Annotated in this window: 39 protein-coding genes, 1 tRNA gene and 2 riboswitches; of the genes, 15 read left to right on the top strand and 25 right to left on the bottom strand. The window is 58.1% G+C overall.

Annotation, left to right across the window (positions count from 1 at the left end):
- Positions 1–15: 15 nt before the first annotated feature.
- The 3 genes from hypE to hypF are packed head-to-tail and all read right to left on the bottom strand — an operon-like array spanning position 16 to position 4,351.
- The gene (gene hypE / locus EPN93_05185; protein ID TAL38058.1) at positions 16–1,020 is read right to left on the bottom strand and encodes a hydrogenase expression/formation protein HypE; all 1,005 of its coding nucleotides are present in this window, start codon (positions 1,018–1,020) and stop codon (positions 16–18) included.
- Entirely contained in the window at positions 1,017–2,078 is a 1,062-nt protein-coding gene (gene hypD, locus EPN93_05180) for a hydrogenase formation protein HypD (GenBank protein TAL38057.1), read from the bottom strand. Before hypD ends, hypE begins: the two co-directional genes overlap by 4 nt.
- 5 nt (positions 2,079–2,083) lie before the next feature.
- Positions 2,084–4,351 (bottom strand): carbamoyltransferase HypF, encoded by a 2,268-nt coding sequence (gene hypF, locus EPN93_05175; protein ID TAL38056.1) that lies wholly within the window; start codon positions 4,349–4,351, stop codon positions 2,084–2,086.
- A gap of 214 nt (positions 4,352–4,565) precedes the next feature.
- Positions 4,566–4,688: riboswitch (molybdenum cofactor riboswitch) on the top strand.
- 166 nt (positions 4,689–4,854) lie between these two features.
- Here hypF and EPN93_05170 point away from each other — a divergent pair.
- The 4 genes from EPN93_05170 to EPN93_05155 are packed head-to-tail and all read left to right on the top strand — an operon-like array spanning position 4,855 to position 8,340.
- Positions 4,855–5,301, top strand: coding sequence for a hypothetical protein (locus EPN93_05170; GenBank protein TAL38055.1), 447 nt, complete (start codon positions 4,855–4,857; stop codon positions 5,299–5,301).
- Entirely contained in the window at positions 5,301–5,756 is a 456-nt protein-coding gene (locus EPN93_05165; protein TAL38054.1) for a hydrogenase maturation protease, read from the top strand. Before EPN93_05170 ends, EPN93_05165 begins: the two co-directional genes overlap by 1 nt.
- Before the next feature lie 18 nt (positions 5,757–5,774).
- Positions 5,775–6,782 carry an iron hydrogenase gene (locus tag EPN93_05160; protein ID TAL38053.1) on the top strand — a complete coding sequence of 336 codons (1,008 nt, stop codon included), beginning with the start codon at positions 5,775–5,777 and terminating at the stop codon, positions 6,780–6,782.
- Positions 6,775–8,340, top strand: coding sequence for a nickel-dependent hydrogenase large subunit (locus tag EPN93_05155; protein ID TAL38052.1), 1,566 nt, complete (start codon positions 6,775–6,777; stop codon positions 8,338–8,340). Before EPN93_05160 ends, EPN93_05155 begins: the two co-directional genes overlap by 8 nt.
- 48 nt (positions 8,341–8,388) lie before the next feature.
- On the opposite strand, the gene EPN93_05150 is transcribed toward EPN93_05155, so the two are convergent.
- Positions 8,389–9,129, bottom strand: coding sequence for a class I SAM-dependent methyltransferase (locus EPN93_05150; GenBank protein ID TAL38051.1), 741 nt, complete (start codon positions 9,127–9,129; stop codon positions 8,389–8,391).
- Complete coding sequence (locus tag EPN93_05145; protein TAL38050.1) at positions 9,122–10,648, bottom strand: hypothetical protein; 1,527 nt, start codon at positions 10,646–10,648, stop codon at positions 9,122–9,124. Before EPN93_05145 ends, EPN93_05150 begins: the two co-directional genes overlap by 8 nt.
- A gap of 135 nt (positions 10,649–10,783) precedes the next feature.
- Between EPN93_05145 and EPN93_05140 the strand changes: the two genes are divergently transcribed.
- From EPN93_05140 to EPN93_05130, 3 genes are all read left to right on the top strand, one after another.
- Positions 10,784–11,620: an amidohydrolase gene (locus EPN93_05140; protein TAL38049.1), complete on the top strand. Its 837-nt coding sequence runs from the start codon at positions 10,784–10,786 to the stop codon at positions 11,618–11,620.
- Between the two features lie 198 nt (positions 11,621–11,818).
- The gene (locus tag EPN93_05135; protein TAL38048.1) at positions 11,819–12,778 is read left to right on the top strand and encodes a hypothetical protein; all 960 of its coding nucleotides are present in this window, start codon (positions 11,819–11,821) and stop codon (positions 12,776–12,778) included.
- Between the two features lie 58 nt (positions 12,779–12,836).
- Positions 12,837–13,679, top strand: coding sequence for a 3-hydroxybutyryl-CoA dehydrogenase (locus tag EPN93_05130; protein ID TAL38047.1), 843 nt, complete (start codon positions 12,837–12,839; stop codon positions 13,677–13,679).
- On the opposite strand, the gene nadC is transcribed toward EPN93_05130, so the two are convergent.
- The 5 genes from nadC to EPN93_05105 form a co-directional block, all read right to left on the bottom strand.
- Positions 13,680–14,522: a carboxylating nicotinate-nucleotide diphosphorylase gene (gene nadC / locus EPN93_05125; protein TAL38046.1), complete on the bottom strand. Its 843-nt coding sequence runs from the start codon at positions 14,520–14,522 to the stop codon at positions 13,680–13,682. It lies immediately after the preceding gene.
- On the bottom strand, positions 14,519–16,525 hold the full coding sequence (gene uvrB, locus EPN93_05120; GenBank protein TAL38045.1) for an excinuclease ABC subunit UvrB: 2,007 nt from the start codon (positions 16,523–16,525) through the stop codon (positions 14,519–14,521). The genes nadC and uvrB overlap by 4 nt, the downstream gene beginning before the upstream one ends.
- A complete protein-coding gene (gene metW / locus EPN93_05115; protein TAL38044.1) occupies positions 16,518–17,171 on the bottom strand; it encodes a methionine biosynthesis protein MetW in 654 nt (217 codons plus the stop codon). The genes uvrB and metW overlap by 8 nt, the downstream gene beginning before the upstream one ends.
- Complete coding sequence (locus tag EPN93_05110) at positions 17,152–18,312, bottom strand: homoserine O-acetyltransferase (protein TAL38043.1); 1,161 nt, start codon at positions 18,310–18,312, stop codon at positions 17,152–17,154. Before EPN93_05110 ends, metW begins: the two co-directional genes overlap by 20 nt.
- A 65-nt stretch (positions 18,313–18,377) precedes the next feature.
- A riboswitch (SAM riboswitch) is annotated at positions 18,378–18,478 on the bottom strand.
- Positions 18,479–18,653: 175 nt separating this feature from the next.
- Entirely contained in the window at positions 18,654–20,441 is a 1,788-nt protein-coding gene (locus tag EPN93_05105) for a hypothetical protein (GenBank protein ID TAL38042.1), read from the bottom strand.
- A 195-nt stretch (positions 20,442–20,636) separates the two neighbouring features.
- On the opposite strand from EPN93_05105, the gene EPN93_05100 reads away from it, so the two are divergent.
- Complete coding sequence (locus tag EPN93_05100; GenBank protein ID TAL38041.1) at positions 20,637–21,284, top strand: TetR family transcriptional regulator; 648 nt, start codon at positions 20,637–20,639, stop codon at positions 21,282–21,284.
- Between the two features lie 24 nt (positions 21,285–21,308).
- Here the strand turns inward: EPN93_05100 and EPN93_05095 are convergent, their stop codons facing one another.
- Positions 21,309–21,941: a DedA family protein gene (locus tag EPN93_05095; GenBank protein ID TAL38040.1), complete on the bottom strand. Its 633-nt coding sequence runs from the start codon at positions 21,939–21,941 to the stop codon at positions 21,309–21,311.
- Positions 21,942–23,426: a lysine--tRNA ligase gene (lysS, locus tag EPN93_05090; protein ID TAL38039.1), complete on the bottom strand. Its 1,485-nt coding sequence runs from the start codon at positions 23,424–23,426 to the stop codon at positions 21,942–21,944.
- Between the two features lie 181 nt (positions 23,427–23,607).
- Between lysS and EPN93_05085 the strand changes: the two genes are divergently transcribed.
- Both EPN93_05085 and EPN93_05080 read left to right on the top strand, forming a co-directional pair.
- Positions 23,608–24,747: a radical SAM protein gene (locus EPN93_05085; protein TAL38038.1), complete on the top strand. Its 1,140-nt coding sequence runs from the start codon at positions 23,608–23,610 to the stop codon at positions 24,745–24,747.
- A 405-nt stretch (positions 24,748–25,152) separates the two neighbouring features.
- Positions 25,153–25,869 (top strand): cytidylate kinase-like family protein, encoded by a 717-nt coding sequence (locus tag EPN93_05080; protein ID TAL38037.1) that lies wholly within the window; start codon positions 25,153–25,155, stop codon positions 25,867–25,869.
- Positions 25,870–25,948: 79 nt separating this feature from the next.
- Here EPN93_05080 and EPN93_05075 read toward each other — a convergent pair whose 3' ends face one another.
- Together EPN93_05075 and EPN93_05070 are read right to left on the bottom strand one after the other, a co-directional pair.
- Positions 25,949–26,338 (bottom strand): FMN-binding protein, encoded by a 390-nt coding sequence (locus tag EPN93_05075; GenBank protein ID TAL38036.1) that lies wholly within the window; start codon positions 26,336–26,338, stop codon positions 25,949–25,951.
- A 3-nt stretch (positions 26,339–26,341) separates the two neighbouring features.
- Positions 26,342–28,357 carry a beta-galactosidase gene (locus tag EPN93_05070; protein TAL38035.1) on the bottom strand — a complete coding sequence of 672 codons (2,016 nt, stop codon included), beginning with the start codon at positions 28,355–28,357 and terminating at the stop codon, positions 26,342–26,344.
- Positions 28,358–28,578: 221 nt separating this feature from the next.
- On the opposite strand from EPN93_05070, the gene EPN93_05065 reads away from it, so the two are divergent.
- Positions 28,579–29,058 carry a hypothetical protein gene (locus EPN93_05065; GenBank protein ID TAL38034.1) on the top strand — a complete coding sequence of 160 codons (480 nt, stop codon included), beginning with the start codon at positions 28,579–28,581 and terminating at the stop codon, positions 29,056–29,058.
- A gap of 2 nt (positions 29,059–29,060) precedes the next feature.
- Here EPN93_05065 and EPN93_05060 read toward each other — a convergent pair whose 3' ends face one another.
- On the bottom strand, positions 29,061–29,972 hold the full coding sequence (locus EPN93_05060) for a LysM peptidoglycan-binding domain-containing protein (GenBank protein TAL38033.1): 912 nt from the start codon (positions 29,970–29,972) through the stop codon (positions 29,061–29,063).
- Between the two features lie 274 nt (positions 29,973–30,246).
- On the opposite strand from EPN93_05060, the gene EPN93_05055 reads away from it, so the two are divergent.
- Complete coding sequence (locus EPN93_05055) at positions 30,247–30,492, top strand: hypothetical protein (GenBank protein ID TAL38032.1); 246 nt, start codon at positions 30,247–30,249, stop codon at positions 30,490–30,492.
- A gap of 6 nt (positions 30,493–30,498) precedes the next feature.
- Here EPN93_05055 and EPN93_05050 read toward each other — a convergent pair whose 3' ends face one another.
- From EPN93_05050 to EPN93_05040, 3 genes are read right to left on the bottom strand one after another with little or no spacing between them, the layout of a single operon-like run.
- Positions 30,499–34,092 (bottom strand): hypothetical protein, encoded by a 3,594-nt coding sequence (locus tag EPN93_05050; GenBank protein ID TAL38031.1) that lies wholly within the window; start codon positions 34,090–34,092, stop codon positions 30,499–30,501.
- Positions 34,089–37,775, bottom strand: a complete 3,687-nt coding sequence (locus EPN93_05045; protein TAL38030.1) for a DUF3857 domain-containing protein — start codon at positions 37,773–37,775, stop codon at positions 34,089–34,091. Before EPN93_05045 ends, EPN93_05050 begins: the two co-directional genes overlap by 4 nt.
- A gap of 17 nt (positions 37,776–37,792) precedes the next feature.
- Positions 37,793–38,659, bottom strand: coding sequence for a tetratricopeptide repeat protein (locus EPN93_05040; protein ID TAL38029.1), 867 nt, complete (start codon positions 38,657–38,659; stop codon positions 37,793–37,795).
- Positions 38,660–38,766: 107 nt separating this feature from the next.
- On the opposite strand from EPN93_05040, the gene EPN93_05035 reads away from it, so the two are divergent.
- Positions 38,767–40,593, top strand: a complete 1,827-nt coding sequence (locus EPN93_05035) for a VWA domain-containing protein (GenBank protein ID TAL38028.1) — start codon at positions 38,767–38,769, stop codon at positions 40,591–40,593.
- Between the two features lie 6 nt (positions 40,594–40,599).
- On the opposite strand, the gene EPN93_05030 is transcribed toward EPN93_05035, so the two are convergent.
- The 4 genes from EPN93_05030 to EPN93_05015 all read right to left on the bottom strand — a co-directional run bounded on the left by EPN93_05030 (position 40,600) and on the right by EPN93_05015 (position 44,381).
- A complete protein-coding gene (locus EPN93_05030) occupies positions 40,600–41,847 on the bottom strand; it encodes an EAL domain-containing protein (GenBank protein ID TAL38027.1) in 1,248 nt (415 codons plus the stop codon).
- A gap of 158 nt (positions 41,848–42,005) precedes the next feature.
- Positions 42,006–42,079 (bottom strand) — tRNA-Val (locus tag EPN93_05025).
- 66 nt (positions 42,080–42,145) lie between these two features.
- Entirely contained in the window at positions 42,146–43,195 is a 1,050-nt protein-coding gene (locus tag EPN93_05020) for a tetratricopeptide repeat protein (GenBank protein ID TAL38026.1), read from the bottom strand.
- A complete protein-coding gene (locus tag EPN93_05015; protein TAL38025.1) occupies positions 43,110–44,381 on the bottom strand; it encodes an XRE family transcriptional regulator in 1,272 nt (423 codons plus the stop codon). The genes EPN93_05020 and EPN93_05015 overlap by 86 nt, the downstream gene beginning before the upstream one ends.
- 349 nt (positions 44,382–44,730) lie before the next feature.
- Here EPN93_05015 and hisD point away from each other — a divergent pair, with 349 nt between their 5' ends.
- Positions 44,731–46,029, top strand: a complete 1,299-nt coding sequence (gene hisD / locus EPN93_05010; protein ID TAL38024.1) for a histidinol dehydrogenase — start codon at positions 44,731–44,733, stop codon at positions 46,027–46,029.
- Positions 46,030–46,044: 15 nt separating this feature from the next.
- Here hisD and EPN93_05005 read toward each other — a convergent pair whose 3' ends face one another.
- Positions 46,045–47,280 carry an FAD-dependent oxidoreductase gene (locus tag EPN93_05005; GenBank protein ID TAL38023.1) on the bottom strand — a complete coding sequence of 412 codons (1,236 nt, stop codon included), beginning with the start codon at positions 47,278–47,280 and terminating at the stop codon, positions 46,045–46,047.
- Positions 47,097–47,783 carry a hypothetical protein gene (locus EPN93_05000; protein TAL38022.1) on the bottom strand — a complete coding sequence of 229 codons (687 nt, stop codon included), beginning with the start codon at positions 47,781–47,783 and terminating at the stop codon, positions 47,097–47,099. The genes EPN93_05005 and EPN93_05000 overlap by 184 nt, the downstream gene beginning before the upstream one ends.
- Before the next feature lie 81 nt (positions 47,784–47,864).
- Between EPN93_05000 and EPN93_04995 the strand changes: the two genes are divergently transcribed.
- The gene (locus tag EPN93_04995; protein TAL38021.1) at positions 47,865–48,566 is read left to right on the top strand and encodes a hypothetical protein; all 702 of its coding nucleotides are present in this window, start codon (positions 47,865–47,867) and stop codon (positions 48,564–48,566) included.
- On the opposite strand, the gene EPN93_04990 is transcribed toward EPN93_04995, so the two are convergent.
- On the bottom strand, positions 48,555–49,506 hold a 952-nt coding region (locus EPN93_04990), incomplete at its 5' end, for a mannose-1-phosphate guanylyltransferase (GenBank protein ID TAL38020.1). The genes EPN93_04995 and EPN93_04990 overlap by 12 nt on opposite strands.

Raw genomic sequence — 49,506 nt, 5'->3', positions numbered from 1 at the left:
TATGACTCTCCTTGGTTAACAGATGCGGGGAAGCTGCTCCTCGGTGAGGAGCGGCAAAATCCGCCGGCCCCCGATGGCGGTTTCCAGGTATGCCTTGCCCGGGTGATCCGGCCCGACCTCGCCGATGATCCTTGAATACGCACCCTCGGGAACTTCCTTCATGACCTTCACGATCTTCTCCGCTTCTGCGCGGCCGACTATCATAAGTACCTTCCCTTCATTCGCCGCGTAAAGGGGATCGATGCCGAGCATCTCGCTCACCCCGCGCACCTCGCCGTGAATCGGCAGCGCCCCTTCCACCAGCTTGATGCCGAACTCCCGTCCCTTCACGACCTCATTGAGAACCGACGCAACCCCGCCCCGCGTGGGGTCGCGCATGAACTTGATGCTTCCGGGAAAATCCCGCGACACCCTCCCGATCAGGTGATTGAGCGGCGCGCAGTCCGATACCAGCCCCCTGCTGAAACTCAGCCGGTTCCGCTCTGCCATTACGGCGATGCCATGGTCGCCGATATACCCGTTTATGATCACCGCGTCTCCGCCCTCGATCGGGCGTCGCTCGACATCCCCGTCCAATATACCAATGCCCGCGGTATTTATAAAGATTTTATCCCCCTTTCCCTTCTGCACGACCTTGGTGTCGCCGGTCACGATCTTCACCCCGGCGTAATCCGCGGCCTTGCGCATGGAAACGAGAATATCTTTCAACAGCGCGATTTCGAGGCTCTCCTCGAGTATAAGGGCGCATGAAAGATACAGGGGCCGTGCGCCCATGACCGCGAGGTCGTTCACGGTGCCGTTCACCGCGAGCGAACCTATGGTGCCCCCGGGAAACACCACCGGTGACACGGTGAAGCTGTCCGTAGTGAAGGCGATCCTGCCGGTTCCCACGTTGAGTATCGCCGCGTCGTCCAGCTGCACGTTTTCCCGGCCCAGGGTCTCGCGGATGAGCGTTTCGATCATCTCGTTCATGAGCTTCCCGCCGCTCCCGTGGCCCGGAAGGATCTTGTCTTCCATCATTTTCTCCCGTACTTGTAATACGCGGAACAGGGCCCCTCGGTGGAAACCATGCAGGGACCCACGGCCCGCTCGGGCGTGCATGCCTTTCCAAAGAGCGGGCAGTCCGTGGGGATGATGAGCCCGCGCAGCAGGTCCCCGCAGCGGCAGCCCGGATGTTCCCTGGGCGGCGGGGGCGTGACCGGGAACTTTTTAAGGGCGTCGAATTCCGCGAACTCGTCTTTTAACACAAGCCCGCTGCCGGGTATGGTCCCGATCCCGCGCCATTCCGTATCCACGACGCGGAATACGTCACGCATGATTTCCTGCGCCTTGAGGTTTCCCTGGTCGCGCACCACCCTGGTATATTCGTTCAATATCGCCGGCTCTCCCGACTCGATGAGGTCGAGAAGCATCTGGGTTCCCTTCACGAGGTCGTGGTTCTCGAATCCCACGACCACGCAGGGCTTCCCATATTCATCGGCGATGAAACGCCAGGCGTTTACGCCGATGATCGCGCTCACGTGCCCGGGAAGGATGAATCCGTCGATATTCACTTCCTTCGCGTCCAGGAGCGCGCGCACCGCGGGGACCGTAACCTTGTTCCCGCACAATATCGAAAAATTGGCGACACCGCGCTCTTTCGCATTTTGTACGGCAATCGCCTCGGCGGGCGCCGTGGTCTCGAAGCCCACACTTAGAAACATGACCTGGATCCCGGGATTCTCCGCCGCGATATCGACCGCGTCGACGGGCGAGTACACCACTTCGACCCTCATCCCCTCGGCCTTTTCCCTGCCAAGGGAGCTGTATGAAGACGGGACCTTGATCATGTCGCCGAACGTGGCGATCACCACCCCGTGCACCTTGCCGATCTCGATGGCGCGGTCAAGGTATTCGTTCTGCGTCACGCACACGGGACAGCCCGGTCCGTCGACCAGATAAAGCCGTTCGGGAAAAATATCTTTCACTCCCGTGCGGAAAAATTCCGTCGTATGGGTTCCGCACACCTCCATGATGCGCACGTCGCGCGTCAGCACGCGGGCGGAAAAATTATCGGCCATTTCTTTCAAGCTTTTCACATGCGTCACCTGATTGACTCCCTGGCGATCGCTATCTGGCCCAGTGCCAGGCAACCGTCGTTGAAGGGTATTTTTCGCGGGACGAGAATGTCAAATTTATTTTTTCGAAGCCCCCGCATCGTCATCCCGAGGAGGAGCCTGTTCTGGAACGCGCCCCCCGAAAGCGCGGCCGTCGATATTCCCGTCCTCTCGCGAAGCCGCCCGGCGATGGCAAGGGAGGAGCGCACTATCGCGGCATGAAACCTGTACGCGATCTCGTCGACATGCATCCCCCGTCCCAGAAGTGTAGCGCAATATCGCACGAGTTCATCCGTGGAGAGCTCCATGACCTCCCCCTCGGCGATGGGAACCGTGTAACCGTCATCGCCTCCGGACCTCGATCCGCGAAGCGCCGCTTCTTCGATGAGCTGGGCCGCCTCCGCCTCCGTGCTTATCCGGTCCGCTATCCCGAGCATCGACGCCATGCCGTCAAAAAGCCTCCCGATGCTGCACGCCAGCGGTGAGTTTATATTTTTGTCGATGATCTCGATCACCATTTCCGCACGCGCGCCGCGTTTCCCGAGGGTCCATTCCCTTCCCCGCGCCCCGTATTCGAGGGCGACGCCGATCTTCCACACGTCCCGTATCGCGGATTCTCCGCCCGGCAGCGGAAAATACGAAAAATGCGCCATGCGCGTGAACGTGCCTTTGTCGGCGATCATGAATTCGCTTCCCCAGAGCCTGCCGTCGGTACCGTATCCCGTGCCGTCGAACGCGATTCCGATAACCGGTGTATCGGACCCCGAATCCTCGAGGACGGAAGCAATATGCGCGTGATGGTGCTGTGTTTTCAGCCGGGGAATCCCTTTTTCTTCCAGCGAATCCGCGAACTGCGACGTAAAATAACCGGGGTGGAGGTCCGATACCACCACGTCCGGGGAGAACGCGTATACGCGGCTCAGGTGGGCTATCGTCGAGCGGTACAGTTCGTTGCCCGCGAGCGTCGCCAGGTCCCCCACGAATTGCGAAAGTACGACAACGCCGCCCCGCGCGATCGCGAAGCTGTTCTTCAAATCCCCGCCGGTCGCGAGCATGCTCTTTTTCGATTCCGCCGCCCTGAACGGTACCGGCACGTAGCCGCGCGACCGCCTGATGAAATACGGGATTTCGTCCTGGACGAACAGCACGCTGTCGTCGCTGAATTCGACGATATCGCGATTATAGCTGACAAACAGGTCAGCTATGTGTCCAAGCCTTTCCCGCGCATCGTCTTCCCTGAACACGATCGGTTCGTCGCTGACATTGCCGCTCGTCATTACGAGAACCATGCCCGGATTGTACTCAAAAAGCAGGTGCTGGAAGGGCGCATACGGAAGCATGATCCCGATATCGCTCAACCCCGGCGCGACCAGGCCACTCACGCGGGGCTCCCTCGTCTTGAGCACGACTATGGGCCTTTCCTTCGAAAGGAGAAGCGCGCGCTCCGCGGGAGAGACGTATAAAAATGACTCAATAGAATCGATGCTGCCCGCCATGAGCGCGAACGGCTTGAAGGGCCTGCCTTTTCGCGCGCGCAGCAGGCCCACCGCGTCATCGTTCCCGGCATCGCACGCGAGAAGGTATCCGCCCACGCCCTTGATCGCGACGATCGCCCCATGTTCCAGCGCCGCGAGCGTCTCCCGGGCGACCGATTCCGTATCCGCGGCAAGAACTTCCCCTTTTCGGTTCATCAGTTTGAGCGAAGGACCGCAGCGGGGGCACGCGTCAGGCTGGGTGTGGAATCTCCGGTCGGCCGGGTCCGCGTATTCCTTCGCGCATTCCGCGCACATGGTAAACGGGGACATCGAGGTGTTTCCCCGATCGTAGGGTATATCGGCGATAATACTGAAACGGGGACCGCAGTTGGTACAGGTGATGAAGGGATAGTGATGCCTGCGGTCATGGGGGTCGGAAAATTCCCGCATACAGTCGGCGCAGACCATGGTGTCGGGCGCGATAAAGGCTGAACGCTCCGTGGCTGCCGTGCTTGCTTCAATTAAAAAACCGCCGGCCCCGCGCGGCGCGGCGTCTGAAATCGATATCGTTTCTATAAACGAGAGGGGAGGCGCCTGTTCGCGAATATCCTTAATAAAAGCTTCTATATCCCCCGGTTCACCCTCCGCAGCGATGACCACACCGCGTGTGTCATTGCGCACGCTCCCTTGTATTCCATGTTCGTGCGCAAGCCGGTAGATAAACGGCCTGAATCCGACCCCCTGCACAATGCCCGTTATGGTAAGCTCTTTTCGGATCATATACTCCAATCGAATTGTGAGACAAGACTAGCGGAGGGCAACATAAAAACCAAAAATTTGGCTGTTCATGAGCGCGGAATGCACCGATAAATTTGCCCCTCTCCCGTACGGTGCGCGTTCCCGGAACGGGAGCCGCTGCACCGGGATTTTTCAAGTAAACACTCATTTCTGATATGTTCAAATAATATTTGACAAAATTTAACACGGTTGCCAGCATCGGTAAGTACCTCGACCCCTTTATTCTTCGGTTCCCTTAATCATGAATTCAGGGGCGAAAGGCCGGATGGGAAACTATCCTGCCTCCCGTGGTTTGGAAAGGGGTCAAGACATCGCGCGTCACCAGTGCTACAACAGCACCCGCGTGCGGTGAAATCTGCATGCAAATCTCCTTCCGCCACCTTGATCAACGTTGAAATTTTGGTCCGGGAACATTATTATTAACTTATTCATCAATCCCCGGAACTGACGTATTTTTCTGACTCATTTCATTCCATCAAGGAGGTATGTGCGTGAACTATTTATCAGGCCGATCCAGATTTTTCGTGCCGGTGATTCTGGCCGCCTGCGCCCTCGCTTTTAGCGCATGCAGCGGCCCTATCGAAGCGATCAATCCCAGTCCCACCGACGTCGTCACCATTACCGATATCAACAAATTTATCACCGAGGCGGACCTCAAGGCGGGGGTGAAGCGGACCAACAATTATGTTTCGTCGGTCCTGTTTTCACATTCGAAGCATGAGGCGAAGAGAATAGAGTGCAAACTCTGCCACCACAAGGTGAACAATGATGACCGCATCAAACAGTGCGCGGTTTGCCACAAGGGGAAAAGCGGCGATACCACCATGCATGACTTCTGCATCGGCTGTCACATGAAGGACAAATCGAGCAAAGCCCCCACCATGTGCCAGGACTGCCACAAGGCAGAGCCGGGGCCGCACCAGGAAAAGTAATGAAGACGGTACTCATACTCGGGATCGGCAACACCCTCATGAGCGATGACGGTATCGGCGTGTATATCGTAAACCGGATCATCGAAACGGGCGTGGCGCTGCCCCGAAACGTCGACGTTCTCGACGGGGGAACGGCCGGCTTCGATCTCGTTCCCTATATGCAGGGATACGACAGGATCATTATCGTCGATGCGCTCAAGGCGGAAGATGATCCCGGCAGCATCTATCGCTTTCCCGCCGATCATGCACGTTTCGATCCCGCACGGATGTCCCTGCACGAGGTGGGAATCGCCGAGATACTGCGTCACCTGAGTCTCTCGGGCTGCGATCCGGAGGTCGAGATCGTGGGGGTAGTCCCCGAGGATGTCGCAACATTTGACATATCCATAAGCGCGTCCGTCCTTGAATCCGTCCCCCGGGCCATAGACGTGATCCTGGAAGCGGCGCGGCAATAACATGCGAGGAGGTTTTTAATGTCATTCAACAGAAGGGATTTCTTAAAGATTATGGGAGGAAGCGCCGTTGCGCTGGGCGTTTCGGGCGTGGTACTCGAAGGATGCAAGAAGGCGCTCATGGAGGCCGCGAAGAGAACCAACGTAATCTGGCTACAGGCGCAGGCCTGTTCCGGATGCTCGATTTCGCTGCTCAACGCGATCGATCCCGACATAGCGAGCGTCATTACCCAGGGCATCAGCCTCAACTATCACCAGACGCTCGTGGGGGGCACGGGAGATGCCGCGGTGAGTGTGCTTGAGAACGCGGTAAAGACTCAGCGCAAGGATTTCGTCCTGATCGTCGAAGGCTCCATTCCCACCAAGTCCGACGAATACTGCACCATAGGCGAGGTCGACGGCAAATACGTGGGTGCGCGCGAATGGGTGCGCGAGCTCGGAAAGAACGCGAAAGCGATCATCTCCGCCGGAACCTGCGCGGCATTCGGCGGCATTCCGGGCGCGAAAATACGTGAGACCGGCGACAATCCCACCGGCGCGAAGGGCGCACAGGACCTTTTCAAGGGGAAAACCGTGGTGAACATTCCAGGCTGTCCGCCTCATCCGGACTGGATGATTGGGACGCTGGTGGATTTTCTTACGACAGGAAAACTCGACCTGGACGAATACAACCGTCCTAAAAAATACTTCGGGAGAACCGTGCATGAGCAGTGCGAAAACCTTCCCGACTACAAACGCGGCCGTTTCGCGAAGTCGTGGGGCGAGAAGGGCTGCCTTTACCTGCTTGGATGCCTTGGCATGGATTCCAATTGCGACATCCCCAGGCGCAAATGGCTGGGCGGCGTCAATTCGTGCACCGGATGCGGCTCGGGCTGCATCGGCTGTACGGAACCCGTATTTCCCGACACCGGGAGCCGCGGTATATACAAGCACCTCAAGGCTGACGCGGGCGAGATCATGAAGATCGAGAACGCGGATATCCGCACCGCGGTGCTCAATCTGAAAAACGGAGGAACCATCAATGGCTAGAGTTCTGATAGACCCGATCACCCGGATAGAAGGGCACCTTTCCATAGAGCTCGACGTACAGGGCGGAAAGGTCGTCGAGGCGAAGAGCAAGGGGGACATGTTCCGCGGGTATGAAAAAATACTCAGGGGCAGAAACCCCGTCGACGCGAACCAGATCACCCAGCGCATCTGCGGGGTGTGCCCGGTGTCGCACGGCATCGCCTCGAGCAAGTGCCTTGACGCCGCGTTCAAGAACAAGCCCAACAAGAACGGCATGCTGCTCCGGAACCTTGTCCTGGGCGCAAATTACCTGCAGTCTCATATCCTGCATTTTTATCATCTCGCCGCGCTGGACTTCGTCGACATCAAGGCGATCGTGAACTACAAGGGCGGCGACGCGAAGCTCCTCGCGGTGAAGGAGTGGGTTCTCGACGAGATCAAGTCCAAGAAGGGACAGCCGGATGAAATCACCACGGCGGCGCCCTTTCTCCCGCGCTACGAGGGGGACTTTTACATCAAGGACCAGACCCTCAATGTCGACGCCATAGCCCATTACCTGCAGGCGCTGGATATACGGCTCAAGGCGCACAAGATGGTGACCGCGTTCGGCGGCAGGGTACCGCACCTGATGGGCCTCGTGCCCGGCGGCGTGACCCAGGTCCCGACGCGGAGCCTGATACGCGAATACAGGAAAAACCTCAAGGAGGTTGAGGAGTTCGTCAACAAGGTTTACATGAACGACGTGATCGCCGTCGCCAAGGCTTTTTCCGAATACTTCAAGCTCGGCAAATTCACGAACATGATGTCCTACGGTCTCTGGGACAAGGACGTGGATGCCATGAAGTTCACCATGGAGCGCGGCGTGTATGTGGATGGAAAGCTCAAGGCCCTGGACACCTCGCTCATCAAGGAACAGGTCCGGTACGCGCGCTACAACTCAGGCAGCGACCTGCACCCGCTCAAGGGCCAGACCGAGCCGGACCCCCACAAGGGCGGCGCCTACACCTGGCTCAAGGCGCCCCGGTACGCCGGGGCCGGCATGGAAGTAGGACCCCTTGCCCGCGTGGTGGTTTCTTATCTTTCGGGCAACGCATTCGTCAAGGGCGAGGTCGACGGCCTTCTCAAGCTCTTTAACGCGGACCTGGGCGCGGTCTTCTCGGTGCTCGGCCGTCACACGAGCCGCGCCATCGAGTGCAAGCTTATCTGCCAGGAGGCGAAGGTGTGGCTGGACGAGCTCGAGATCGGGAAAGCCCCGCGGTCAACCTATGAAATCCCCGAAAAAGGCGAGGGCGAGGGGCTTGTCGAAGCCGCCCGCGGAGCACTGGGTCACTGGATCGTGGTTGAAAACAAGAAGATCGCCAATTACCAGTGCGTGGTTCCCACGACATGGTTCTGCGGTCCGCGCGACGACAAGGGAACCCCCGGCCCCGTCGAGCAGGCGCTTATCGGTACGCCCATCGCGGACAACAAGAATCCCATCGAGGCGGCCCGCGTGGTGCGCAGCTTCGATCCCTGCATCGCCTGTGCGGTGCACGTGGTCGAGGGCGACAGGGAGATCGGTACGTTCAAAGTCTGCTGAACGGTCAATCGGCAACGCAAAAAACCCGGGGCGCATGTCCCGGGTTTTTTATTCCTTCCCGCCAATCAGTGTGACCATGCCTTTCTCGTTTTCGTATTCCAGTATCCTGAAGCCCATTGAGGTCATGCGGTCATGGACCAGTCCCGGCGGTGTACGAAGTTTCTCGTACGAGCTTACGGACATTTTCCACCCCTGGTCTGTTCTTTCGTGCACCAGGTCGTTGACGATGACATGCATCGTCCCGTATTCCAGGACGCAGGTGAAGATACGGTCCCTCTCGCTTTGAACCGGGATGAATCTATCGGACCCCTTCAACTCGACGCTAAGGTCCCGGAAGGTGAGCAGGAGCCTTCCGCCGGGAACGAGCTCGGAATGGGCCCGCGCTAAGAGGGCCTCCACGTCGTCAATCGAGGCCAGGTGCGTCAGGGTGTCCCCCATACAGACGATGATCTCAGGAGACCTTCCCTTGTAGGATTCGAAGTCGAGCAGGTCCGATTCAATGGTTTGAATCGCGAGACCGCCGGCCCTCTCCCGGAGCTCCCCGAGGAGCTTCGCGCTGAAATCGACCGCGAGCACGTGAAAGCCCGCCTCCGCGAGCGGTATCGACTGGAAGCCGGACCCGCACCCGAGATCGATCGCGACGCCCGTGGACCGCGGCACGATGGCGCGCGACGCGAAAAAATCCGTATTCCGGGCATACTGCGCATCGAAGCCGCCGTAAATCCAGCTGTAGTGCGCCGCGAGATGGGTTTCGTAATGACCGCGCGTATCCACGGGAACCCTATTTATCGATCACCTTGAATTCGGTGCGCCGGTTCTTGCGGTCGGATTCGTCCGATATCCCGGGGGCCAGGGGCTCCCGTTTACCGGCGCCGCGCGCCTCGAAGCGCCGCGCGTCCAGCCCGCGGGCGGCCAGATAATCCCTGACCGCCTGTGCCCGCTCGAGGCTCAGGCGATCGTTCAGCGCATCGTCGCCGTGCAGGTCCGTGTGCCCGATAATCTCGAAGCGCACGGACTGGTTCGCGCGGAGGAACTCGGCGAGCGCGTCAAGGTAGGGGAACGACTCCGGCGTTATGCGCGACGATTCGAAATCGAAGTGGATCGCGTGCACGTCGAAACTCGCATTCTTTTCGATGGGCGCCAGTTCAATCAACTGCGGCTCCCCCTTCACGGCCGGGACATCGATTTCCCTGAAGAAGGGCAGGTAGCCCTTTTCGGTGATGGCGATCTCGAGCTCGTCCTCCCCGGGACCGGGTTTCAGCATTGCTTCGCCGCGCGCGTCGGTGCGCTTTTTGAGATGCCGCGTGACCGTTTCCTCCTCGCTCTTCCTGGTTTTCGAGGAGATGCTGAGCTCCACGGAAAGCGGCGCCTTCGACTTTCGATCGCGCACGGTAACCGCGATCCCCTGCTCCGCGATACCCGCGGCGTAAATGTCGTACAGCCCGAGGCCGTCGGGGCGGTTCGAACAGAAATAGAACACGGCTCCCGCGAACGCAGGCTGTACCTCGTTCTGCTTCGAATTGATCCCCGGACCCAGGTTCACGGGGGTGCCGAATATCCCCTTGTCGACGGGCGCGTACCAGATATCCCATCCCCCCTGCCCGCCGGGACGAAGCGACGAAAAATATAGCCCCTTTCCGTTGGGCGAGGGCATGGGGCTCGTATCGGCGGCGCGCGCGTTCACGGAGGCGGGGAGGGGGGTCGGATTCACGAATTCGCCGTCAACGTACTCGGCTTTCATGATGAACGCCTTGGTGACATCTCCGAACGGCCAGGTCGTGTAGTAGATGGTGAGCAGATCCGGACTCAGGCTGGGCGAGCGCTCGTGGTGCGGGGAGTTCACCGCGCCGGGAAGCCGTATCGGCTTCGCCCACCGGTCCCCCAGGTTTTTCGAGACGTATATATCGTAGGACACGAGGACCTCGCCGGCCCGCGCCCCCTGCATTTCAAGGCTCCCGTCCCGGTCGCTCGCGAAGAAGATGAATCCGCCGTCGGGAGTCATGTACGGTGTCTCGTCGTTGAATTTGGAATTGATCTCGTCAACGGGGCGCGGCTCGGTCCAGGCGCCGTTTTCCAGGTGGCTTATGTAGATGTCCTGGTAGCGTTCCCCTCCCCGCTTCGAATTGAATATCATGACCGTGCCGTCCGCCGAGAACGAGGGCGAGAAGTCGTCCGCGGCCGAGTTTATCGGGGGACCGATATTCCTTACTCCCTCGACACGGACCATCTGCGGCAGAAGCGCAGTAACGCCGCATAGAAGCACCGTAGCAGCAATCACCACACCTGCACTAACCTTCGCCAGTTTCATTTTCCATCCCCGTTAACCGATGATAGGACATTTCCACGTCCCCGGCAAGCAGGAAATGCACGTGGCTGTCCGGCCAGGAATAAAATAATTGCACATTGCGGGAATTCCGGGCACCCTTTGACAGGGGATACTTACATGATCGATTTCCACACCCATATTTTCGCTCCGGAAATGCGCGCGGATCGGTCGTCGTTCGCAAGCGACCCGGGCTTTGCCGCGCTCTACTCCTCCGAATCGTCGCGCATGGCCGGGCATGAAGACCTCGTGCGCACCCTCACCGATAACGCGATCGACCACGCGGTCGCCATGAGTTTCCCCTGGGAAGAGGAACCGCACGCCGCGCTTCATAACCGCTACCTGCTGGAGGCCGCGGCGGAATCGGCTGGCAAGATTATCCCCTTCGCCTGCGTCCCCCGCCGCTGCACCGATATCGCGGGCTTCATGAAGGACCTTGCGGGACAGGAATTCCGGGGCGTGGGCGAGCTCGCGTTTTACGCGGACGGATTCACCGCATCCGCCGGGGAATTCCTCCGGCGCGTGTTTTCCGCCGCGACCGAACACCGAATGATGGTGTGCCTTCACCTGAACGAGCCGATAGGCCACCCCTACCCGGGAAAATATCCGACCCCCTTCGCGCGCGTCTACGCGCTGATTCAAGAGTTCCCGGATGTGACGATAATCCTCTCCCACTGGGGGGGCGGCATCCTCTTTTACGAGCTCATGCCTGAGGTGCGCGCCGCGTTCGGGAACGTCTATTACGATACCGCCGCCTCGCCCTATATTTACGCGAACGAGGTCTATGCGGCGGCCCTGGGAATCACGGGACCGGAACGGATCCTGTTCGGGACCGATTATCCGCTGCTGGGACCCGCGAAATATCTCGCCGCGATAGGCGCAATGACGATTTCGGAAAACATGAAGCAGGCGATGCTCGACGGCAACGCCCGGAGGCTTCTTTTTCCAGGGGCATAGCGGTTCAGCTATACCTTCCCCTTGCAGGCCCCGATATGCGGGTGCCGGTACCTTCCGTGATGCTCTGGTGCGTTCATATGAAGGCAGCGTCACGAGCGGGAGCTATGCGCATCGGCGCCATGACCCCCGCTAAAAATTCTATTGCAAAATAGCCCGGATTCCGGTCCTAGTATTCGTGCAGACGATCGCGCGTGAAGCATGAAAACCACAATCGCATTCCTTGACGCATCCACGGTCGATTACGGGGACATCGACTTTTCGTCCCTGCACGCCCTGGGCGCGTTCCAACGCTACGATCATACCGCTCCCGCGGAGCTTTCCGCGCGCATGCACGGGATCGAGATCGCGATCAGCAACAAGGTGGTCCTTGGCGCGGAGACGATCGCCGCGAACCCGTCGCTTCGCATGATAGCCATCGCGGCAACCGGTCTTAACAACGTAGACATACCCGCGGCGGAACGGGCGGGAATCGCCGTGGCCAACGTCCCCGGGTACTCCACGGACTCGGTCGCGCAATTCACGATGACACAGGTCCTGGTGCTCGCGACGAACATACAGCGCTATGACGAGGCGGCGCGCCGGGGCGAGTGGAGCCGCTCGCCCGTCTTTACGATGGGAAACTGGCCTTCGTTCGAGCTGCACGGGAAGGTAATGGGAATCCTGGGGATGGGCGCGATCGGGAGTCGGGTCGCGCACCTCGCGTCCTCGTTCGGGATGAAGGTCCTGGCGCTCAGGCGCGCGGGTGCCGCCACCGACGCCTTTGAACGTGGCGACCTCCAGGGGATCGCCGCGCGTGCGGATTTCGTGAGTGTGCACCTGCCGCTCACGAATGAAACGCGCCTCCTCATAGGGGAGGAATTTCTCTTCAAGATGAAACCCACGGCTTTCCTGCTGAATACCGCGCGCGGTGCGATCGTCGACACGGCGGCGCTGGTACGGGCCCTGCACGCGGGAAGCATTGCGGGCGCGGCCATAGACGTTCTCGATGAAGAGCCTCCCCCGCCGGATCACCCGCTCCTGGGCGCTCCGCGGTGCATCGTCACGCCCCACGTCGCGTGGGCCGGACGCGAGGCCCGGGAACGCCTTGTCGCGGAGATCGCGAAGAACATAGGCGCTTTCCTCGCGGGAAACCGTCGCCACAGGATTGATTCGGAATAGCCGGGGGGCCGTTCCGGGCGTCATGTACGTCCGGATATAATTTCAGCGGGAGCAGGATATGGAACTTTTCGGGATCATCGGCGCGGGGATTATGGGACTCGAGCTCGCGGAACATATAAGCGAGCGCGGCCTAAGGGTGATACTCTACGACAATAACCCCGTTCAGCGCGACGTCGCGCTCGCCCGGGTGCGCGCGCGCATGGAGCGCCACGAGCGCGAGGGAAAGACAGGCGCCGGCAAGGCCGATGCGGCGATGGGTCTCATCCAGATATCAGCGGAAATCGAGGGACTCGCTGCGGCGGATATCATCCTGGAATGCGTGACCGAGGACCTCGCCACGAAGAAAGCGCTGTTCGCGCGGCTCGACGAGATTTGCAAGCCGGAAGTGATCCTCGCCTCGATCACCTCGTCCATCTCGATTACCGCGATCGCCTCCGCGACCCGCAGGCCGGAATCCGTGATCGGCATTCACTTCCTGAATCCCGTACGCGTCATGCGCCTCGTGGAAATCGTGTGCGGCCTGGCGACGACGCGCGAGACCTTCGCCACGGCGAAACAGGTGGTGAAGAAGCTCGGGAAAGAGTACGTGGAAGCGCGCGACTATCCCGGCTTCCTCCTGAACCGGATCCTCATGCCCATGATCAACGAGGCGATCTACGCGCTCTACGAGAACGCCGGAAGCGTCGAGGCGATCGACAAGGTGATGAAGCTGGGCATGAACCATCCCATGGGGGCGCTCGAGCTCGCCGACCTCGTGGGCCTGGATATCGTGCTCGCGGTCATCGAGGAATTGTACCGCGGCTTTGGGGACCCGAAATACAGGCCGTGCCCGCTCCTGAAACAGTATGTCGCCGCCGGGTACCTGGGGAGAAAATCGGGAAGGGGCTTTTACACGTACTGATCAGTCGAATTTCATGGAAAAATCGAAGGCGGCCACGGAGTGGGTGAGGGCGCCGATAGACACGAAGTCGGCCCCGACGTCCTTCAGCCGTACGATGCTTGTTTCGTCGACGTTACCCGAAATTTCGATCTTCGCCCTTCCCGCAACGAGCGCGACGGCGCGCTTCATCGCGGGGATGTCCATGTTGTCCAGCATGATACTATCGGCCCCGGAATCCATCGCCTCTTGAACCTCGTCCAGGGTGGTCGCCTCGATTTCGGTCCGATACGCGGTGCCGTAGGCCGCGCGCACCTTTTCCATCGCCTGCCGTATGCCGCCCGCGGCGCGGATGTGGTTGTCCTTGATCATCACCATGTCGTAGAGGCCCATCCGGTGGTTCGTACCCCCGCCGGTTTTCACCGAATACTTGTCCAGGAGCCGGAAGCCGGGTAGGGTCTTGCGCGTATCGAGCACCCGGAGCGCGCCGTCCCCGATGAGCGCGCACAGTGACGCGGTTTTCGTGGCGATCCCGGACATGCGCTGGAAAAAGTTCAGGGCGATGCGCTCTCCGCCCAGGATCGATTTCACCGGGCCCTCGAGCGAGACGACCACGTTTCCGGGTACGAGGCGCGCTCCCTCCTCCATGAGTATCGATACCCCCACGGCCGGGTCTATCCGTCCGTATACCGCGCGCACGATCCAGGCGCCACAGAGCACCCCCGCCGCCTTGGCGACGATCCGGGCGCGCGCGGCGTCCCCTTCGCCAAAGATCGCGTTCGAGGTAACGTCTCCGGGGCCCAGGTCCTCGTTCACGGCGGCGTCTATCAGCGCAAGGACGCCGGGGTTTTGCTCGAGCTCGCTCATTTCTTCGCCTTTTCAAGCAGCGCCATCTTCTGTTCTATATCCATCATCTGGTCGCGCAGCACCGCGGCCTTTTCGAATTCCATTCCTTCGGCCGCCGCGAGCATATCCGTTTTTACCTTTTCGCGTATTTCGGCGAGCTTCGTGAGGCTTGTCGTGCGGTAGGCGGTCTTGTACTCGGCCACGTAATCGGCCAGGCTGTCGTCGGTGTGGTACTCCCGTTCGATGATGTCGAGGATGTCCTTGCTCACCGACATGGGCGTAATGTTGTTGTCCGTGTTGTAGCGATCCTGGATCACGCGCCGGCGGTTCGTCTCGTCTATCGCCTGCTTCATCGAGTCCGTGATCTTGTCCGCGTACATGATGACCATGCCGTTCAGGTTGCGCGCGGCGCGCCCCGACGTCTGGATGAGCGAACGTGCCGACCGTAAAAAGCCCTCCTTGTCGGCGTCAAGGATCGCGACGAGCGACACCTCGGGAAGGTCGAGCCCCTCGCGCAGAAGGTTTATCCCCACCAGGCAGTCGAACACCCCCTTGCGGAGGTCGCGAATGATCTCGACCCGCTCGATCGTCTCGATCTCGGAGTGGAGGTAGCGCGCGTTGATCCCTACCTCCTCGAAATACCGGGAAAGATCCTCGGCCATCTTCTTGGTGAGGGTGGTCACGAGCACGCGCTCCTTGCGTTTCACGCGCTCCCGCACCTCGCCTATCAGGTCGTCCACCTGGTTTTTCGCGGGACGCACCTCGATTCGGGGGTCGATAAGCCCGGTCGGCCGTATCACCTGCTCCACGATCTGGGCGCTTATCTTGAGCTCGTAGTCGGCGGGCGTGGCCGATACGTGGACCACCTGGTCGATCATCTGCTCGAATTCCTCGAAGTAAAGCGGCCGGTTGTCGAGCGCCGACGGAAGGCGGAATCCGAACTCGACAAGGTTGAGCTTGCGCGAGCGGTCGCCCTCGTACATGCCGCGCACCTGGGGAACGCTCACGTGGGATTCGTCGATGAACATGCAGTAATCGCCCTTGTAATAATCGAGCAGGCAGGCGGGCCGCTCGCCCGCTTTTCTCCGGCTCACGATCCGCGAATAGTTTTCTATGCCATTGCAGTAGCCCATCTCCTGGAGCATCTCCATGTCATAGCGCGTACGGCTCTCGAGCCTCTGCGCCTCGACGAGCTTGCCCGCCTTCTGGAACTCCGCAAGCCGCTGCGCCAGTTCCTCCTCGATGAGACGAACCGTTTCCTTCATCTCCTCCGGCGGCGACACGAAATGTTTGGCGGGATACAGATACAGGTTATCCATCGCCTGGAGCTTTGCGCCGGTGAGGGGATTGATCCGGTAGAGCGCCTCGATCTCGTCGCCGAAAAGCTCTATGCGGATCGCCTCCTCGGAATAGGCCGGGTACACCTCGACCGTGTCCCCCCTCACCCTGAAGGTCCCGCGCACGAATGAGATATTGTTGCGCTCGTAGTGTATCGTCACGAGCTTTCGGAGGAGCTCGTCGCGGTCCAGGCTCGCGCCTTTTTTAAGGGGGATGTGCATCCGCTCGAACTGCACCGGGCTCCCCAGGCCATAAATGCACGAGACCGACGATACCACGATCGTATCGCGCCGCTCCAGGAGCGAGGACGTCGCCCTCAATCGCAGCCGGTCGATCTCGTCGTTGATCGATGCGTCCTTCTCGATGTAGAGGTCCTGAGAAACGACGTACGCCTCGGGCTGATAATAATCGTAATAGGACACAAAGTATTCTACCGCGTTGTTCGGGAAGAACTCCCGGAACTCACTGAAAAGCTGCGCGGCGAGCGTCTTGTTGTGCGTGAGCACCAGTACCGGTTTCTGCACGAGCTCGATGACCTTCGCCATCGTGAAAGTTTTTCCGGAACCGGTAACCCCGAGCAGGGTCTGGTGCTTCATTCCCTCACGCAAGCCCCTCGCGAGCTGGTCGATCGCCTTCTGCTGGTCTCCCGAGGGCTTGTAGCGGGAGACTACCTTGAATTCAGGCAATGGCTTCCCTCCTCTGCTTATAGAGGCTCCCGTCCAGGACGAAGAATCCGTATTCGGCGCGGAAATTGGGAAATCGCTTTACGGAAGCGGTCTTCCCGCCGGCCATCGAGAAATGCGACTCCTTCCTGAAGGGGTACCCGTATTCCAGGCAGAAATCCTGGAAGTCGCGAATGGTAAGCAGGTGAATATTAGGGGTCTCGTACCACCTGAACGGGAAAAGCCTGTTCCTGGGCATGGTGCCCCCGGTCAGGAGCTTCAGGCGATTGCCGATATAGCCGAAGTTCGGGAAGCTCACGATCGCGTTTTTACCGATGCGCATGATTTCACGGATAACGTATTCCGGCTTCTTGGTGTCCTGCAGGGTCTGGTTGAGGATGACGTAATCGAAGGAATCGTCACGGTAGTCGGCGAGCCCGCTGTCGATGTCGCCCTGGTAGCAGTACAGGCCCTTCTCCAGGCACTGGCTCACCCCTTCCTGCGAAATCTCGACCCCGAACGTTTCCGCGTTTTTTCGCTGCCGCAGCACGTCGAGCAGCATCCCGTCGCCGCAGCCCAGGTCGAGGACGCGCGCGCCTTCGGGGATCTCGTCGATGATCTGCTGGTACCCAATGCGGGAACCGTTCAATTCATGCCCTGGTCTTTTCAAATTCGCTTCTCAGGAAATTGCTGATATTGCGCTGCGTCCGCTCGTCGTCGAGCAGGAAGGTGTCGTGCCCGAAATCGGTCTCGATCTCGGTGTATACCACGTTCTTCCCGTTGGTGCGGAGCGCCTTGACTATTTCCACGGACTGTTCGCTCGGGTAAAGCCAGTCCGAGGTGTAGCTGATAATAAGGAAATCCGAGGCCACGCTCTCGAACGCGGCGACCAGGCTTCCGTTGTAATCGGCCTTAAGGTCGAAGTAGTCGATGGCCTTGCTGATATACAGGTACGAATTCGCGTCGAACCTGTTTACGAACTTGATCCCCTGGTGATGGAGGTACGATTCCACCATGAACTCGGAATTGAAATTGAACGCGGGAAGCTCGTGATTGCGAAGCTTCCTTCCGAATTTTTCATGCATGAGCTTGTCGCTCAGGTACGTGATATGAGCGATCATGCGCGCGAGCGAGAGCCCGTCATCGGGCCTCTTCCCCGTGTAATAATCGCCCCCGTTGAAATGCGGGTCCCTGAATATGGCCTGGCGCCCCACCTCGTTAAACGCGATCCCCTGCGCGGAGAGGGAGCTCGAGCTCGCCAGCGCGATCACCGACTGAACCATCTCCGGGTAGGAAATGGCCCACTGGAGCGCCTGCATCCCGCCCATGGATCCGCCGGTGACCGCGAGCAGTTTGCGTATCCCCAGGTGGCGGACCAGGTGCCACTGGGCGTTCACCATGTCCTGGATCGTGACTATGGGAAATTCGAGCCCGTATTCCCTGTCCGTGGCCGGGTTTGTGGAGGCGGGCCCGGTGGAGCCGGTGCACCCGCCGATCACGTTGGAGCTTATGACGAAGTATTTATCCGTATCGAAGGCTTTGCCGGGGCCGATATAATAGTCCCACCATCCGGGGTATTGGTCATCGGGGGAATGAAAACCCGCCGCGTGCGCCGATCCGGAGAGCGCGTGCAGTACGAGGATCGCGTTGTTTCCCTCCGGGGCAAGCTCGCCGTAGGTTTCATACGCGAGCGTCACCGGGCCCAGCGTCTTCCCCGACACCAGCCTGAGTTCCCGAGGCGGCCGTGCGAAGGTATAGGATCGGGTCTCGACCAGGCCTACTGAATTTTCAGAAAATTTCACCGTGCTCATCTCAGATATCCAAAAACAAAAAACCGCGTATCCAGTTTCGATGAATAGCGGTCTTTCACACTACGATCCCATCTACCGGATACGATCCGCAGGAATTGGCACCAAGCGCGCCGCGCCGGTTGCCGTGGTTTCATCGGGCCTGTCCCTCCGCCACTCTGGATAGAATAACACTATGTCAAATATCGTTGGGAACGATGTTCCCCGGCAGGCGTCTTTTCGCCGTAAAGTGCGATTACCATAAATCCAACGCAAACGCGAAGTCAATTAGAAATTTTTCTTCGCCGCCGGTCCCGCGTTCATCCACGACAATCGAGCCTTGGACTTCCGCCGGTGGTGCGGCGTCATTCCACGTTTTCTCCCTTTTGAAGCTGTTGAAGTTTTTCGTAAAGCCCTTCGAGACCCTCGATCATCGCCTCGATGGTTTCACGTCGCCCGCCCACTGTCAGGTCCCTGTGGGCGTGCTCGAATTTATACGCAAGACAAAAACAGAACTTTTTTACTTCTGCGGCAGATTCAAGCACCGTCTTGTTGGCCAGGACTGCCGCGTGCCCGGGGGCGCTGTATCCGCTTTGTAAAATTGCCTCTGCGAAAGGAATGCGCGCGCTGCCCGTGCGCTTTTCGTCCATGGGTACCTCTACCGTTTCCATGCGTTCACCTTCAATCTGATCGTGGTGGCCTTTTATTGCCGTGTAGAGTTTGATGCCTATTGAGTAAAACGCGTCGACCAGGCTGTTCACCACGTTCATGAACGCCGTTTCCTGGCTGTTGAGTCCCTGGCGGGCGAAGATATCGAACCCGTAGGCTTTTTTCATGAATTCCGCCATGAGGTGCCGCTCGATTTCCAGCTTGGAAATTTCTTCCGAAAATAGCGAGCCCTTGAAAATCCGAACCATGACCATGTTGTTGTCGCGCTTGATGCGCACCTCGTCGGAGAGAAACGACGCAAATTGAAGAAAAAAGATATCGCAAAGGTCGCTGAGCACGATTGCGACGTTGCGCAGCTTTCCCGCCAGGATCTTCGCATTGAAATGGTATGCGTAATTCAGCATCCCCTCGAGGTAATCCGCCTTCCCGGTCGCCGTCGATTCTTCCCGCGCTCCGATCGATTCAAAAATGTCCAGCACCAGCATGATTTTATCTTCTATCATGGCTGCCTTTTGTTCTATCTGCTCCAGGAATTTCTTTTTGCGCGCGCTCATCATGTCCATCAGGCCGGGATCCGCGCGGAAAACCTCCATTTCGACGGGGTGGAGCCTGACGAACTTCCTGATTTCCGGGGTATCGAAGCTTCGGCAGAACGCGCATTCGAACAGGGGCTCGAGAAGCTCCCTGTCGATCGAATTGTCGAGAAACCTATCCAGGGCGGCCAGGATTTTCTTAACCAGCCTCAGTTCAGTTCCCTCGGAATAAAGGATGCGCATCAGCGATTTCTCTACCCCCTCGCGTACCTCCCGCTTCGTTCTTTCGTCCCGTGTGATGGAAAGGTAATAACCGATAAACGGCTTCATCTTGTCGATCGCGGCGCCGGGATGCTTGAAATTTATAAGAAAATTGACGACCGTCAGATCGCTCATAAGACGCTCTGCTTCGGCGATTAGATTGAATTCGTAGGGCGTAAGTACATCGGCCCCCTCGTCGGTAAGCCAGCCGGCCGAATACATTTTTCTGAAATGCCCCCGCAGATCCTCCTGGAGCTGGATTATTTCCTGCACAAATTTATACACGGCGATCGAAGGGAAAAAAAGGACGCCATCCGTGAACAGGTACCAGATGCTCCACGAGATACGCTTGCCCACGTGCACGGGCCCGTATTTCTTTATAAACATGCCCTTCGCCTTGCGGTAGGTGAACAACTGCCTGAAAATTCCAAGCGGCCTCGTGAGGAAAAAATATTCATCGTATTTTCGCCTTCTCGTCCGGGGCGGCTCGTGGGCGTAAGATTTTTCCTGCTTTTGCTCGAGCGCCTGTACCTCGCCCTTCAAATCTTTGCGCATCCTGGCGAGCCTGGAGTGCAACTCCGCGAGATCGCCCGCGTCGACCCCCAGGGATTTCAGGCGCCTCGACTGCTCCAACTCGCCCCTCGTTACGGGCCGCTCGATAACCTCTTTGATATAGCTTTTTTCCGTCATTGGCGCTCCGGGTCCCTGTCTTCCCCTGATATTTAATTAACCGCGCTTTCCGCAAAATTCAAGAACATCGGCGCCGTTCCGACGGGAGCGCCGCCAATGCCTCATCATCGAGGCAATCATTGTTCATTTAGCCAATTATGTATTGACAATCCATCGAGGTGTTGACCAATTATTCGCACACGCTTGCGAGGTACCATGCCGCGGAGAAGCCAGGACATACTGGAAAAACGTAAAAAGCAGATTACCAGCGCTACGTATAAAGTGGTAAGCAAAAAGGGCTACTACAACTTCACGATCCGCGATATCGCCCGGGAGGCGGGGCTTTCGACCGGGCTCGTGCACTACTATTTTAAGGACAAAGACGAATTACTTTTCACGCTCCTGAAGATGATGAACAACAACCTCCGGGAAATCCTCGTGAAGGAGCTCTCCACAGCAAAGGACCCTCGGGAAAAACTGAAAATTTTCATGGACCAGGCGTTCAGGCTGCTTCAGCGCGAGAAGGAATACTTCCATGTCCTGATAGATTTCTGGACGCAGATCAACCACAATGACAGGATCAGAAAAGCCAACACAAAGCTTTATGAAAGCTACCGCGTTGAAATTGCGAGCATTCTGAACGAGGGAATTCAATTGGGAATTTTTCCCGAAATGGACGTGCACTACGCTTCTGCGATTATAATCAGCGTCGTGCAGGGCATGATCATCCAGTACGTCCTGGACCAGAACTCTTTCAATTACGACGAATACAGCGAACGGGCGAAGGCGCATATCCTCGATATGGTTTCCCGCAAGGAAGTGATTTCAATCGCCCGAACCGGCATCGAATCCGGCAAATCCTGACCGGGGGTCCGATACTCCAGCAGATCAGGGGGCGGCATTTTTCCCCTTCCCCGTTACCCGTTTCACCTGGCTGTAGATGAAATATGCACAAACGCCGAGTATTCCCGCCACCACGACAATATCGACGACCTCGCTGTATTTTCGCACCTCGGACCAGTTTTCTTTCAGCACGAACCCGACCCACGCGAGGAAGGCGTTCCACATCCCCGCGCCGGCGATCGTATAGGCGGAAAATTTCAGCGCGTTCATCTTTCCCACCCCCGCCGGTATCGAAATGAGATGGCGTACCACGGGTATGAACCGGCTGATAAAGATCGCCTTTTCCCCGTACCTGGCGAAAAAGCTTTTCGTTGTTTCAAGGTGATGGACGTCCAGGAGCAGGTATTTCCCGAACCGTTTCACGAACGGCTCGCCCCCCCAGGCGCCCATGTAATACGAGATGAGGGATCCGGCTATGCTGCCCAGGGTGCTTACCGCCACCACCCCGGCAAAGCTGAACTGGCCCTCCACTATGAGAAACCCCGCGAACGGCATTATCGCCTCGCTGGGCACGGGGGCTACCATGCTTTCGAGCCCCATGAGCACGAAAATCGCGGGATACCCGCCGGCGGCGATGAGGCGGGTGATATAATCGACGAGAAACTCGGTTATGCCCATTTATTTCTCCGGCCGCAGGAGCGGGAATAGAATCGAGTCCTTGATGGACGCGGAATCGATGAAGAGCATCACCAGGCGGTCTATGCCGATCCCCATTCCTCCCGCCGGGGGCATGCCGTATTCAAGCGCGTTGATATAGTCATAGTCCATGCGCTGGGCCTCGTCGTCGCCCTGTTCGCGCATCCGGACCTGTTCCTCGAATCGGGCCCTCTGGTCGAATGGATCGTTGAGCTCGCTGAAGGCGTTGCCTATCTCCCGGCCCACGATATAGGGCTCGAAGCGCTCCACGAACTCCGGATTGTCGTCCCTTGATTTCGCGAGTGGGGAGAGCTCTTTGGGGTAATCCATGACGAACACTGGCTGGATGAGGTTCGCCTCGACCTTTTCCTCGAAGATATCGTTCGCGATCTCCCAGAGTGTAGCGTCGTCATCCGCCTTCATTCCCAGCGATTCGGCGGCCGTCCGGGCCTCCTCGACGCGGGTTATCGCGGAGAAATCGATACCGGTGAATTTTTTTATTATTTCCACGAAGGTGATCCTCTCCCAGGGAGGGGTCAGGTCTATATCGGTCCCCTGGTAGCTGATCACCATGCTCCCCAGGAGCTCCTGTGCCAGCGAGGAAATCATTCGTTCCGCGATATCCATCATTACATGGTAATCCGCGTACGCCTCGTAGAGCTCCAGCATCGTGAATTCGGGATTGTGCTTGGTCGAGATGCCCTCGTTCCTGAAATTGCGGTTCAGCTCGAAGACCTTCTCGAAGCCTCCTACGATGAGGCGCTTCAGGTAAAGCTCGGGGGCGATGCGCATGAAAAGGTCGATATCGAGCGCATTGTGATGCGTGGTAAACGGCCTCGCCGCGGCGCCGCCCGGTATGGCCTGCATCATGGGCGTCTCAACCTCGATATAGCCCCTTTTCATGAGAAAATCGCGTATCCCCGCGATGAGTCTGCTGCGCAGCACGAAATCCTGCCTGGTCTTGGGGGTCACGATGAGATCGACGTAACGCTGGCGGTAGCGCAGCTCGACGTCCGAAAATTCGTCGAAAACCACTCCGTCCTTTTCTTTTACCGAGGGCAGGGGCCGGATGCACTTCGAGAGGAAGGCGAAGTCCTTCGCATGGATGCTTATCTCCCCCTGCCTGGTCTTGAACAGGAAACCGCTCACGCCGATGATGTCGCCCAGGTCGAGCGTCTTGAAAATTTCATATTTTTCCTCGCCCAAGTCGTCCTGCCGCGCATAGACCTGTATGCTCCCGCTCGCGTCCTCGACGTGAACGAAGGAGGCCTTCCCCATGACACGCTTCGAACGGAGCCGTCCCGCGATGCTCGCCGTTTCCTGGGAGTCTTCCCGGAAGAGCTCCCTTGCCTCCGCCGCCATGTGCGTGCGGGCATAGCGTATTGGATAGGGATTGACGCCCTTTGCCCTCAGGTGTTCGACTTTCTCGATGCGCTGTTGGATCAGGTCCGATATTTCTTCGCTCATGAACGGCTCCCCGCTTCTGGTATGGTTGCGTGTTATACACCGCGCATAAAAGCGTGTGTCAAATTATTTTTATTGTTCAACCCCGATTTATTATTGCGCTCGTTCACATTCGCCCGTATCTTCTCTTCCTGCGCCGATACGCGTATCCCCGTCCGCGGGGAACGAAGCACGGCATACATTTATGAGCCATACCTTTGAAATGGGACCCATCCGTCCCCCGAGCGAGGCGTACAGTGTCCTTGTCCGCGTGACCAGGAACTGTCCGTGGAACAGGTGTGCCTTTTGCGCCACCTACAAGGATCAGCAGTTTTCCCGGCGCGATACGGCGGACGTGATCCATGACATCGACAGCATTCATGTACTCGCCTCGCGGATTCTCGAATCCTCCCATATACTCGGCTTCAACGGGCTCATCAACGATGAGGTCGTACGCCATGCCAGGTCCGAAGACGCGGAAACGCATGTCTCCTTCTACCAGCAGGTCGCCTTCTGGCTCCATTACGGGATGAAAACCGCGTTCCTCCAGGACGCGAACTCGGTGCTCATAAAGACCACCGAGCTCGTCCGGATACTCCTGCATCTGCGCGAGCGGTTTCAAACAATCGAGCGCATCACGAGCTACGCGCGCGCGAAGACCATCGCGAAAAAATCACCTGACGAGCTCTCGGAGTTGCGCGCAGCGGGCCTCTCGCGCATCCATATAGGAATGGAATCCGGCTGCGACGAGGTGCTCTCCCTGGTAGACAAAGGCGTGACTGCCGTTGAGCAGATCGAGGCCGGCAGAAAGGCCGTTGCGGCCGGGTTCGACGTCTCAGAATACTATATGCCGGGGTTGGGCGGCAGGGAGCGCTGGCGTGAAAATGCGGCTGAATCGGCCCGCGTAATCAATGCGGTGAATCCCACTTTTATCAGGATCCGGAGCACGGTACCGCTCCCCGGAACGCCGCTCTACGATCTCGCGGGACAGGGAGGATGGACCCCCATGGGCGAGGACGACAAGGTCCGGGAAATCCGCGCCTTCGTCGAGTCGCTGCACGATATCACCGGGACCCTCCAGAGCGACCACATGATGAACCTGCTCGAGGATGTGGAAGGGACGTTTCCCGACGGCAAACAACGTATCCTGGAAAAAATCGACGCCTACCTGTCCCTGGGCGAGGACGACCGGGAGAGCTTCATTATCGGCCGGCGGATCGGCCGGTATCGCTATCTCTCCGATTTCACCCGCGATCCCCAGGTTGAAGCGCTTAAGGGCCGGCTCAAGGCAGAGTACGGCTCGGTGGACGCGGCCGTATCCGAGATATTAAAAAATTTTATTTAAGAAAGCCCCTCCCCTCCGGCGCATGTGTGTCGGCCATCGCGCCACCCACGATTGAATGTCCGTCCGCACCGTTCAGTGTGTATCCTGTCCGATACCGTATAACTCACAATGAAATAGTTCATTATTAAAATTCGGTAACTACTCAGCTGTTTGTCAAATATATGCACATAAAATAATAAATGCCAGGAATACCCCCGCCGCCTCTGGCGGCGGGGGTATTCCATACTTTTAATTATTTTTGGTTATGTATTTCATAATAGCAGAGTAGTTACAAAATAGGTTCATATGTTGAGAAAATCATTGATTAATTAACCCCAGATACTAAGGTTTGGTCAACACTTCGTCATTATTTATTTTACTACCCCTGGCGGGCGTCGTTCCAATTCGGTGAGACAGGAGCGTCACATGAGCAGCTATGTTAAGGGATCCACGCTGGAAAAACAGATTCAGAAGCAGCTTAAGGTATGGGAAACGGCGAAAACGGTAACGGTCAAGGCCGAGATTCCGCGTCCATTCATCACCATTTCCAGGGAATACGGATGCGATGCGGGCTCCACCGCGGCGGTTATCGCCCAGGAACTCAATGCGTACGAAAAAACCGACGTCTGGCAATCCTACGAACGGGAACTCATAGATAAAATCGTCGAAGACCACGACATCTCGGAAAAAGTCATCGAGACGATCGATACGATAAAACGAGAGGAGATCAACGAATTCTGGCGAAACGTGCTCACGGACTACCCGTCACAGGTGAGCGTCTACCAGAAGCTCGTAAGAACCGTGCGCGGCTTATCCATTCACGGGCGGGCAATATTCGTCGGGCGCGCCGGGGTCATGATCACCCGCAATTTAAAGTACGGTCTTCACCTGCGCTTCGTCGCCCCCCCGAGCTACCGCATCCACAAGATCATGGAGAAAGCGGGAATCCGGGACCGCCTCGAAGCCGAGAAGCTGGTCGAGCGCAAGGACAAGGAGCGGCACGATTTCCTCACCCAGTACCTCAAGTTCGAGGCCACGAATCCCGCATCATACGACCTGACGATCAATGTCGCGCGGGTTTCGAATGAAGAAATCGCGCAGATGGTAGTGTCGCTTCTCGTCAAAAAAGGATTCATCGAGTAGCCATAGCGAGAACCTTAGCACGAAACGCTCCCGCCGGGGAGCGTTTCGTTTTTCAGCATTGTGCGTCGGGAGTTTTCCCCTACCTTCCTCCGGCGCCCGCAAGTGAATACTCGATCGCTTTCAACAGGGCCTTGCTTGTAGTCGTCGCCCCGCTCACCGCATCCACGTTCGGCGTTTGTTTTTCAAGCACCCTGCCCACGACGCCTTCAGCCTTGCGCGCGTACACGGTATCCCTGTTTTTCAGAATCTCCACGTTGGCGATGCGATGCTTTTTTACCGTGGTGCGCACCAGGTAATTGAACGATCCGTAGCTGAAGCTCCCCTCGTAAACCCCGTCCGGGATCCGGGAAAGGTCGACATCGTTGATTCGGAGCGCCCTGATCGCACGGGTTTCCTCACTCGCGCAGGCGGGCAGGCATACGCACGCGCAAAGAACGGCGGCAAGAATCGTGTTCCGATACAACTTCATACTTCACCTCGCCTGGCGGATTTCACGCGAAATCATTGAGTAGGGTCGCAGCCGCGAAAGCCCCGCCCACCTGGTCCGCGCGGTATGATTCAAGATGACCTCCAGCTTTTTCCCGTCCGTCGTGGTTCGCCGGACGGCCTCGATGCCCATCCCGTAAAATTTCGGCCTCAGGCCCGCGGCCTTGAACACCTTCCGGTATAGCAGGATTGTCGCGAGCGGGCCCGGGGTCGTTCCGAAATAGTAGACCTTTCCCTTTCCGAACTCATTCACGGTCGCGCAGGGCATGCCGCGATAATGCTTTTTGCGATCCGTATACCGCGCGATGGGCCTGGCCGTTCCGGGGATGATCTGGTCGGCCCACACCTCGCCGTGCGCGGGAATCATTCCCACACGAATCTTCACCTTCGTCTCGTTCAGGGATTCGAATCGTTTTATCGTTATCCCCGCCATTTCGGCGAAGAGACCCGGGAGCTCCGTGCTGACCGCGTGATTTTTTTCATCGCGCGCCCCGGCCCTGAAGCCCAGCACAAGGTGTCCCCCCTGCCGGACCCACTCCTCGAGCTTTTTGACGAAAACAGGCGACGCCATCTGGTAGAGCGGCAGCAGGATGAGCTTGTAGCGTGAAAGGTCCACACCCTGCGCGCTCTTTACGTCGGTGTTCACGTTAAAGAGGACCGTGGGGGCGAACTGCCGCGCGCACTCCAGGTCGTATCCGACCTGCATGTATGGCTCGGGGCTTAAATAAAGTCCCTTGGACAGGTACTGGTCCCTGATCAGCCTTGAGTTGTCCTTGTCATAGACAAGACACGCCTGTGATTCGAAGGGCGTATCGGCGAAGCGCGCGTAGGTTGCGCCCTTTTCGCGGATATTGTCGCGTAGCGAGGCGTAGCGGCTGGTATCGGAATTGTCGGAGTCGAGTATCCCGTAGCAGAGCTGTTCCTGGGCGAACGCGGCGGTGCGCCACCTGAAATAAAAGATTTTATCTGCGCCCCGCGCGATCGCCTGGTCCGTCCACAGCACGGCCTGTTTTTCGGGGGGAAGATATCCCAGGCAGACGTGGCCCTGGAATCCGCTGAACTGCTCAAGGATCGCGAACGTGCCCGTGTCCTTGAGGCCGCGGATATAGCTCAGGGCATAGGAGATGAAAAAATAGGGCAGGGGCTCGTCCTGGTCACCCCACACCGGGTAGTTGTCATAGGCGGGGATGTCCATGGGACGCAGCATCTCCTCCATGTCGATAACGGGGGCGTGCGGTGCGGGGTAGAGGTTCGTGGTTATCCATTGATCTTTCGCGATATGCTTGCGCAGTATTCGGACCTGCTCCCCGGTGAAGGCCGTCGCCGAATCAGAACAGAAGCGGTAATAGTCGAGGTAGAGGGAAGGGTTTTGAATGGTCGCAACCTGGTCGCGCGGGACGGGCACCTGGTCGAACTTTGAATACGTGGTCCCCCAGAACACGGTCCCCCAGGCCCTGTTGAGCGCGTCAATAGTTGCATACTTTTTCCTGAGCCAGCCCCCCCATTGCCGCGCGCAATTGTCGCACACGCACCGGTCCGAGCCCTCGTGTCCGATCTCGTTGTCGATCTGCCACCCGATTACCCGGGAATCTTTCCCGTAATGCTTTGCGATCTTTTTCACTATCCTTCCCGCGGCCTTGCGATAGATCGCCGCGTTATAGCATCCCTCGCGCCGCGCCCCGAAATCCCGGGACATCCTGTTGGGGTTCACCTGCACCATGGCCGGGTCTTTTTCGTAGAGCCAGTAGGGAAATGTCGCCGTGGGCGTACCGAGCACGATGCCGATTCCCTGCGCGGCAAGGACGTCGATCGCCTCGTCGAAGAGCGAGAAATCGTATTTTCCTTCGCGGGGCTCCAGGAGCACCCACGCGAATTCCATGAGGCGCGCGGCCTTTATTCCCATCTCCCTCATTCTCCGGGCGTCCGATTCCCAGAGCGACCTGTCCCACTGTTCCGGGTAATAATCGACGCCGAATAAGACTCCCTTCCCTTCGTTTCCCATCTTGTTTCGCTCCTGTCAGGATGATTGTAAATCAGTATCCGGTAGCCGGAATTATTGCCAGTTATTTTCGGTCATGTGGTGGAAATTCAATTTCGGCAGTGGGACACAGCCGGAAAAATACATTGAGGCATCGCGCCGGGATGATATACTGGTTCGGGGGATTCGGCCTCATGCGCGGTTTAGACCGGACGCGTGCCGAACCATACAGCAGGAGGATAACCATGAAACACCCGTTCGCCGCATGCGTTTTCTGCCTTGTAGTATTGGTTTCCTGCACTACGGCCCCGCATGGAGGCATCCATGATCCCAATAAAAGCGATCCCGTCATAATCGGTTACAGCGCTCCTTTCCTGAACGTGCGTATCGAAGGGTCCACAATGCTCTGTACAAGGCAAAAAGACGTCACCTATGAAAAGCCGTGGAGCGATATCCCCGTCTCTTCCCGTCAGCGTACCTCGACGCGCTCCATGCCACAAGAGGAGCTAAGCGCCCTGCTGGGTGCTGCGGATGCGTGCGGATTTTTCACTTTAAGGGACGCGTATGGCGCATCGCCGGACGAGAGGCACTATGCCTACGAAATAACCATCACCCGTAAGGGAACGACCAAGGCGGTACTCTTTCGCAGCAATCCCGCGCGCGAATCAGCCCCGAAATGTTTCGTCGAGCTTCAGGAAAAGCTGGAAGGCATGGGCTGCAGATAGGCTCAAAGTTTTTTCGGCAGGTATGCGAGCGGATCGACCGGCTTTCCGCCGTGGCCTATCTCGAAATGTATCGAACCCCCCTCGGGTACCGCGATCGCCGTACCGGACTCCACGGTGTCCCCTTCCCGGACGCTCACGGATTTCAGCCGCGCATACACCGTCACGTATCGGTCCCCATGTGAGATGATGACATACGTACCGAAACCCCTCATGTCGCCGACCTTCTTCACCGTCCCCGAGGCGGCTGATACGACCGCCTGCCCGGATTTTCCCGTTATCTCGATACCTATGGGCTTGACCCCGTTGACGTCCTCGCGCGCGACCTTCACCACGGATCCGATCGGCCAGTTAAACCTGGGCGCCGGTGCATCGTGATCCTTCTTTTTCTGGACGCGCGCCTTTGCGGCGACGGGCGCGCTTTCGACCGGTTTTGCCACCGGCACCTTCAGGGGGAGACCCTTGTATATTTTGTCACGGGGCGAGATTCCATTCAGCGTGCAGATTTCTTCCACGCTGCATCCGTACCGCCGGGCGATCCCGGAAAGCGTGTCGCCTTTCTTTATCGTATGAATTTCTACGGAAACGGGCCTGGAAACGGTCGTTCGCTGCGGCGCGGGTTTCGGGTCATGCGAAGGGTGAGTTTCCGGCGTTTTAACGGCATCCTCGCGAACTGACTGCTTTTCGACCGAATACGTCGTCTCCCGGTCCTCCAGTCCCTGCAACTCCGCCAGTTTGGAATCGCTGAATTGCAGCCGTTCGTTGCGGGGGTTGTAATCGTCGATCACGGCGGGCGCAGGCCTGCGCACGGCATCCGTGCCGCGGTCCTGCCTTACCTGCGTGCGCGCGGGGGCGCATTGCAATAGAAATGCGCACAGCACCACGGCCGCTTGAATGAACATCCCTGTTCTTGCCACGAGAACAACTCCCACTGTTCCCCGCCGTATCGTCCTATCGGCGTTTGTATGTTGAAGAAAGGCAGGCTACCCCTTAATCTTTTTATCGGCACCGTGCACACAATAGTTGAGCAATTTGTTTTTTTCGGGCTGATACGCTTCCGGTCCCGGGCCTGCGGCGGGCATTTTGCCATTAATTTGAAATCAGTCACATATGTCATTGACAAGTCCGATTTTAAAATTTAACCTGTCCCTGTAATCCTAAATTCGAAAGGTAATCTAAGGTACTCCCGACATGAGCGATACGCCTGCACCCGGCACCCAGGGAAAAACAACGCCGGATTTCAGAAAATCCGAACTTAAGAAATCGAATTCCTCGTCCAGGCTTCTTTACCTCATCATGCAGTACCGGGAATCGCGGTTCTACCGGTGGATCAGCACCCACCCCGAGGTATCGATCGCCATTGTAGGACTGTGGGGAATGTCGATTATAATCATGTTTCTCTGGTTTGTGGTGACGCGCGTGGTCCAGGCCCAGTAAGGCCGTTCATTTCGGGATTATTACTTCCCGTTTTTCCGCCTCGTCCAGTTTCATGCAAAAATCCAGGAATTCCTTGTACTGTTCCGGGGCAATCCAGCCGGCCTGCACACGGACCTCTTTTATTATCTCCACCTCCGCGCTCCCCTTTTTCTTCTTTATCCGGATCCCCGCGGTCCCAAATTTACATGCGATATCTTCCTCGTACCCGTATTCCACGCCCGCAAATCTTTCCGGAAGAATGAAGGAATATCTCTCGACCTCGTTGATTTCCTCCTGGATGAGGAGCGGCAATGCGCGCTCCGCGGACTGGATGTAGCGCGTCGCGTCGGTTCTGGACGTCATCCCCAGTACTGCACGGTCACCGGGGGGTGGAGTGACGGAAAAGCATCTTCCCTTAATCGAAAGCACGAAGGGGGCGTCTACGGATTCCAGATTCGCGATTTCATACTGATCAATGGCAAGTGACGGGAGCAGCGCGCTGAAAAACTGGTTTACGGAACGCTCCTCGTGCAGGCTGTTGGCGAAGTATTCGCGGTAGGTACCATGACGTCCCTCCAGGGTCTCCCGTATGGTGCACTCAGCGTTTCCGCCTTCGTCTATTACAAAGCGATAGTCGCGGGTGATCTTATCCGGCCGGCGCGATCGAACCGTGCGCCGCTCGTAGCCGTTCTCCCCCATCACGAGCGCTTCCGTCCCCCGGAGCGAAGCGCTCACCATCCCGAATCCCGCGTAGCGTCGCGAGAAATCGAGCCATATCCCTTCGCTCCCCAGTCCGGGAATGAACAGCAGGATATCTGAGAACGCGCCGGGAGAAACAAACCTGCCCGATTCGGGAAGCTCTATCCGCTTCGCGAACGCGGGAAACGCCTTTATGCCGCAGCCCGCAAGGATGTTACGCGCGAGCAGCACCTTGTCTTCGACCGTTCCCTTGCGCTTATATTCCACGTCCCGCGGGCTGTCCGGATAATACAACGCATTGCCGGAGAGATCGATATCGTTTTCAACATACGAATAAACGCGTATCGCGGTTTGTTCGTCGTCCGGCCCGCCAAAGCGAAGTTTTATCGAGCGACCGTCCTGTCCGGGCTTGTTCATTAAAAGCCCCGCGTACCACTGGGTAATATCGCTCGCATCGATCATTGTCGATGCCCCGAAATAGGGCAGGTGATTCCCCGCGGCACCCGCGTTTTCCTCGTGCTTTATGAATGGAAGATTCTGCAGCCTGAGAGAATAGATTGCATTTTCGTCGCGGATTGTCATGACGGGGGCGGCATCGGCCCGGTGATCCATGGTCAAACGCACACTCGCGGGGGCTACTATCTTCAGGGAGAGGGCGTGCAGCGGCTCTTCGAAATCCTGAAGGATCATCGCCGGAATCGCCGTAAACCCCGATTCCCCCTGGATTGAGAAAGGGTTATCCACGCTGTAGGCGACGTGGATCGTCGACTTTTCCTTGAGATTTGCAAGATTGATGTAATAGGCGCCGTTGACCTCTTCTATCCTGAATGAATCGCTGTACCGTCCCTCCCCGTCATAAACCCTCGCGCGCAGGGGATGGATCTTCCCCGCAAGGGGCACCCGGTATTCGCCCCATTTTTCGACCCCCTTCTGGTCATGGACGTAGAGGACGTCCTCACACAAGGCCAGGGAGCTTCCATCTGCGTTAATTTTAAAAATATAATTTCTGAACACCACCTCGGAGGAATACTCCCCGTGTCCGCGCAGCGCCCATTGCACTATATGGTCCTCCGCCCTTTCATCCCGGTACCTTTCCAGGGGCTCCTCGATCTTTCCCGTCTTTACAAAATCCAGCAGATCCGCCGTGGCAAAGTCGGACGGATCCAGCCCGGCGGCTTTCTCCCAATCCATGACGGGATCGCCGCCTTCCAGGCGGCTAAGCCTTCCAAGACGCACGATATCCGCGGGCTTTTTACGCCGGATGGTATTTTTATAGAGCAGATTCCGCGCGCGGCGGTAATCGCCCGATTCTATGAGCACGTCGATAAGGGTGTCGTTCAGGGCACCGTCGCCGTTGAATCGTTCCAGCAGTTCGATAGCGGCCTTATGGTGCCCCTGGTCACGCAGGAGCCCCAGGAGCAGGCCGAACGCCCCCTGCCGGTACCCGCGCGCGAGTATCTTCCGGCAAAACTCCTCGCAGCGGACCACGTCCCTGCCCCGGTAATATTCGGCCATCTCCATGAGGGGCGCATCGGCGTGGGGAAACCCGGTCTGGAAATCGCGCGCGTGCTCCTCGAATTCTTTTTCATGTTCCAGGGAGCGCAGGAGCCCCGAGTATTCCTCCCTGAGCGGGAGGTACGAGGCCGCCCCGGTCGAGAGCCGGGCACCGAATATACACGCCTCCGAAAGGCTTCTCTGTTCCAGCAGCCGCTCGAATTTCATATGCGCCGCCGGCACGAAATCCGGGAACTCCGCCGCAAGCTCGTTCATGATGCGCGCGGATTCCAGGGCGAACGCCGATCCCTGTGCGCCATGGTTGTGTTCCCGCATTGCCGAAGCCATGAAAAACCTGCGTATTCCCGTTGGATCGGTCGTGCAGGCGGTCTTGTAATACTCCAGGGATTCGTCACTGTCGAGTTCGTGAAAATAATTTCCAAGGTGGAAGCTCGCTTCGATCGACCCTTTCGCGTGCAATTCCATCAGCTCGCTCCAGGGATATTCCATTACCTCCGCGGAATCGAGCGGCGTAGCCGCGATCTCGTCCGGGTTCGCTTCGCACGGCAGGGACACATCGGTGACATCGCTGGTGAGCATACGAAAGCTCCAGGCATCGCCGCGGTATACCTTTACCATTACGGTCAGCGCCCCGAATCCGCCTACCTCGAGCACGCGCAGCGAGCGTTGCGTTTCGCCCACGATATTTTTAAGCGCGATCCTCCCGTTGATGAACACGACGTACGAGGCGCGCGACTGGAAGCGAAGCCTTATCGGCCCCCCGCGCTTCAGGGTCGTGAGCGCGTAGGCGACCCCGCGTTCCGGAAACAGGAACTCGTCGAAATCCAGGATCGCGTCCGCGTTTTCCAGGCGGAGCACCCGCCGGTCGATCGACCGCATATCCTGCGCTGCCTCGGGAAGCCAGGGATAGTGGATATCGTATGCCCCGTACCGGTGGTAGGGTCCCGTAATGCTCCATTCGCGCACGGGCGCGAGCGCATCGGCGGCTTTTCTCGCCCCCGCGGCATCTTTCAAGGCGGCGAGCTTTTCGAGCTCCATCGATATCTTCATGACGAGGAGATTGCGCCGGGATTCGGGGACGCGTGAGGACCTGTCGAGGAGACCCCGCAGCGTCCTGTCCACGCGTTCATGGCCGACAACGTCCACAAGGCGCACCGGGTCGCCGATATACAGGAAGGCCTCGGGGCGCTCCGGGTGTTCCACCAGGAACTTCTCGATGTCCGCGAAAAGCGCGCCGAGATCGCCGCGGCGGAAATCCGCGTAAATTGCGGCACTTTTTTCCGCCGGGCCCGCGTATGAAGGAGCACTTGAAGCCGCATGAAGGCAAAGGGCGCCCATGAGAATCGCAGCCGCGCGCACCGCCGAAAGGCGTTTTCGATTCGTGCATACCCGCATTGTCTTCGTCATTTTTCATCGCCTCCCGACCCGTCCCGCCTTAACATGATCCTCTCCGCTTCCTTGCGGGCGATGAACAGGGCGAACTCGCGAAATTTCGGGTAATCATCCCTCGACAGGCGATACTCTGTTACGCGGACCAGGGAACGCGCCTCGATCACCCCGCCGCCCAGGTCCGTGTAGCTGAACTCGGCCCCGTATTTCGGGTGCGTCCATTTTTCGCTTCGAGGCACCGACCCGGGCGAGTACCCGCGCGGCAGGCGGAACCGAATCTCGGTCGAGGTTTCCCACGTGCGGGGGAGAATCAGCGGCAGCTCACGCGTCCTCATGAGCGCATACTCCCGGTAAAAGTCCGTGGGGATGAAAAAGGCTTTTAACCACGCGCCCTGGGACGAGATTTGCGCGAACGCGGGAATGCGCACCTCGTAGGCATAGCGTACGGGCGCATCGAGCGTTGCGCTCTTCACCTCCACGGGCCCTATCTGCGCCCCGGGGAACATGCCGTTCCAGTAGCCCGCTATGTCCTGCTTCCTGCTCTGCGGGTCAAACGCGAAATCGTAGCGCGCCGACGGGGCGAAGTCCCCCATTTTCACGATCTCTCGGGATAGCCGCGCGCTCCCGTCCTCCCCCAGCTCGATTTCGGTGCGCGCGGCGTCGAAATTTTTCGCGTAGGCGGGCCCGCCCGTGTTTACGATCGCGTAGCCGTGCGCGTCGACCACCAGGGTATTTACGTCCCTGTCCGATGCGGGAAGCTCCCTGTAGCCGCACATCTTCGCGGTGGCGTCCAGGAAGATGCCCCCCGCGACATCCGCATAGCAAATGGCATGGTTGAACTGCCCCAGCGAGGGAATCGAAAAATCGGCCTCCCCTTTGTCGCGGGTTCTCAGGAGCGCGATTTTCGCCGAGATGCCGGCTTCCTGTAAAAACGCCGCCAGCACCAGGGCCATGTCCTTGCAGTCGCCCATCCTGGTGGCATATGCCAGGTCCGCGCGGCGCGGCTGAAGTCCGCCTATGCCCAGTTCGAAGCCCACGTAGCGGACCTCCGCGCTCACGTGCTCGTAGATTTTCCGCACCTTTTCCTCGGGCCCGTCCGCGGGAAGGACGATCTCCTTCAGCTTTTTTTTCATCTCGTCGCCGGCCACGGCGCGATTGCGGAGCAGCGACGCGTACCATTGCTGCACCTCCGCCCAGTCCCTGTGGGAGAGAAAAAAAGCCGCGGGCTGGAGATCGAACGCCGGGGGCATGTAGGACTCGGCGCGGTAGGGCGCCGTGTTCTCGCTCGTGATCCGGTACACCCGTCGCCCGTCGGCCCTGATCTCCCGGAGCGCGGAGGCAGGAATTCCCCTGAGGCGGCAGTATATGGTTTTTTCGGCGGGAAAGCTCACCACGATATTCAAACGCATCACGCGATACTCGCCGCCCGTCGCGACCCGCTCGGAGAACGCCCCGTGGTAGACGGGGCCCGCTTCGCTTTTCACCCGGTACCGGAAGTCGATGACGCTTCCCTTGCGTATCGAGGGCAGGTTCACCGTCCGGGCGCTCACGTCGTAATAGAGCCTGCTCTCGGGCTCCGAGAGCGAATGCGTGTATCCCTCCGCGGCGTCGGTGCCGGCCCCGTCGTTGATCACCGTGCAGCGCACGTCCGTTATCCTGTCCACGGCCGGATCGAAGACGATATACTGCTGCCTGAAATCGTCCAGTATGCTCTCGTGTTGCAGCTTGTAAATCTTCCTTACGCTGCGCTCGTAGGAACCGTCCGCGAGCACGCGGTACATGGTTTCATCGAGCAGCATTACGGCGGGCTCGTCCGCGTAGGGCGCCGCGAGCCGTTCGAGCTCCTGCACCTCGCCCGCGTAGAGCAGATTGGAACCCTCGCGCGCCGCGGGCTTCAATGTCTCGATATATTGCTTTATGTAATAATTGCTGGGATCACAGGAGAGGGCTTCCTCGAGAAAATAGAGCGCGAGCGCCGATTTTCCCCCCCTGTGGTAGGCGACCCCAAGGTCGAAGAGAACCCGGCTGTCGAAGGGGGAAACGAGGCGCGCCGAGGCGAGGTACGGAATGCTTTCCGTGACGCCCCCGGTATGACGGACCAGTTCGGCCAGCGTATACCGCATGGTCGCGTCGGCGGGGAATGACGAAATCCCGGATTCCAAAACCCGCTGCGCCGCGTCGAAGTTCCCCAGCTCCTTGTGGCACGCGGCCAGCCGCATGATGAGATTTTTTGAGTGCCTGTCCATTTGATAAAGGGCGGCATACTGCTCCAGCGCGCGCCCGTAATCCTGCCGCGCAAAGTGGAATTCACCCAGGAAGGCGCGCCCCGAGGAGGGATAGGCCGTGGCAAGCAGCAGCCTTGCTTCGCGGAGGGCCTCGGTATCGAATCCCTTCGCGGTCAGCGCGTTCGCCCGCATCCACACGCCCGAGGCCGCGGCGGGATTCACGGACCGTATGGCGTCGATAAGCCTGAATGCCTCCGTCGTGAACCCCCCGTCGAGCATGAATCCCGCGCGAAGCCCGAGCGCCTCGACGAATCCGGGGTCCAGGGAAAGCACCTTGAGCGCCGTGGAATCGCGTCGGTCGAGCTCGTCTTCACAGAGGGCCTGGTAATACCGGGCCGCCGCCCCCCAGCGGGAATCCTCCGCCGCCGATTCGAAGAGGGCGATTGCCTCCCTCTCTTCTTCGCTGTGAAGCCCCGTGAAATAATAATAGTAGCCCTTGAGGAATGCCGCGCGGGCATCCGTGGCCTGACTATCGGACAGGGTGCTTGGCATCAGGACGGAGCGAATCTCCGGCAACCCGGCCTTCCCGGCCCCCTTCTCACCGGGCTCCGATACATCCGCCGGTGCGCCTTTTTCGTCCGTTATGCGAAGGGAAAAACTCACGCCCGCCCTGTGGGAATCGCCCAGCTTGACGAGCAGGCGATGCGTTCCGGCGTCGAGCCCGACCTCCAGGCAATACTGGTCGGGGTTGAAGCCATGCCTTTTCCGATTGTTGAAGACCCGCGTTCCGTCAATCCACATGTCCGCATAGCCCGACTTTCCGAAACACAGCCGGTATGCCCCTTTCCGTGCGACGGTTATCGTTCGGGACAGGTAATACAGACAGTTACCCGTCTCCATCGATCGCTCGGAGAGATCGAGTATTCCCGCAAGCGAGGTCGCGGCGCGGAACCATTTGACCCGGAACAGTTTCCCCTGGTACTCGGCGTCCCGGATTAATTCTTTTTCCGGGGGCAAAACGCTCTCGAATTCGGAGACGCCCTCGTTTTTGAAGGGTCCGATAATATCGAATTCCCGAACGCAGCCCATCCCGTCGAGGGCGGCGATCGCCGCGTCCCTCCTTCCCGCCTTCAGGAGCAGGAAGTTCCTGAGCGTCTGAACGCGCGCCGCGAGCCGGGGGGCCGAGGCGACCCTCGCGTTTTCCCCCAGGAGCCTGTCGCACCATTCCAGCATCGCGGGATAGAGCTCCGGGTATCCCGTGAGCTCCGATGCGCGCAGAATGTTGATTTCGATGGTCGCATAATCGTCCAGCGAAACGGTCCACGCAGCCAGCGCATCGAAAGCCTGGATGTAATTCCCCCGCGATTTCTGGAAAAGGTACGTATCTTCGGGGGGGGCGCCCGCGCGTCCGGACTCCGCCATGACGAGCAGGATAATCAGTGCGGCGGTTGCCTTGCATGCACGAAAATAGTTCATGGCAGTATCGATCCCGCCTATTTTTTTATAAGCCCCGCGGCCCGGTTCAGGATTTTTTTCGCGTCCTCGGTTCGCTCCAGGACGAGCAGCATGTGGGCATAATCCAGGTACGCCTCGTGAAAGTAGGGAAATTCAGCCAGGCAGCGCGTATACATTTCCTCCGCCTCGCCGTGCCTGCCCTGGGCTTCCAGGGCCTTGGCGCATTTATAGATGGGGTACGGATTCGATTCGCACGGGCCCAGCACCGCGCGATAATAGGATTCGGCGATCGTGTAATCTTGCTTTTCGAAAAAGATATCCCCAAGCTCAATCGAGGCGTAGAGGCTGCACGGCTGCTTCTCCTTGAGCATCACAAGCACCCGGACGCCGTCGTCAAGCCGCGTCGAACGGCGATAGAGAATATAGAGATTGTAATAGGCGTTCGCGGGCGCATCGGTCCCGGCGAGCAGCTCCTGAAAGAGCTGTTCGGCGTCCTTGTACTTCTCCATCTCGGCATAGACGCACGCCAGGTTGTTCAGCGCCCGCCCGTCGCCCCGCCCCGCGACCAGGATGGCCTTGTAATCGGCCACGGATTTTACGAGGTGATCGTTCTCGGGCGAATTGATATGATGAAAGCGCGCGAGCATCCACCGCTCCGCCAGGCTCTTCCCCGGCCGGGCGTCGATTTCGGCGGCCCGCTCCTTCGTGATGTCCGGCATCGCCTCCGGAAACTGGAGCGAGAGCGGAATCCCCGATGCAGTCGTCCGGCGGTATTCGCCGTCCCCCGAGACCCGCGCACCCGCGCAACCCGCGGCACAGTGAATCGTCGGCACGAACAGGCACAGGAGAATTGCAAATCCGGGTAACTTTTCAGGCAGATATCTTCTCATATGCGCAGGTAGCATAGGACGCAAAAGTGAAAATAAAAGCAAAAAATTATAGTCCTTGATTTTTTCTCTTTTTCGCAGGGTTATTTAAAGGGTCGGGTCAATCAAGGGATATCGGAGGTCTTATGAAAAAAACATTACTGCTCGGCACGGCGTTAATCACGCTCGTTCTCGCGGCCGCCCCCCTTACGCCCCAGAACAGGATGATTGTCGCGATCCTCGACTTCACCAACTCGACCGGTGACAGCGCCAACAATTACCTGCAGGCCGCCATCCCGGAGATGTTCAGCACCAACCTCGCGCAAAACCCCGCGATCACCGTGCTTGAGCGCGACAGGGTGGAAAAGCTTCTAAAAGAAAAAGGGCTCATCATGAGCGGGCTTGCCGAAGGCGACGAATCGAAAATAGGCAAGATCCTCGCCGCGGAACAGCTGCTGACCGGCAGCATCATCAAGGCGGGAACGGTGCTGCGCATCGACGTGCGTCTCGTCGAGGTCGCCACCGGAAAAATTATCGCCTCCGAAAAGCACCAGTGCGCGTCGGTGAACGAAATCATCGATTCGGTGGACGTGCTCTCCGAAACCGTGCTCGCCAGGCTCACCGGCAAACCGGCACGCATAGTACGCGATATCGAACCGGCGGTCATTTCCGTTACCGGCGACTCCCTTGTGTCGATGGAGTTATTACAAGAGAATCCCTACTACCTTGCACGCTCGAACAAGCCTTACCATTTTCGAACGGGCTTTATCGCCAAGGAGCTCAAGATGAAAAAGGAGCGTGTCCCGCTTAACATCTGCGTCGTCCTGGACCGCAGCGGCTCTATGGACGAACAGGGAAAGCTGGACTACGCGAAGCAATCAATCGCGTTCGTGATAAAAAACCTCGCGAAATCCGACATCTTCTCGCTCGTAACCTATGACGACGCCGTTGAAGTGTACATACCGCCCACCGCCGTGACCGACAAGAACGCGCTTTCGGAAAAGGTTAGCAAAATCGAGACGGGGGGCAGCACCAACCTGAGCGGGGGCATGCTCGAGGGTTACGAACAGGTTAAGAAAAATTTCAAGGCGAACCAGGTGAACCGGGTCCTGCTCATTTCCGACGGCCTCGCGAACGTGGGCGTCACGGAACCCGACCAGATCCAGCAGATCGCCCGCGGGCAGTCCAAGTCGGGGATATCCATCTCCACGTTCGGTGTGGGACAGTCGTTCAACGAGATCCTCATGACAGGCATCGCGGAATACGGCAATGCAAACTACTACTACATCGATAAGCCCGATAAGATCGCCGACATCTTTTCGAGAGAGCTTAAGGGATTGCTCGCGGTCGTTGCACAGAACTGCACCCTGACCATCGGTTTCCCTGAAGGGGGAACGATCGAGGGGGTATCCGGTTACAAATATGAGACCACGCCCGGCGGAATCGCGATAAAACTCGGCGATCTCGTTTCGGAGGAAAAGAAGCTCGCGCTCATCCGGATAATCCCCGGCGCCGCGCAGGGCGCGCGCGCCGTCGCCGCTCGGGTGACCTACACCTACGATGACGTGGTCACGGGCAGGGGCCGCGTGACCGAAAGCCGGGACGCGGTGATCACCCCCACCGCCGACCAGGAACTCATATCGAAAAATTACATCCCGACGGTGCTCAAAGACGTCGACATGTTTGCCTCCACCGACCTGATGCAGAAAACGATGGAAATGGTGGACAGCGGCAGGCTCGATGACGCAAAGAAAAACCTGGATACCAACCTGGCCCTCATGCGGGGCAGCCTTAAAAAATATCAATCCCGGGAGCTCAAGCGCCAGGTTCTGAATATCATGGAATACAAAGAATCCCTCGACCAGTTGTCGAAATCGGCCGCGCCAGGCTATAAAATGGAGGAATCCGACGACTACCAGAGAATGCAGAAATCCGGCAGGAGCAGCCAGTACGAGCTCATGAAAAAGAAATAGAAACGATCAGCCGGGGCCCCTCAGCGCCTGGCTCTCGTCCTGGACAATATCCAGGCACAGTATGCGTTTCAGGTATTTATGATCGCGGAATGCGACCGAGATGGTGATGCAGATATGCCGCGATGCGAGGGAGATGTAGGGCTCGGTCGTATACTTGAGAAGGCCCGACGCGACGAGAAAAAAATAATCCTTTGAGGACTGGTCGGCTCCCTTCTGGGCCGGCTGGAAGAAAAACCCCTGGGGCGAAGTTTGCCGGCCTTCCGGGAACACGGTCGCGCTTGCCTGCTGCCCATCGCTGTCGAGCACGTAGGCGCATTCGAGCTCCGGGTAGCGTTTTACGAGGGCGTGCAGCGTGGGATCGAACAGCTCCTCGTCCACCTTCGAGAGCTCGGCGACGAAGTCATTGATAATCTGGCTGTAGCTCTTGTGCTGGGCCTTGCGCGTGTTGATCTTATTAACAATATTCTTCCGGGACGTAAGCCCGATCCCGGCTATTTTTTCCTCCACGGCGCCCTTGACGGCGACAATGTCATCCGCCGCCTGCGCGAAATAGAAACCCTGCAGCATGTCCGCCCCGAGTTCGAGGGCCGATAACACCTGGTCCTCGGTTTCCACCCCTTCCGCCACCACGAGCGAACCGGTCTTGTGGGCGAGGGAGACCAGGGCCTTGAACATCTCCCGGCTGTGGTAGCCGCTGTTAATCTTCCCGGTAAGCGCACAATCGATCTTGAGCACATCGGGTTTCACCACGCTGATGCGCTCCAGGCTCGAGTATCCCGATCCCACGTCATCGAGCGCAATCAGGAATCCCCTGGATCGATACGCGGTAACAAATGTTTCAAGAAGGTCCATCCCGCACGAATTCGACTCGGTGAGCTCTATAAGGACGCGTCCGGGCGGCAGTCCGTATTTCTCGACCGACTCCATCAGGTGATTCGATCCCGACCCCTCGGCAAGGGCGGCCGGATCCAGGTTGATCGAGAGTATATATTCATTCTCGCCGGTATTGAGCGATGCGTACCGCTCCAGCGCCTTCGATCTGCACAGGCGGTCGAGCTCGAGCGAATGCCCCCCGGCGGCCGCCTCTGCGAACATCTCAAGGGGAGAGATGGTTTCACCGCCCCGCGCGGCAAACCTGCTCAGGGCCTCGAAGCCGATAATGGAATTTTTCTTGACCGATATGATGGGCTGGAAAACGGTGCGCACCGACCCTTCACGCATGACCTCTTGGAACCGGCTGCTGGTCACTCCCATTTCCACCCCCCCGCCCGGACCTGCGGCCCGGAATACGTCGTATAAGAAATTATTACTCAGTCTTTACTATCGGGAGGCGCTGAACAGCATTTTTCGGGGGAACCCTTGAATTTTTACACCACAGTAACAGGAAATCGGATAACGAGAGGGATTGCGTGTGGGCGATACTGGACTCGAACCAGTGACCTCCTGCATGTGAGGCAGGCGCTCTAACCGACTGAGCTAATCGCCCCCTTGAACGCGAAATAGCTTATGAAAGGCACATTGGATATGTCAAGCATTTATACCCGCCGGGCCGTCAGTTGACCATTCGTTTACGCGCCTCGAAAAGGGACTCGATCGCGCGCCCCGAGTCGCCCTTCAGCAGGTAGCACAGGCTGAGGGAGATGAGCTCATCCCGCTGGATGGCGTCCCCCTTCGCCTCGAGGCCTATGATTTTATCGCCGATAGAGCCGTAGCAGTCCGTATAGACGTCAACCGGTACCTCTTTCACGAAATCGTCATAGCGGCGGAATTCCTCTTTCGTCGCCGACAGGTCGATGAATTCCCTGGCCGATTCGTCCACCCGGTTAAGCCGGTAGAGCACATCGGCGCGAAGCTTGCGCATGACCGCGTTCGATTCGTCCCCCGACAGCAGCGTGCTGACGAGCTTTAACGCCCTTTCGTAATCCTTCTTCTCATAATAGATGATCGCCAGCGCGGTCATCGCGACCCTGTTGGACGGCGAGGTTTTCAGCACCCTCAGGAAGCAGGATTTGGCGGCGTTAAGATTTTTAAGCCGGCTGAACGAGAGCCCCATGACCAGCATTGACATGGGAAATGACGGATTGAGGTTTCTGGATTTCTCCAGCGCGAGGACCGCCTTCTTGTATTCGCCGCGTTTATAGTGAATGCTCCCAATATTGAAATACGTGACGTGGTCCTCTTGAACCAGGAGGGCTTTTTCATAGCAGGCCATGGCCTCTTCGTAGCGGTTCATTCGTGAATAGAGCGATCCAAGGTTCAGGTAGCTTTCCTTGTGCCCTGGATTCTCTTTCAGTATCGAGGCATATTCGCCCAGTGCCATTTCGAATTTTTCCTCCGTTTCAAACTGGACGGCCTTCAGGAACCGGGCGGCGAGGGCTTGCTTGTTGGAATTTCCGGAATCCAGGCTCACTCTCCCCATCCCCGCCCCGAATCTCCGAACACGGGACCGTCGCATCTCTGAAAATATCGGTAGGGAACTGACTCTGATAAAGTCAAATAAATGCCATGAAGACGCGTCACAGCTGGATATACACGAACTCGCAGTCGCTTTTCCCCTGGTTCGTCCACCTGCCGGCGAATGAGCGATCGAGGAGAACCGCATCCCCCTTCCGGAAGAGGTGTTCCTCCCCGTCTATCACGAGGCCAAGGGTGCCGTTCACCACGATTATGTACTCTTTTCCCTTGTGCAGGAGTATCGGTCCATCGTGCGACTCGTTTCCGGGTATGGTTACCAGGTAGGGAATAGGGCCCTGGGTTTTTTCATCGGCTATGCGGGCGATCTTGAGATTGCTCACCATGGCAAGCGGTATATCCTTCTTTCGATATATCCGAAATCCCTCGGCCTGGCTGTCGATCGTTTCCACGTTGATGAAATACTCGACCGGCTTCTTGAAGATCGACGCCAGGTGTACCAGGGTCGTGAGGGAGGGCGTGATAAGATCGTTCTCTATCTGCGAGATCGCCCCGGGCGTCATCCCGAGCCTGGAGGCGAGTTCCGCCTGGGTCATGTTCATGGTCTTGCGAAGCCCCTTCACCTTGATCCCTATTTTGAACGCGTTATTGTCGTATACCTCTTCGAATTCTATCTCCTCATCGATAATCCGGAACATATAGGGCGTCGATAAATTCGTGGAGGGTCTGCCTTCAAGCTTATGGATTTTAAGCGCATACTGGTCCGAGCTGATATTGGACATGGACAGCACGATTTGCGTGATGTGGGTCAGCCCCGCTATGAACTCTTTCGAGTGGGCCTCCTGCTCGAGTATCCAGTACGCGATCGTGTTCATCTCGTACAGCTTGGGACAGGTAAACCCGAACATGTCCAGAACCGAGCGCTCGTCCTTCCAGAGCTCGTTCATACCGGTAAGACTGTCGAATATATAGAACGACCCGTCGCGATTCGCCGACTGTATCGTGTTCATGGTCTCGAGAAACGCCGCCATGTCGCGGGGATTCTGTATGCAGGTGACGCGCGAAAGGTCGTAACCTTCTTCGTTATGATAGAAATCCAGGAAGACGGGATCGCTGTTTCCCTTGCCGTGCGTAAAGGCATCGATCAGGATAAAGTTGTAATTTTTGAAAATCTCGTCGAACCGCTTGCAGACGGTATGCGGCGCATAGTTGAAGCTCACATAGATAATGGAATTCTGAAAATCATTGATTTTCGTGAAAAAGCTCTTGATGAAGAATTCGATGGGCACCGCGTTCGCGATCTGCCACACGACGTTATCGCCCAGCTTGATACCGCCGACAAGCTTGTCAAGATACCTGATTCCCGTACTGATCATGTTCTCGCTCCAAAAAAACTATTTGGTGCCCGGACCCGGGGGCATCCCCTTTCCGCTTATTTTGATAGATATATACTATTTCAAGTATAAGGTATCCGATGCGACCTTTCCCTTCAAAATTAAAAACGGATCGTGCACGCCCGGGGCCGCTATTTTACATTTATGAAACCTTTCACCGGTTTTCAAGGGCAATCCGCCGCTCGTCGCGCAGTAGAGACCCGAAGAGCCTTCCCGGGGAACCGGTTCCCGGCCATGATGCATGTACAGGTATAAAAATCTACTTGTAAATCGGCCACGGTACCGGCCAGAATGAGCCATCCGCTTTGCGAATCGCCAAGGAGCACTGAACATGATTCCGGTAAAACGCCTGGGGGACCTTTCCTCCGCCGAGCTCGACTCTCTACTCAACCGATTTGGCGACGATTTCAGTAAAATCCTGATCGATACGGTCATCCCCCTCGTGAACGACGTACGCATCAACGGCGACGATGCGGTGAGGAAATACACCGAGCGTTTCGACGGTATGAGGCTCGACTCACTGCTTGTCGCGGAAAAGGAAATCGAGGACGCGTATGCGCGCACCCCCGCGGACGCGATCGAGGCGTTTTCCCGGGCAAGGGAAAACATCGAGGAGTTCCATGAGTATCAGCGCAAAAAATCCTTTATTTATACGCGCCCCGACGGCACGACGCTTGGAATGAAGTACGAAGCGATAGAGCGTGTCGCGCTCTACGTTCCGGGCGGCAAGGCATCGTACCCGTCCTCCGTGCTCATGGGGGGCATCCCCGCAAAAATCGCGGGCGCGCGGGAGATCACGGTCATCACGCCCCCGGACGCACGGGGTTCCGTGAACGACGCGGTGCTCGCGGTGTGTAAGATCCTGGGACTTACCAGGATACTCAAGGCCGGGGGCGCCCAGGGAATCGCGGCGGCCGGGTTCGGTACCGGGACCGTGCCAAAATCGGACATTATTGTCGGCCCCGGGAACGTCTACGTTACCGCGGCCAAGACCTATCTTTTCAGCCTGGGCGTGATCCAGATCGATTCCATGGCCGGCCCCAGCGAGGTGCTCATCATCGCCGACGAAACGGCCAATCCCCGGTGGGTCGCGTACGACCTTCTCTCTCAGGCGGAACACGAGGAAATGGCGCGCGCGGTGCTGGTGACCACCTCCTCCGAATTCGCGGAGCGCGTGCGCGAAGAGGTCGCGAACGATATCCGGACGGGCGGCGGCAGGATCGAAATCAAGAAGAAGGCGATCGCGAAGAGCTTGCTGCTCATCGTTTCCACCCTGGACGACGCCATCGAGTTTTCCAACCGCTACGGACCCGAGCATATGGAGTTCATGGTATCCAATCCGCTCGAATACCTCGGCCGGATAAGGAATGTCGGCTCGCTCTTCCTGGGGCACCACGCGCCGGTCGCGGTGGGCGATTATTTCTCCGGAACGAACCACATCCTTCCCACGGGCGGAGCCGCGCGATTCTCCTCGGGCGTCTCGGTCGAAACATTTTTGCGGCGCACGAGCTTCCAGCACCTCACGCCCGCGGCGTTGCGGTCGGCACAGGGTCCGGTGGGCATCATGTCCGGTATAGAGGGATTCGCCGACAAGCACGGGGGGTCGATAGACATTCGTTTCAAGAAATAGCCGCGGGCGCGGATATCAAAGCATCGACAGCACGTAGCGCGCCAGCGCCGGTGCGGCGGTAAGGCCCGGGGACTCGATACCCAACAGGTGTATCACATTCGAGGGCCGGCGAACTACCACGAAATCCTCGCACCTCTCCCCGTTCAGATATACCCTTGGCCTGTTGCCTGAGTAGCCCTCATTAAGCTCGATGCGCGCCGCGGTTGCCGCATCGATCATCGAGGCGAGCGAAGAGGAAAACTCCTCGCGTGGCGTCCTGATCTCGTAATCGTCTTTAGCCTCCGTGTGCGTTTCCGACGGGCCAAGCAGCACCTCGCGGCCAAACGTGGGGGTCAGGTGAACGCCCAGCGTTCCGGTATGGACGGACGGCGGCGGATATACGGGAACCCGGCATTCGATGCTCACCGTGGAGTAGTAATCCCCCTTAAGCGGCCTGACCACGTAGCCATGCAGTCCGCATTCGGCCGCAAGTTCATCCGCGTACAGGCCGGCACTGTTGACGAACAGGTCGGCGAGGAACTCGCCTCGATCGGTAACACACACGTTGCCCCGAATCCCCCGCACATTACACGGGGCAATCACCGAAACCCCCGCCTGGTAGAGGGCGGCCTTCATTCGGTCCATGTAATCTGCCGCGTCGACGATCGCGGTGCTGGGCGAATAGAGCGCGGCAACGCATTCAATGTAGGGGAGATCGCGTTTCACACGCGACGGCGTGGCGGGCTCCACCGGGGCGCCATTCTCCCCGGCCGATTCACGAAGCCGTTCGATTTCCGTGATTTCGGAATCGGTGCGCGCGATAATATACTTGCCGGTCTCGCGAAAGGCGACGTCGTGATCGCGGAAAAATTCCCTTGAAAGGGCATTGCCCTCGACACACAGGCCGGCCTTCAGGGAATATTTTTTATAATAGATCCCCGCGTGGAGCACCCCGCTGTTCCGGCTCGATGTCTCCTGGCCCAGCCGCTCATGGCGCTCGAACAGGTATGTTTCATATCCCTTCCGGGCGAGGGCGTACGCCACGTGGCACCCCACCACGCCTCCACCGATCACCGCCGCCCGCTCCATCACTGCGCTCCCCGGGCACCAATCATTGTTACCTTCACCCTGAGCGTTTTCATGGTGAAGGAGGTCAGCTTGTCGGGCCGCGCCGCGAGCAGGTCGAACTCGATCTTCGCCCCGTCTTTTATGGGGGGCGGCAGGCTCACCTGGAGCATCGTGGTGCTCGCGATTCGGCCCACGCCCCGGCATACATGGCAGTCCCGGTCGCTCCCTGTACACAGGGGACAGAGCACGCGTGTGGGAAGGTCCACATAGGCGATTATGCCTTTCTTCGCCTCCACGGCCGTTATGAATATCTCCACATCCTGGCCGAATTTACGCACCCGCTCGCCGCGGCGGATGCTTTTGTTGAGCAGGCGGGTCTTGAGAAGGCCCTCCAGGGAAATCGAATATTTCACGCGCTTTCGCGGAAGGAACACGAATCCATGCGGACTCTCCCGCTGCACCGAAAACAGGAGCCGGTCATATTCCTCCCTTAGCGCGTCATCGATCAACACCTTGTAGCCCTTAATGAGCAGCTCGGCTTTTTTTCTGTAATCGAGCGAATTCTCGCCCGAACTATCGGGATGATAACGCTTGATCAAGACGCAGAAAGAGGAACGTATCGCGGCCTTGTCCGCATCGCGCGGCACGTTCATGATGTCATAATAATTTACAAGGTTTCCCCTGTCGTCATGGGACGATTTATGCACCCTTCCTCCCTGTTCGGAAAACTGGTTGCAATGCTATCTCATCCGCGGCAATACGGAAACACTTTTTCCAAGGAGGAGGCCATGGGCCGGCGCACCTCGGTTATTCTTTGCCAGCCGGACGAGCGGCGCGGCTGCAGCGCATGCTGCGGATTGTTCAACCTGGGAGACCTTTCCCGATCCGCGCTCACGCGCTATCTCATGGGAGCGGAAAGACGCCTCGATTCGCCGCGCCCGGACGATGAGTCTGTTTCGCTCCCCGGCGGGGAACCGGTGCGCGATACAGGCTCCCATATCTGTCCCTACCAGGGATTTCTCGACGGGAACCCCGCGCGTCCCGGCTGCCTGCTTCATCCGCTGCATCGCGGGGAAGACCTGCGGAACCGCTCGCTCTTCGGCAGCACTATCTGCGCGAATTACCTCTGCCCCGCGCATTACATCTTCACCGATGAACACGCACGCATACTGGTGGAGTATGTTGAGGATTGGTATCTCTATTCGATTGCGATAATCGATCCGGAATCATTCGTGTGGATGGTCGACACGCTGGTGGGGAAGATAGAGATTAAATTGGGGGGGTCCGATATCGCTGTTCTCCGGAGGATGCTCATACGTGCCCTCGAGATCCACGCGGAAAATCTGGCCCGGCTGCGCGCTCCGGTGTTCCATTACGCGCTCTCGGAATATCTCGCACACAGGGGCGTTTACTCCCTTGCCGCGCCGGGCGACGCCGCCGGGGACGAAAAAGCGCGCATAATCGACGAATGCGCCCGCTTATGCCTTTGAATCCCTCTGCCTGGCGATCGCCACGACGTCGCGCACCTTTTGACTGCTGTTCTTGTCCATGATGAGAATGTCGTTGCCGGACTCGACCACTACCAGGTTTGACAACCCCACGAGCGCGACCCTGCTTTTCTCCGTGAACACCGAGCAATTCCGGGAATCGATAAAAATCATACGCTCGACCTCGGGGCCCCTGTTCATTGATTCGTCCGGCTTCAGGATATCGTCGATGGAATTCCAGCTCCCCAGGTCGGCCCATCCGAAATCGGCGGGGATTACCACCCGGTTGTCCGCCTTCTCCATTATGCCGTAATCGATAGACACGGAGTCTATCGCCGAAAATATCTTCTGCTTGACCGCCCACGATTCGTCGCCGTTCGAGGCGATTTCTTCCGCCGTCATTTTCCTGAGCGGATCGAAGGCGAAGTAATGCGCCGGCATAAGGCGCTTCATTCCCTCGAGTATTATGGATGTGTTCCAGGCGAATATGCCGCTGTTCCAGAAGTAGTTTCCCTCTATGACATAACGCCGCGCGGTCTCAAGGTTTGGTTTTTCCACGAACATGTCCACACCCTTCACCGCGCCGCCGTCCTTGAGCGCCTTAATATACCCGTACCCCGTCTCGGGATACTCCGGCTTTATCCCGATCGTCACGAGCTTGCCGGACTGCGCCTGTTCGACGGCGGTCCGCAGCACGGAGGCGAACTCCTCGTCCCGCTTGATAAAATGGTCGGCAGGCAGCACGATCATGACCGAGTCATCGAACACCCTGGAAAGATACGTGGCCGCGTACAGCACCGCCGCCGCGGTATTGCGCGGCATGGGCTCCGAGAGGATCGTTCCCTTCATCCCGGTCTTACGAAGTTCTTCCCCGGATTCATTCTCGTAGCGCCGGGCGGTCACGACAAGGCACATGGCAGGATCGAGAGGCATAAGCCGCTTG

This window comes from Spirochaetota bacterium, from assembly GCA_004297825.1.
GTDB lineage: Bacteria > Spirochaetota > UBA4802 > UBA4802 > UBA5368 > FW300-bin19.
Note: the sequence above shows the minus strand (reverse complement) of the source record. Positions and strands in the feature narration are given on the sequence as shown.

Excerpts from the sequence above, each read along its gene's own strand:
- hypE (TAL38058.1), bottom strand. The coding sequence starts at position 1,020 with ATGATGGAAGACAAGATCCTTCCGGGCCACGGGAGCGGCGGGAAGCTC.
- hypF (TAL38056.1), bottom strand. The coding sequence starts at position 4,351 with ATGATCCGAAAAGAGCTTACCATAACGGGCATTGTGCAGGGGGTCGGA.
- EPN93_05170 (TAL38055.1), top strand. The coding sequence starts at position 4,855 with ATGTGCGTGAACTATTTATCAGGCCGATCCAGATTTTTCGTGCCGGTG.
- EPN93_05165 (TAL38054.1), top strand. The coding sequence starts at position 5,301 with ATGAAGACGGTACTCATACTCGGGATCGGCAACACCCTCATGAGCGAT.
- EPN93_05160 (TAL38053.1), top strand. The coding sequence starts at position 5,775 with ATGTCATTCAACAGAAGGGATTTCTTAAAGATTATGGGAGGAAGCGCC.
- EPN93_05155 (TAL38052.1), top strand. The coding sequence starts at position 6,775 with ATGGCTAGAGTTCTGATAGACCCGATCACCCGGATAGAAGGGCACCTT.
- EPN93_05145 (TAL38050.1), bottom strand. The coding sequence starts at position 10,648 with ATGAAACTGGCGAAGGTTAGTGCAGGTGTGGTGATTGCTGCTACGGTG.
- EPN93_05140 (TAL38049.1), top strand. The coding sequence starts at position 10,784 with ATGATCGATTTCCACACCCATATTTTCGCTCCGGAAATGCGCGCGGAT.
- EPN93_05135 (TAL38048.1), top strand. The coding sequence starts at position 11,819 with ATGAAAACCACAATCGCATTCCTTGACGCATCCACGGTCGATTACGGG.
- EPN93_05130 (TAL38047.1), top strand. The coding sequence starts at position 12,837 with ATGGAACTTTTCGGGATCATCGGCGCGGGGATTATGGGACTCGAGCTC.
- nadC (TAL38046.1), bottom strand. The coding sequence starts at position 14,522 with ATGAGCGAGCTCGAGCAAAACCCCGGCGTCCTTGCGCTGATAGACGCC.
- EPN93_05110 (TAL38043.1), bottom strand. The coding sequence starts at position 18,312 with ATGAGCACGGTGAAATTTTCTGAAAATTCAGTAGGCCTGGTCGAGACC.
- EPN93_05105 (TAL38042.1), bottom strand. The coding sequence starts at position 20,441 with ATGACGGAAAAAAGCTATATCAAAGAGGTTATCGAGCGGCCCGTAACG.
- EPN93_05100 (TAL38041.1), top strand. The coding sequence starts at position 20,637 with ATGCCGCGGAGAAGCCAGGACATACTGGAAAAACGTAAAAAGCAGATT.
- EPN93_05095 (TAL38040.1), bottom strand. The coding sequence starts at position 21,941 with ATGGGCATAACCGAGTTTCTCGTCGATTATATCACCCGCCTCATCGCC.
- lysS (TAL38039.1), bottom strand. The coding sequence starts at position 23,426 with ATGAGCGAAGAAATATCGGACCTGATCCAACAGCGCATCGAGAAAGTC.
- EPN93_05085 (TAL38038.1), top strand. The coding sequence starts at position 23,608 with ATGAGCCATACCTTTGAAATGGGACCCATCCGTCCCCCGAGCGAGGCG.
- EPN93_05080 (TAL38037.1), top strand. The coding sequence starts at position 25,153 with ATGAGCAGCTATGTTAAGGGATCCACGCTGGAAAAACAGATTCAGAAG.
- EPN93_05075 (TAL38036.1), bottom strand. The coding sequence starts at position 26,338 with ATGAAGTTGTATCGGAACACGATTCTTGCCGCCGTTCTTTGCGCGTGC.
- EPN93_05070 (TAL38035.1), bottom strand. The coding sequence starts at position 28,357 with ATGGGAAACGAAGGGAAGGGAGTCTTATTCGGCGTCGATTATTACCCG.
- EPN93_05065 (TAL38034.1), top strand. The coding sequence starts at position 28,579 with ATGAAACACCCGTTCGCCGCATGCGTTTTCTGCCTTGTAGTATTGGTT.
- EPN93_05055 (TAL38032.1), top strand. The coding sequence starts at position 30,247 with ATGAGCGATACGCCTGCACCCGGCACCCAGGGAAAAACAACGCCGGAT.
- EPN93_05050 (TAL38031.1), bottom strand. The coding sequence starts at position 34,092 with ATGACGAAGACAATGCGGGTATGCACGAATCGAAAACGCCTTTCGGCG.
- EPN93_05045 (TAL38030.1), bottom strand. The coding sequence starts at position 37,775 with ATGAACTATTTTCGTGCATGCAAGGCAACCGCCGCACTGATTATCCTG.
- EPN93_05040 (TAL38029.1), bottom strand. The coding sequence starts at position 38,659 with ATGCTACCTGCGCATATGAGAAGATATCTGCCTGAAAAGTTACCCGGA.
- EPN93_05035 (TAL38028.1), top strand. The coding sequence starts at position 38,767 with ATGAAAAAAACATTACTGCTCGGCACGGCGTTAATCACGCTCGTTCTC.
- EPN93_05030 (TAL38027.1), bottom strand. The coding sequence starts at position 41,847 with ATGGGAGTGACCAGCAGCCGGTTCCAAGAGGTCATGCGTGAAGGGTCG.
- EPN93_05020 (TAL38026.1), bottom strand. The coding sequence starts at position 43,195 with ATGCGGTTCTCCTCGATCGCTCATTCGCCGGCAGGTGGACGAACCAGG.
- EPN93_05015 (TAL38025.1), bottom strand. The coding sequence starts at position 44,381 with ATGATCAGTACGGGAATCAGGTATCTTGACAAGCTTGTCGGCGGTATC.
- hisD (TAL38024.1), top strand. The coding sequence starts at position 44,731 with ATGATTCCGGTAAAACGCCTGGGGGACCTTTCCTCCGCCGAGCTCGAC.
- EPN93_05005 (TAL38023.1), bottom strand. The coding sequence starts at position 47,280 with ATGCCGGGGCGTGGGCCGAATCGCGAGCACCACGATGCTCCAGGTGAG.
- EPN93_04995 (TAL38021.1), top strand. The coding sequence starts at position 47,865 with ATGGGCCGGCGCACCTCGGTTATTCTTTGCCAGCCGGACGAGCGGCGC.